This is a genomic window from Pseudomonas sp. 1928-m, assembly GCF_029269135.1.
GTDB lineage: Bacteria > Pseudomonadota > Gammaproteobacteria > Pseudomonadales > Pseudomonadaceae > Aquipseudomonas.
Genome location: NZ_JARIXO010000004.1, coordinates 112,744 through 170,414, shown reverse-complemented (window position 1 = coordinate 170,414; position 57,671 = coordinate 112,744). Strand labels below are relative to the sequence as shown.

At 58.6% G+C, this 57,671-nt stretch carries 39 protein-coding genes (2 of these 39 only partly in view); 15 read left to right on the top strand and 24 right to left on the bottom strand.

Features of this window, described 5'->3' with window-relative positions; genetic code table 11:
• From acnD to P3C18_RS14580, 4 genes are all read right to left on the bottom strand, one after another.
• Positions 1 to 2,423, bottom strand: partial view of a Fe/S-dependent 2-methylisocitrate dehydratase AcnD gene (gene acnD / locus P3C18_RS14595; protein ID WP_275962721.1) — the 5' portion only. It extends 187 nt beyond the left edge of the window; only the first 2,423 of its 2,610 coding nucleotides appear in the window; its start codon is at positions 2,421 to 2,423; its stop codon lies beyond the left edge, outside the window.
• 11 nt (positions 2,424 to 2,434) lie between these two features.
• A complete protein-coding gene (prpC, locus tag P3C18_RS14590; RefSeq protein WP_275962577.1) occupies positions 2,435 to 3,595 on the bottom strand; it encodes a 2-methylcitrate synthase in 1,161 nt (386 codons plus the stop codon).
• Between the two features lie 68 nt (positions 3,596 to 3,663).
• Positions 3,664 to 4,548, bottom strand: coding sequence for a methylisocitrate lyase (gene prpB / locus P3C18_RS14585; RefSeq protein ID WP_275962576.1), 885 nt, complete (start codon positions 4,546 to 4,548; stop codon positions 3,664 to 3,666).
• Positions 4,545 to 5,300: a GntR family transcriptional regulator gene (locus P3C18_RS14580; RefSeq protein WP_275962575.1), complete on the bottom strand. Its 756-nt coding sequence runs from the start codon at positions 5,298 to 5,300 to the stop codon at positions 4,545 to 4,547. The genes prpB and P3C18_RS14580 overlap by 4 nt, the downstream gene beginning before the upstream one ends.
• Before the next feature lie 302 nt (positions 5,301 to 5,602).
• Between P3C18_RS14580 and P3C18_RS14575 the strand changes: the two genes are divergently transcribed.
• The 3 genes from P3C18_RS14575 to P3C18_RS14565 are packed head-to-tail and all read left to right on the top strand — an operon-like array spanning position 5,603 to position 8,674.
• Positions 5,603 to 6,151, top strand: coding sequence for an ATP-dependent zinc protease (locus P3C18_RS14575; protein WP_275962574.1), 549 nt, complete (start codon positions 5,603 to 5,605; stop codon positions 6,149 to 6,151).
• A gap of 5 nt (positions 6,152 to 6,156) precedes the next feature.
• Positions 6,157 to 7,683 carry an inactive transglutaminase family protein gene (locus P3C18_RS14570; RefSeq protein WP_275962573.1) on the top strand — a complete coding sequence of 509 codons (1,527 nt, stop codon included), beginning with the start codon at positions 6,157 to 6,159 and terminating at the stop codon, positions 7,681 to 7,683.
• Positions 7,684 to 7,687: 4 nt separating this feature from the next.
• Positions 7,688 to 8,674, top strand: coding sequence for an alpha-L-glutamate ligase-like protein (locus tag P3C18_RS14565; protein ID WP_275962572.1), 987 nt, complete (start codon positions 7,688 to 7,690; stop codon positions 8,672 to 8,674).
• A 63-nt stretch (positions 8,675 to 8,737) separates the two neighbouring features.
• On the opposite strand, the gene P3C18_RS14560 is transcribed toward P3C18_RS14565, so the two are convergent.
• The 7 genes from P3C18_RS14560 to P3C18_RS14530 all read right to left on the bottom strand — a co-directional run bounded on the left by P3C18_RS14560 (position 8,738) and on the right by P3C18_RS14530 (position 19,499).
• On the bottom strand, positions 8,738 to 9,886 hold the full coding sequence (locus P3C18_RS14560; protein ID WP_275962571.1) for a MalM family protein: 1,149 nt from the start codon (positions 9,884 to 9,886) through the stop codon (positions 8,738 to 8,740).
• 8 nt (positions 9,887 to 9,894) lie between these two features.
• Entirely contained in the window at positions 9,895 to 11,484 is a 1,590-nt protein-coding gene (locus P3C18_RS14555) for an outer membrane protein transport protein (protein WP_275962570.1), read from the bottom strand.
• A gap of 17 nt (positions 11,485 to 11,501) precedes the next feature.
• Complete coding sequence (locus P3C18_RS14550; RefSeq protein ID WP_275962569.1) at positions 11,502 to 12,506, bottom strand: transporter; 1,005 nt, start codon at positions 12,504 to 12,506, stop codon at positions 11,502 to 11,504.
• 38 nt (positions 12,507 to 12,544) lie between these two features.
• A complete protein-coding gene (locus tag P3C18_RS14545; protein ID WP_275962568.1) occupies positions 12,545 to 13,306 on the bottom strand; it encodes a C39 family peptidase in 762 nt (253 codons plus the stop codon).
• 88 nt (positions 13,307 to 13,394) lie between these two features.
• A complete protein-coding gene (locus P3C18_RS14540; RefSeq protein ID WP_275962567.1) occupies positions 13,395 to 13,820 on the bottom strand; it encodes a DUF6160 family protein in 426 nt (141 codons plus the stop codon).
• Between the two features lie 244 nt (positions 13,821 to 14,064).
• On the bottom strand, positions 14,065 to 16,788 hold the full coding sequence (locus P3C18_RS14535) for a LuxR C-terminal-related transcriptional regulator (RefSeq protein ID WP_275962566.1): 2,724 nt from the start codon (positions 16,786 to 16,788) through the stop codon (positions 14,065 to 14,067).
• On the bottom strand, positions 16,785 to 19,499 hold the full coding sequence (locus P3C18_RS14530; protein ID WP_275962565.1) for a LuxR C-terminal-related transcriptional regulator: 2,715 nt from the start codon (positions 19,497 to 19,499) through the stop codon (positions 16,785 to 16,787). Before P3C18_RS14530 ends, P3C18_RS14535 begins: the two co-directional genes overlap by 4 nt.
• A gap of 163 nt (positions 19,500 to 19,662) precedes the next feature.
• Between P3C18_RS14530 and pabB the strand changes: the two genes are divergently transcribed.
• Positions 19,663 to 21,012: an aminodeoxychorismate synthase component I gene (pabB, locus tag P3C18_RS14525; protein ID WP_275962563.1), complete on the top strand. Its 1,350-nt coding sequence runs from the start codon at positions 19,663 to 19,665 to the stop codon at positions 21,010 to 21,012.
• 57 nt (positions 21,013 to 21,069) lie between these two features.
• Here the strand turns inward: pabB and thrH are convergent, their stop codons facing one another.
• Positions 21,070 to 21,687 carry a bifunctional phosphoserine phosphatase/homoserine phosphotransferase ThrH gene (gene thrH / locus P3C18_RS14520; protein WP_275962562.1) on the bottom strand — a complete coding sequence of 206 codons (618 nt, stop codon included), beginning with the start codon at positions 21,685 to 21,687 and terminating at the stop codon, positions 21,070 to 21,072.
• A gap of 189 nt (positions 21,688 to 21,876) precedes the next feature.
• On the opposite strand from thrH, the gene P3C18_RS14515 reads away from it, so the two are divergent.
• Positions 21,877 to 22,611: a phosphoadenylyl-sulfate reductase gene (locus tag P3C18_RS14515; RefSeq protein ID WP_275962561.1), complete on the top strand. Its 735-nt coding sequence runs from the start codon at positions 21,877 to 21,879 to the stop codon at positions 22,609 to 22,611.
• 67 nt (positions 22,612 to 22,678) lie between these two features.
• Here P3C18_RS14515 and P3C18_RS14510 read toward each other — a convergent pair whose 3' ends face one another.
• Positions 22,679 to 22,960 carry a GNAT family N-acetyltransferase gene (locus P3C18_RS14510; RefSeq protein WP_275962560.1) on the bottom strand — a complete coding sequence of 94 codons (282 nt, stop codon included), beginning with the start codon at positions 22,958 to 22,960 and terminating at the stop codon, positions 22,679 to 22,681.
• 519 nt (positions 22,961 to 23,479) lie between these two features.
• Between P3C18_RS14510 and oprI the strand changes: the two genes are divergently transcribed.
• Positions 23,480 to 23,731 carry an outer membrane lipoprotei OprI gene (oprI, locus tag P3C18_RS14505; RefSeq protein ID WP_090242095.1) on the top strand — a complete coding sequence of 84 codons (252 nt, stop codon included), beginning with the start codon at positions 23,480 to 23,482 and terminating at the stop codon, positions 23,729 to 23,731.
• 210 nt (positions 23,732 to 23,941) lie between these two features.
• On the opposite strand, the gene P3C18_RS14500 is transcribed toward oprI, so the two are convergent.
• The 3 genes from P3C18_RS14500 to P3C18_RS14490 are packed head-to-tail and all read right to left on the bottom strand — an operon-like array spanning position 23,942 to position 25,917.
• A complete protein-coding gene (locus tag P3C18_RS14500) occupies positions 23,942 to 24,895 on the bottom strand; it encodes a L,D-transpeptidase family protein (protein WP_275962559.1) in 954 nt (317 codons plus the stop codon).
• Between the two features lie 58 nt (positions 24,896 to 24,953).
• Entirely contained in the window at positions 24,954 to 25,253 is a 300-nt protein-coding gene (locus P3C18_RS14495; protein ID WP_275962558.1) for a hypothetical protein, read from the bottom strand.
• A 58-nt stretch (positions 25,254 to 25,311) separates the two neighbouring features.
• Positions 25,312 to 25,917 (bottom strand): arylesterase, encoded by a 606-nt coding sequence (locus P3C18_RS14490; RefSeq protein WP_275962557.1) that lies wholly within the window; start codon positions 25,915 to 25,917, stop codon positions 25,312 to 25,314.
• Between the two features lie 10 nt (positions 25,918 to 25,927).
• Between P3C18_RS14490 and P3C18_RS14485 the strand changes: the two genes are divergently transcribed.
• From P3C18_RS14485 to mnmC, 4 genes are read left to right on the top strand one after another with little or no spacing between them, the layout of a single operon-like run.
• On the top strand, positions 25,928 to 26,611 hold the full coding sequence (locus tag P3C18_RS14485; protein WP_275962556.1) for an ABC transporter ATP-binding protein: 684 nt from the start codon (positions 25,928 to 25,930) through the stop codon (positions 26,609 to 26,611).
• Entirely contained in the window at positions 26,611 to 29,109 is a 2,499-nt protein-coding gene (locus tag P3C18_RS14480) for an ABC transporter permease (RefSeq protein WP_275962555.1), read from the top strand. The genes P3C18_RS14485 and P3C18_RS14480 overlap by 1 nt, the downstream gene beginning before the upstream one ends.
• 33 nt (positions 29,110 to 29,142) lie before the next feature.
• Complete coding sequence (greB, locus tag P3C18_RS14475; protein WP_275962554.1) at positions 29,143 to 29,640, top strand: transcription elongation factor GreB; 498 nt, start codon at positions 29,143 to 29,145, stop codon at positions 29,638 to 29,640.
• 11 nt (positions 29,641 to 29,651) lie between these two features.
• The gene (gene mnmC / locus P3C18_RS14470) at positions 29,652 to 31,631 is read left to right on the top strand and encodes a bifunctional tRNA (5-methylaminomethyl-2-thiouridine)(34)-methyltransferase MnmD/FAD-dependent 5-carboxymethylaminomethyl-2-thiouridine(34) oxidoreductase MnmC (RefSeq protein WP_275962553.1); all 1,980 of its coding nucleotides are present in this window, start codon (positions 29,652 to 29,654) and stop codon (positions 31,629 to 31,631) included.
• 102 nt (positions 31,632 to 31,733) lie between these two features.
• Here mnmC and rlmKL read toward each other — a convergent pair whose 3' ends face one another.
• A complete protein-coding gene (gene rlmKL / locus P3C18_RS14465) occupies positions 31,734 to 34,007 on the bottom strand; it encodes a bifunctional 23S rRNA (guanine(2069)-N(7))-methyltransferase RlmK/23S rRNA (guanine(2445)-N(2))-methyltransferase RlmL (RefSeq protein WP_275962552.1) in 2,274 nt (757 codons plus the stop codon).
• Between the two features lie 425 nt (positions 34,008 to 34,432).
• On the opposite strand from rlmKL, the gene rmf reads away from it, so the two are divergent.
• On the top strand, positions 34,433 to 34,648 hold the full coding sequence (gene rmf / locus P3C18_RS14460) for a ribosome modulation factor (protein WP_090255928.1): 216 nt from the start codon (positions 34,433 to 34,435) through the stop codon (positions 34,646 to 34,648).
• An 86-nt stretch (positions 34,649 to 34,734) separates the two neighbouring features.
• Here rmf and P3C18_RS14455 read toward each other — a convergent pair whose 3' ends face one another.
• Positions 34,735 to 35,763 (bottom strand): quinone-dependent dihydroorotate dehydrogenase, encoded by a 1,029-nt coding sequence (locus tag P3C18_RS14455; RefSeq protein WP_275962551.1) that lies wholly within the window; start codon positions 35,761 to 35,763, stop codon positions 34,735 to 34,737.
• 80 nt (positions 35,764 to 35,843) lie between these two features.
• Positions 35,844 to 36,065: a DUF2835 domain-containing protein gene (locus tag P3C18_RS14450; protein ID WP_090255930.1), complete on the bottom strand. Its 222-nt coding sequence runs from the start codon at positions 36,063 to 36,065 to the stop codon at positions 35,844 to 35,846.
• 300 nt (positions 36,066 to 36,365) lie between these two features.
• Here P3C18_RS14450 and P3C18_RS14445 point away from each other — a divergent pair, with 300 nt between their 5' ends.
• Positions 36,366 to 37,238 (top strand): DUF6685 family protein, encoded by an 873-nt coding sequence (locus P3C18_RS14445; protein ID WP_275962550.1) that lies wholly within the window; start codon positions 36,366 to 36,368, stop codon positions 37,236 to 37,238.
• 100 nt (positions 37,239 to 37,338) lie between these two features.
• Here the strand turns inward: P3C18_RS14445 and P3C18_RS14440 are convergent, their stop codons facing one another.
• A complete protein-coding gene (locus P3C18_RS14440) occupies positions 37,339 to 47,862 on the bottom strand; it encodes a retention module-containing protein (RefSeq protein ID WP_275962549.1) in 10,524 nt (3,507 codons plus the stop codon).
• A gap of 437 nt (positions 47,863 to 48,299) precedes the next feature.
• Between P3C18_RS14440 and P3C18_RS14435 the strand changes: the two genes are divergently transcribed.
• Genes P3C18_RS14435 through P3C18_RS14425 form a run of 3 tightly spaced genes read left to right on the top strand, consistent with a single transcriptional unit; the run spans position 48,300 to position 53,205 of the window.
• The gene (locus tag P3C18_RS14435; RefSeq protein ID WP_275962548.1) at positions 48,300 to 49,655 is read left to right on the top strand and encodes a TolC family outer membrane protein; all 1,356 of its coding nucleotides are present in this window, start codon (positions 48,300 to 48,302) and stop codon (positions 49,653 to 49,655) included.
• A gap of 23 nt (positions 49,656 to 49,678) precedes the next feature.
• Positions 49,679 to 51,838: a type I secretion system permease/ATPase gene (locus tag P3C18_RS14430; protein ID WP_275962547.1), complete on the top strand. Its 2,160-nt coding sequence runs from the start codon at positions 49,679 to 49,681 to the stop codon at positions 51,836 to 51,838.
• A gap of 8 nt (positions 51,839 to 51,846) precedes the next feature.
• Entirely contained in the window at positions 51,847 to 53,205 is a 1,359-nt protein-coding gene (locus P3C18_RS14425) for an HlyD family type I secretion periplasmic adaptor subunit (protein WP_275962546.1), read from the top strand.
• Between the two features lie 5 nt (positions 53,206 to 53,210).
• Here P3C18_RS14425 and P3C18_RS14420 read toward each other — a convergent pair whose 3' ends face one another.
• From P3C18_RS14420 to P3C18_RS14410, 4 genes are all read right to left on the bottom strand, one after another.
• A complete protein-coding gene (locus tag P3C18_RS14420; protein ID WP_275962545.1) occupies positions 53,211 to 53,825 on the bottom strand; it encodes a DTW domain-containing protein in 615 nt (204 codons plus the stop codon).
• 94 nt (positions 53,826 to 53,919) lie between these two features.
• Entirely contained in the window at positions 53,920 to 55,485 is a 1,566-nt protein-coding gene (locus P3C18_RS14415) for a PAS domain-containing methyl-accepting chemotaxis protein (protein ID WP_275962544.1), read from the bottom strand.
• 183 nt (positions 55,486 to 55,668) lie between these two features.
• Complete coding sequence (locus P3C18_RS20650) at positions 55,669 to 55,800, bottom strand: PA1414 family protein (RefSeq protein ID WP_346015632.1); 132 nt, start codon at positions 55,798 to 55,800, stop codon at positions 55,669 to 55,671.
• 99 nt (positions 55,801 to 55,899) lie between these two features.
• On the bottom strand, positions 55,900 to 57,671 hold the 3' portion of the coding sequence (locus P3C18_RS14410; RefSeq protein WP_275962543.1) for a TonB-dependent receptor. The gene runs 262 nt beyond the window's last position; the window shows 1,772 of its 2,034 coding nt (coding positions 263–2,034); its start codon lies off the right edge, out of view; its stop codon occupies positions 55,900 to 55,902.

Below are 57,671 nucleotides of genomic sequence, written 5' to 3'. Positions count from 1 at the left end.
GTCTCAGTGCCGTCGAGGCCAAGGGTCAGGCGGGTGGTGCCCGGCTTGAACTCGACCGGCAGCACGCCCATGCCAACCAGGTTGGTGCGGTGAATACGCTCGAAACCTTCGGCCGCGATCACTTCCACACCCGCCAAACGCACGCCCTTGGCCGCCCAGTCACGCGAGCTGCCCTGACCGTAGTCAGCACCGGCAACGATGATCAGGTTCTGCTTGCGGTTCATATAGGTTTCGATTGCTTCCCACATGCGCATGACGTGGCCTTCCGGCTCGACACGTGCCAGCGAACCCTTCTTCACTACGCCGTCAACAACGGCCATTTCATTGACCAGTTCTTTGTTGGCGAACGTAGCGCGCTGCGCAGTCAGGTGGTCGCCACGGTGGGTGGCGTAAGAGTTGAAGTCCTCTTCCGGCAGGCCCATCTTGTGCAGGTATTCACCGGCGGCCGAGTTCATCTGGATCGCGTTGGACGGCGACAGGTGGTCGGTGGTGATGTTGTCCGGCAGGATCGCCAGCGGCAGCATGCCCTTGAGGGTACGCTCGCCGGCCAGCGCGCCTTCCCAGTACGGCGGACGGCGGATATAGGTGGACATCGGACGCCAGTCGTACAGCGGGCTTTCCGCTTCCTCGATAGTGCCCAGATCGAACATCGGGATGTAGATCTGCTTGAACTGCTCCGGCTTCACCGAGGCGGCAACGATAGCGTCGATTTCCTCGTCGCTCGGCCACAGGTCCTTCAGGGTGATCGGGTTACCGTTCTTGTCAGTACCGAGCACGTCCTGCTCGATATCAAAGCGCACGGTACCGGCGATGGCGTAGGCCACCACCAGCGGCGGCGAAGCCAGAAAGGCCTGCTTAGCGTAGGGGTGGATACGGCCGTCGAAGTTACGGTTGCCGGACAGTACCGCAGTGGCATACAGATCGCGGTCGATGATTTCCTGCTGGATCAGCGGGTCCAGCGCACCGGACATGCCGTTACAGGTAGTGCAGGCATAACCGACGATGCCGAAGCCGAGCTTTTCCAGCTCCGACAGCAGACCGGCATCTTCCAGGTACAGCTTGGCGACCTTGGAGCCCGGGGCGAAGGACGTCTTGACCCACGGTTTGCGCAGCAGACCCAGCTCGTTGGCCTTCTTCGCCAGCAGACCGGCGGCCACCACGTTGCGCGGGTTGGAGGTGTTGGTGCAGCTGGTGATGGCGGCGATGATCACCGCGCCATCCGGCAGCAGGCCTTCGGCTTCCTCGACCTTGCCGGAGGCCAGCTTGGCTTCGTCGGCAATACCGCGCTCTTGCAGTGCCGAGGTCGGCAAGCGCTTGTGCGGGTTGGACGGGCCGGCCATGTTGCGCACAACGGTCGACAGATCAAAGCTCAGTACGCGCTCGTACTCGGCGGTCACCAGCGCATCGGCCCACAGACCAGTGGTCTTGGCGTAGTTCTCTACCAGCTCGATCTGCTCCGGCTCACGACCGGTGAGCTTGAGGTAATCGATGGTTTGCTGGTCGATGTAGAACATCGAAGCGGTGGCGCCGTATTCCGGGCACATGTTGGAAATGGTCGCGCGGTCGCCGATCGACAGGCTATCCGCACCCGCGCCAAAGAACTCGACCCAGGCACCGACCACGCGCTCCTTGCGCAAGAACTCGGTGATGGCCAGGACGATATCGGTGGCGGTAATGCCCGGCTGGCGCTTGCCAGTGAGCTGCACGCCGACGATGTCGGGCAGGCGCATCATCGACGGCAGGCCGAGCATCACGGTTTCCGCTTCCAGACCGCCGACGCCAATGGCGATCACGCCCAGGGCATCGACGTGCGGAGTGTGCGAGTCGGTGCCCACGCAGGTGTCCGGGAAGGCCACACCACCACGCGCCTGGATCACCGGGCTCATTTTCTCCAGGTTGATCTGGTGCATGATTCCGTTACCGGCCGGGATCACGTCGACGTTCTTGAACGCGGTCTTGGTCCACTCGATAAAGTGGAAACGGTCCTCGTTGCGACGGTCTTCGATGGCGCGGTTCTTGGCGAAGGCATCCGGGTCGAAGCCCGGCGCTTCCACGGCCAGGGAGTGGTCGACAATCAGCTGGGTCGGCACTACCGGGTTGACCTTGGACGGGTCACCGCCCTTCTCGGCGATGGCATCACGCAGACCGGCCAGGTCGACCAGGGCGGTCTGCCCGAGGATGTCGTGGCAGACCACGCGAGCCGGGTACCAGGGGAAATCCAGGTCCTGCTTGCGCTCGATCAACTGCTTGAGTGAATCGGTCAGCGCGGCTGGCTCACAGCGGCGCACCAGCTGCTCAGCCAGCACGCGGGATACGTAGGGCAGCTTGGCGTAGGCGCCAGGGGCGATGGCATCGACCGCCTCACGGGTGTCGAAGTAGTCCAGCGCAGTGCCGGGCAGAGGCTTACGGTACTGAGTATTCATGCTGTTCATGGTTATGGACGATCCTTGAGCGGCACGAATTTCAGGTCTTCAGGGCCTGTGTAGTTGGCGCTCGGACGGATGATTTTGCCGTCGATGCGCTGCTCAATCACGTGGCTGGACCAGCCCGAGGTGCGGGCGATGACGAACAGCGGGGTAAACATGGCAGTCGGCACACCCATCATGTGGTAGCTAACGGCGCTGAACCAATCGAGGTTGGGGAACATCTTCTTGATTTCCCACATGGTCGATTCCAAACGCTCGGCAATGTTGTACATCTTCATATTGCCCTGCTCTACCGACAGCTCGCGGGCCACGTCCTTGATCACCTTGTTACGCGGATCGCTCACGGTGTAGACCGGATGACCGAAGCCGATCACCACTTCCTTCTTCTCCACCCGCGCGCGGATGTCGGCCTCGGCCTCGTCGGCGTTGTCGTAGCGCTTCTGAATCTCGAAGGCCACTTCGTTGGCGCCGCCGTGTTTCGGGCCGCGCAGCGCGCCGATGCCGCCGGCGATACAGCTGTACATATCCGAACCGGTGCCGGCGATCACCCGCGAGGTGAAGGTGGAGGCATTGAACTCATGCTCGGCATACAGGTTGAGCGAGGTGTGCATGGCGCGCACCCAGGACTCGCGCGGCTTCTCACCGTGCAGCAGGTGCAGGAAGTGACCGCCAATGGAGTCGTCGTCGGTTTCCACCTCGATGCGCTTGCCGTTGTGGCTGAAGTGATACCAATAGAGCAACGCGGAACCCAGCGAAGCCATCAGCTTGTCAGCAATGTCACGGGCTCCCGGATGGTTATGGTCGTCCTTCTCCGGCGACACGCAGCCCAACACGGATACAGCGGTGCGCATCACATCCATCGGGTGGGCGGACGGCGGCAGTTGCTCGAGCGAGACCTTCAGCGCTGCCGGCAAGCCACGCAGCGCCTTGAGCTTGGCCTTGTAACCGGCCAGTTCGGCCACATTGGGCAGCTTGCCGTGGACCAGCAGGTGAGCGATTTCTTCAAAGTCACAGCGGTTGGCAAAATCCAGCACGTCATAGCCGCGGTAGTGTAGGTCGTTGCCAGTGCGGCCGACCGTGCACAGCGCGGTATTACCGGCGGCTGTGCCGCTCAGGGCTACGGATTTTTTCGGCTTGAAGCCTGGGGTGGTTTCTGGGGTCGCACTCATCGCTAATCTCTCCTCATCCGATCCGGTCGGTCGTTCTTTTAAGCAGGCGGCTAAGACCTGCGTTCCGGTTATTTTTTCGCGGCAAACAGCGCGTCGAGGCTCTGCTCGAAGGCGTGGTAATTGATGCGCTCGTACAACTCCATGCGGGTTTGCATGGTGTCGACCACATTCTTCTGCGTCCCGTCGCGGCGTACGGCCATGTAGACGTTTTCGGCCGCCTTGTTCATGGCGCGGAAGGCCGACAGCGGGTACAGCACCAGGCCGACATCCACCGCAGCCAGCTCTTCGGTGGTGTACAGCGGCGTGGCACCGAATTCGGTGATATTGGCCAGAATCGGCGCCTTCACCCGGTCGGCAAAGGTCTTGTACATCGCCAGTTCAGTGATGGCTTCCGGGAAGATCATATCGGCACCGGCCTCGACACAGGCCGCGGCGCGGTCCAGTGCCGAGTTCAAGCCTTCCACCGCCAGGGCATCGGTGCGCGCCATGATCACAAAGCTGTCATCGGTACGCGCATCGACGGCCGCCTTGATGCGGTCGACCATCTCCTGCTGGGTGACGATCTCCTTATTAGGGCGATGGCCACAGCGCTTGGCGCCGACCTGATCCTCAATATGAATCGCCGCGGCGCCGAACTTGATCATCGACTTGACGGTGCGCGCGACGTTAAACGCCGAAGCACCGAAGCCGGTGTCGACATCCACCAGCAGCGGCAGGTCGCAGACGTCGGTGATGCGGCGTACGTCGGTGAGTACATCGTCCAGGCCGGTGATGCCCAGGTCCGGCAAGCCAAGCGAACCCGCCGCCACGCCGCCACCAGACAGGTAGATCGCCTTGAAACCGGCGCGTTTGGCCAGCAATGCATGGTTGGCGTTGATCGCACCGATGACTTGCAGCGGATGCTCTTCAGCAACGGCATCGCGGAAACGCTGGCCTGGACTCTTCAAGCTCATGACTCACCTCGGGTTTTGGCTGTCTTGGGATGCGCGCCCTGCCCCATGCTCATGGCGCTGGCGGCACTCATGGAATAGTGGCGCTCGATATTGCGTTTGGAGGCACCGATATGCCGGCGCATCAATAACTCGGCCAGCTCACCGTCACGGTCGGCAATGGCATCGAGAATGCGGTGGTGTTCGGCGAACGCCTGGTGCGGTCGGTTCGGCGTGGCGGAGAACTGCAGGCGATACATACGCACCAACTGGTACAGCTCGCCGCAGAGCATCTGGGTCAGGGTTTTATTGCCGCTGCCCTGGATAATCCGGTAGTGAAAGTCGAAATCGCCTTCCTGCTGGTAATAGCCGACACCAGCCTTGAAGGCGGCGTCCTGCTCATGCAGGTCGAGCACCGCACGCAGCTCATCGATTTCCGCCTGGGTCATGCGCTCGGCCGCCAGGCGACAGGCCATGCCTTCCAGCGACTCACGAATCTCATAGAGCTCGATCAGCTCGGCATGGCTGAGCGACACCACCCGCGCGCCGATATGCGGCACCCGCACCAGCAGACGCTGACCCTCCAGGCGGTGAATCGCTTCGCGCAGCGGGCCACGGCTAATGCCGTAGGTGCGCGCCAGTTCAGGCTCGGAAATCTTGCTGCCGGGGGCAATCTCGCCCTTGACGATGGCCGCCTGAATACGTCGAAAAACCTGTTCAGACAGGGTTTCCGAGTCTTCCTGGCTGGACTCGAGCGGCTCAATTACATCAAGCATATTGTCGACACTGCGCGAATTAAGTGCCTAAAAACTACGCCTAGAAGGCATTAGTGTCAAACAAACCAATAAGATTGTTGACAGTGCGCAGCACTACTTTAGTCGCCCTCTGCCGCGACCTTACTTGCATAAACGCCTATAAGCGCCTGTCCTGACTGAAAAAGCCCATGGTAGAATGCCGCCCGCTCAAGGCTTGCAGTGGAATTTCTGACTGCCTGCTAGACTCCAAGCCCAGGTGCGCCAACTGCAACACGCGCAACCGGCATCTGCTCGACCCATGATCAACACCATATTCAGGACTTATGACACTAAAGCCCTCCATCGCGCTGCTATGCCTGCTACTTGCTCCCGGCCTGAGTTTCGCCGCGGAGAAGACAGTCTATGGGCTTAATGAATACGTCCGCCTATTCGACCTCGACCTGAAACTTGCCGCCAAGCTCGACACCGGCGCCAAGACCGCATCGCTCAGTGCTCGCGACATCAAGCGCTTCAAACGCGATGGCGAGACCTGGGTACGCTTCTACCTGGCCATCGACGAGGCGCACAGCAGCCCCATCGAACGCCCGCTGGCGCGCATCAGCAAGATCAAACGGCGCGCGGGCGACTATGATCCAGAAGAAGAAAAAACCTATACCGCACGCCCCGTGATCGAAATGGATATCTGCATGGGCAAGGCCCTGCGCACAATTGAAGTGAACTTGACCGACCGCAGTGCTTTCCAATACCCGTTGTTGATAGGCTCCGAAGCACTTAAACACTTTTCGGCCTTGGTCGACCCGAGTCTTAAATACGCAGCAGGCAAGCCTGCTTGTGCCCCTGACGCAAACCTTGGCGCCGCCCTTGATGAGTAAATCCCATGCGCTCTCTTAACCTCCATCTGAAAGTCCTGGTCATACTCCTGGTGAGTTTGGGCATTCTGATTACGGCTTATCAGATTTTCATCCTCGGCATTCCGATGACCGAAGACGAGACTGATGACCTGTGGAACATCGACGCCAAAGTCGAGTTCCAGGCCAATCCACGCGAGCCGGTCAAGCTGCAGATGTTCGTGCCGCCGCTGGCCCAGGACTACGTCAGCCTGAATGAGAGCTTTATCTCGAATAACTACGGCGTGAGCATCAACCGCGCCGACGGCAACCGCAAAGTCACCTGGTCGGCTCGTCGCGCCAGTGGCAAGCAGACCCTCTACTACCGTCTGGTGCTGACCAAGCGTTACAGCGGTGAGCAAGCCAAGCCCAAAGGGCCGATCTTCCGCGACAGCATCCCGGTCGAAGGCCCCGAGAAGATTGCCGCCGAAGCCCTGCTCGCGCCGATTCGCCAACACTCGGCGGACGTCGAAACCTTTATCAGCGAGACCATCAAACGCGTCAACAACAGCAATGACGACAACGTCAAACTGCTGCTAGCCGGCGACGCCTCAACGCCAAACAAAGCCAAAGCCATCGAATTGCTGCTGTCCATCGCCCACGTACCGATGGAGCGCGTGCACACCATTCGCCTGGCGGCCGATATCCAGCAAAGCCCGGAACTCTGGCTGCGCAGTTTCAACGGTGAAAAATGGCTGTACTTCAACCCGGAAAGCGGCGAGCAAGGCATGCCGGTTGATCGCCTGGTCTGGTGGATTGGTGATGACAGCCTGGTCACACTGGAAGGCGGCAAGCAGGCGCAAGTCAGCTTCAGCCTGAACAACAGCGAAATGAACGCCATTCGCCTGGCCAAACTGACCGACGAAAACACCGACGCCGACTTCCTCGAATACAGCCTGTATGGCCTGCCGCTACAGACTCAGCAGACCTTTATGATCATGGTGATGATCCCAATTGGCGTATTGGTGATCCTGATTCTGCGTAACCTCGGCGGTTTGCAGACCCTCGGCACCTTCACTCCGGTACTGATCGCCCTGGCCTTCCGTGAAACCCAGCTGGGCTTCGGCATCATCCTGTTTACCGTAATCACAGCCTTGGGCCTGTCGCTACGCTCCTACCTCGAACACCTGAAGCTACAGATGCTGCCAAGGCTATCGGTGGTGCTGACCTTCGTCGTGGTGCTGATCGCCGTCATCAGCCTGTTCAGTCACAAGCTCGGCCTTGAGCGTGGCCTGTCGGTGGCGCTGTTCCCGATGGTGATTCTGACCATGACCATCGAACGCCTGTCGATCACCTGGGAAGAGCGCGGCGGTGGCCATGCCTTTAAAGTGGCTATCGGCACCCTGTTCGCTGCCACCCTGGCGCACCTGCTGATGAGCGTGCCGGAGCTGAACTACTTCATCTTCACCTTCCCGGCCGTGCTGATGATTCTGGTTGGCTTTATGCTGGCGATGGGTCGCTACCGTGGCTACCGCCTGACCGAACTGTTCCGCTTCAAAGCCTTCCTCAAGGACTAATGCCATGTTCGGTCTGATCAAGACGTGGAAAGCCCTGGAAGCCAAAGGCATCATGGGCATCAATCGGCGTAACGCGGACTACGTGCTGAAGTACAACAAACGGCACCTGTATCCGATTGTCGATGACAAGATCATCACCAAGATGCGCGCCATCGAAGCGGGTATCGATGTGCCGGAAATGTACGGCATCATCGATACCGAAAAAGGCATCGACAAGCTGCGCGAAATCATTGGTGATCGCCCGGACTTCGTGGTCAAGCCAGCGCAGGGCGCTGGCGGTGACGGCATCCTGGTAATCGCCGACCGCTTCGAAGAGAAGTACAAGACCGTTTCAGGCAAGATCATCAGCCACGAGGAGATCGAGCATCAGATCTCCAGCATCCTGACGGGCCTCTACTCCCTAGGCGGCCACCGGGATCGCGCGCTGATCGAATACCGGGTCACACCCGACCAGATCTTCAAAAGCATCAGCTACGAAGGCGTGCCCGACATCCGCATCATCGTGCTGATGGGCTACCCGGTGATGGCCATGCTGCGCCTGCCGACGCGCCAATCCGGCGGCAAAGCCAACCTGCACCAAGGCGCCATCGGTGTCGGCGTGGACCTGGCCACCGGCGTGACCCTGCGCGGCACCTGGCTGAACAACAAGATCAGCAAGCACCCGGACACCACCAACGCGGTGGACGGTGTGCAACTGCCAAACTGGGACGGCTTTATGAAGCTCGCCGCCGGCTGCTACGAGCTGTGCGGTCTGGGTTATATCGGTGTGGACATGGTGCTGGATCAGGACAAGGGCCCGTTGATTCTCGAACTCAACGCCCGCCCCGGCCTGAATATCCAGATCGCCAACGACTGCGGTCTCACCCACCGCGCCCACGCCGTAGAAGCGCGCATCGCCGAACTGCAGAAAAAAGGCATAGTCGAAACCGCCGAAGAGCGCATGCGCTTCTCGCAAGAGCTGTTTGGTCACGTCTCGATTGCGCAGATCTGATTGATCCGATGACTAAAAAATCCCGGACTTTTCCGGGATTTTTATGACTGCTTTATGGCGTCGCTAACGCACAATCGCCAGTTCAAACGCGCCTTCATCGCTGTGGGCGTGGCTCTGCATACCCGCTTCATCGAGCGCCAGCGCCTGCAAGGGGCGCTTGAAGGGTTTGTTATCCAAGGTTTGCAGGCTGCGATCCTCATCCGTGGTCAACAGCAGCACATAGTGCTCACCCGCAGCGGCTCTCACCGGTACAGTGCCTTCGATAAAGGCATAGCGATACCAGGTTTCCGCGTGTAGCTGGTACACCGCATCACTGACCAGGCGCGTTGGCTGCTTAGCCTGATCAAGGAACAGCAAGGAAGGATAGGCCACCTGTTTGTTGGCAAAGCTACGAATGCGCAAACCGAAGTCGTACTGCGAGCGTGGCAGTTTCAGGGCCGCGTAGTAGCTCTTGCCCATGGGGAAATCCAGGCTGGGGGAAAAGCGATTTAGCTCTTCATAGCGTGGCTCATCGGCGCTTAAGGGGGTGAAATCACCGTCCGCCAGTTGCCCACAACACCGCTCGACCAGTTCCTGATAGCGCCCTCCACTCTTTGCCTCGGTTCCGGCCAACAAGGCCTGCATCGCAGCAGTGGGTTGCCCATCCAGCCCCGGCAAGGCTTGCGGCTTGGCGTCAAAGGTAATTTCGCGGCCTTGGGTAAGCGGCACCTTGTGCAAGGTTGGAGTTGGCGGCGTCGCACCTTTTGCCGGCACCTTGGAGTTGCGCATGCGGCCCTGCTCATCGACCCAGGTGAAATAGCGACCATCCTGCTCATCACGAGCAAAATCTCGCCCCTCCAGTACGTCCGAGCTGATATAGGCGCTGGAGCGTTCACCCGTACCCAGAAGAATCTCATTACCGCCGGCTTGCACCTGCTGCCCGGCATAGAAGCTGTTCTGTAAATTGCCGCTGGCATCCACCCAGGTGAAATAGCGCCGCTTACTCTCACCACTGCTCTTGCTGCCAGGCCAGACCGCTGCCTCACCTTCATTCAACCGCGCCTGATCGCTGCGCTGGATATTGCCGGCAGCAGCGCGCTGATGGGCCGTGTAGCGGTTGTCGACAAAGCTGTTGTGCACCCGCCCCTGGTYATCGACCCAGGTCAGGTAGCGGCCGCTGGCAGAGCTCAAAAAACTCAAAAGCAACAAACTGATGAACATGAGTACACGCATTAACGACCTCAAAACCTCGTGGTGTAGGTCAGTGCAAATATGTAAGCCTTGACGCTTGTCTCAATATCCAGCCCCGCATAAGGGTTATAAACCAAATTATCTACCCCCTCACAACTTACATTACAACTGCTACCTGCTGGAATTTCTTGCTTGGACACGAAGTAGTTGAAGCCAATATCAATAATCGTGTCTTTGTCCCAACGATAACCAAGTCCAAGCCCATAAAGATCAGCATCTCCTACAGGGGCAAGCACATCAGCTTTATCTTTAGGAATTGCTGATGGCCTAAACTCATAACCGGCCCGCAATGCCAAACGATCACTAATATCGTATTGCATACCCAAGGACCAGTTCCAAGTATCAACATAACCCCGATCCAGAATAATGCTACGACTGGTTGCATTTCCTCCGCCGAAGAGCTTTGCAATACGCAATAAATCCAACTCTCGATCAAATTCTATTTCAAAATTATTCCAGTCACTATAGCCCACCCAGCGCAAATCAAAATTGAATTGTAGCCTGTCCGCGGGCCGTATTTTTATTCCCGTACTGAATGCATCAGGATAAGTCAATTTCAGTGAGGCATTACCAATTTCCTCGTCGACACCATAAGGAAACAGAGAGCTAAAAATCTTACCAGCAGCCGAACCTTGCAAACCAGACCAAAAACCTTCCCAATTTTCAGAATAATCGATTCGATACTTGCCTTTAAGATTCATGCGAGCCTCACTCTGGTATGTTGCTCCCCATGCGAACCACTCTACAGGCTCCCACAAGACACCTAAATTATAAGTAGGTGAAAGACTTTGCTGCAGATCAAGATCCATATTTGCAAGCGAATCAAAAGGACCAATTTTCCCACTACACAAGTTCAAATAAGGCCCGACCAATTCCGAAAGACCAGGAATACAAATTGCCTCATTTAAGAGCCGTGCTATTCCCGTCAGCATCCCGGGATTACGAAAGTCCTGATTTAGTGCGACTGCCTGATGAGAAAAACCCACGGACAACCCAATAGATAGCTCATCATTGACTTGGTAAGCCAAAGATGGTGAGAAATAAGTTATTCTCTGAAGTGACACTTGCCGCCCCTGAAATCGGCCAGGGTCTTCATCTGAGTCACGCGAATAACCTAGCGCCATTGGCGCATAAACATTGGTCGCAAAAGTAAATTTAGAGCCTGGTGGATTTACTGACAAACCCGCTAAAGGGGCGACAAGTACAGGCAACTCAGTCATTCCGCCAAGGCCTGGCAAATACATAACAGGCGTTAACGTTCGACTACTAGAGTCCTTATGTGGATCATCATCAAAACCCATGAAATTGTAGTTTTCTCGCGGCTCAAACTCAGCCCTAATATCCATCACGCCACTTAATAACTTTACAGTACTTTGCCGCCCCTTAAGTTTACTGAGCGCGGCAGGATTGTAGTGCACCGCATCAATACCACTTGAATCAGCAGTAATGGCATTACCCATCGCCATAGCTTTAGGGTTGCCTATTGTTAAATTATTAGCTAATTGACCATGAGCCTGCCAAGTGCAGCCCACAGTCAACCCAACGAGTAATAGTACCCGTAGCGTAGAAGCATGAGTCATCGTGAATTTACTCGCTGTTATTCAGGCTTCAGGCCTTTGATATCCAAAGGCATGGAGATGCCCAACAACACATCTGGCGAATCCTCGGTCATACCGAAACCGGCACTGACGTTGACGATGCGATCCGGTGAAGTACGCAAGCCTAGCGAGAAGTTCATCACCGCACTGGTTTGCCCGCGGCCCTCGGCTTCGCCGTCGGCAAAGGTGAAGGTCGGCTTTAACGAATGCGACATCTGGTAAGAGGTCGCCAGCGACACGTCATAGGACAAGGCGTAGGCAAAGCCCATGCTCAGGGAGAATGACGAACCGGGATCAACTTCCTCAAGCAGGCGCCCACCACGTACCTGACCAATACCGGTAATTGGCATGTTGTAGGTGTAACCGAGCGAGCCGAACAGCACGACCGGGTCGATCACATAGGACATATTTGCCCCGACGCCCAGGCTATATGTGCCACTACCAGTGGACAAATTGTTGGCCGTGTCAATGTCATAAGGACTGTTGCCAGTTGGCAAGCCCAGGGTCGCGTAAAGAGTGGTGACCGGCTTGCCGCGTAAGGAGGTCCACGGCTGCCAGCGCAGACTGGCGGAGATATCGCCCAGGCTGTAGGCATTCAGATCACGCTCGGTGTCGTACTTGGCGATCATGGGCAGACGCACGCTGAAGGTCAGGTTGTCCCACACGCCATAATCGAAGGTGAACGAGTTGGTGAAGGTGTGCTGCGCCTCGCTCTGGCCAATCACACTGAATACGTTGTTACCGGTGCGTACAGTCTCAATAACCGTATCGCGCAGCAGCGAGTAATCGAAGCCATAGGTCAGGGTTCGTTCGCCCTTTTTCAGCAAGGTGTAGCTTTTTTCCGCAGCCTGAAAAACCTCTTCCAGCGCCTTGGCGCTGTCGGCGTCATCTTCCTGTTTGCTCAAGGCTTCACGAGCCTGATCGACCGAAGCCGGGTCGGCCATTACCGCTGAACTGGCAGCCCCTGCCAGTATGGCCAGCCATACATAATGCAAAACTCTCATGGCGCAGCCCCCAAATATTTATTGTTATGCCGGGCGTTTTACTTGCGTCGGATATAGCGAATATCGCCATCGGAGCCAAGCTCTGTGGCTTGGTTCTCGGTGAATTTGGTCATCTGCGGAAACTCGCGAAATGCCAGCAAGCTGATGGTGCGATCATCAATGATGCGCAGATCCTGCTCGCTCAAGGCCAGGGCATTCGGCGGTTCATTGCCGTTGGGGAAAATCACGAACAGCACGTTCTGATCCCAGATTTCCTCAAAGCGCGTGCGGGTAAAACTGATATTGCCCAGCGCCGGGTCCGCGACAAACACATGGTCGTTGTACACATCGCGTACCACCACAAAGTGTTTGAAGCCGGCATATTCAATCGGCACGATGGCCGGGTGCTCAAGTGCGTCGAGATCGGCAAAAGCCGCGCGGAAACCGCCACTCTTGTAGCCCAGTGCCGTGACAAAGCGCTTCATGTCGAGCAGGGAAAAACCGCGTCGTTCAACGATCTTGTCCGCCTCGCCAAACTGCAGCAGGCCTTCCATCACCTGACGTTCCTGCAGGTTGCGGCCGAGGAAATAATCCAGCAGCGAGGTCAAGGCAGCCGAACCGCAGCTGTAGTCATAGGCCTGGCGAATCACGTTGCGAAACTGCAACTGACTCAACGGCTCAAGTGTCACCGTCTCACGCAAGGGCCCGTTCGGCAGCAAATGCTGATTGATATGCACGGTACCCGGTGTCGGCGGCTTGGTATCCACCGCTTCGGTAAAGCCCCACACACCGATCAGGCTGCCCAGCAGAATCTCGATCATCAGCCAACCGCACTCCTATCCAGCAAGAGAAAAGTCCTACCGGCCAAAACCGGTAAGACTTTTCATCACACGCAACAACTAAGCGAACTTAGTGGCCCCAGACCTTGATCGTGGTACCAGCCATGTTCAAATCGTTGACCGCCAAAGAGCCTATGCTAGCGCCAGTACCAACACGAACTGCGCCAACTTCCAGCTCACCAGTGATGGCAGGCAAGCTAATTTGCAGCTGTTCAATACCGCCATTGGTTACCACATCGATCTTCAGTGGGTCGGAATCAGAGATGTTGAATCCGGTGAAAGCGATAGTTTCCAGATTCAGCGAACCACCGTTGGTATCGCCATCGGTGTAAGTGAGCTTACCAATGGTGCCGTTGAAGCTACCGGAGATGCTGATGCCATCCTGACCGGTTACGGTTGCCAGAGCAGTATCGTCCATGGCCTTGAGCTCAGCCTGAGCCATGAAAGGAACAGCCAGAACAGCGGTGGCCAGGGCCAGTTGCTTGAGGGTTTTCATTGTTATTGTCTCCACAGTTCACTAATGGGTTGTCCCCGGCAGGCTGCTCTGGACTCCTGTCCGTCTCAGCTACAGCGGCGTGCGCCGCTCACCAGGTCTGACACTGCTTCCCTATTCGCGCCAGGCTTGGAATCGTGAAGCACCATGCTTCTCGTCCTGACGTTAAAACTACTGGTGCATGCCCTGGCTGCCAGCCCATCCAAGGGATGGAGCGCCCATCTGGCGCCAATCAGCCAGCCAACGCTCAGGCCTCGCTCAACAACCCCAGGCTCTTACCCTTCAATACCGCTTGCGTACGGCTGCGCACGCCCAGTTTGGCGAACAGGTTGTGCAGGTGCCATTTGATCGTGGCCTCTGACAAATGCACCGCCTGGGCGATATCGCGGTTCGACAAACCGGCCGCGACAAAGCGCAGAATCTCTCGCTCGCGATGGCTAACATCTTGATTTTCATCGAAAGTTTCTAGATCGATAGACAACCGTCGGCATTGCTCACGCAGCTGTTCGGCCAGCCCTTGCCAGGCACTGGCGCGCTTGGGTTCGTCGCTGTGCCAAGCATCCCAGAGCGGTAGCAGCCAGAGTGCGTCATCCAGAAACATGCGCCGGTAACCGCTGGCCCAGGCGTCTTCGACCGTGCTTTTGAGCAAGGCAAAGGCCTTGTCGCTGTTACCTTTGCGCCAGTACGCCACAGAAAGTAACAAGGAAAGGCGCAGGCGCCGATCACGCTGATGCTCGGCCGTCTGTTTGGCCAGGCAGACCTCAAGCACCGCTTGCGCCTTGTCGGCACGGCGCTCGGACAAGGCCAGGCGCGCTTCTGATAACACCTGCACGGTTTCCGCATCGGCATAACGGCCAGGCGGCAATACCGCCAGATGGCGCTGCAACTGCAGACAGGTACGCTCGGCTTCATTGGGCTTACGCAGCCACAGCAGAAACTGCACCTTGCAGCTCATGCCCAGGGCATAGACCCGCTCATAACCTGGGCCATGCAAACCGGCCAGCCATTCATCCAGCTCCGCCAGGGCCGACTCGCCCTCGCCGGCGAAGAAACGCGCCTTGGCCATCACCAACTTGCCGCGACTGATCAGCTCAATCGGCGTAGCCACATCACGCCAGGTGGTCGCCAGTGGCAACTCGGCAAGGATTGCGGCATGCCGATCCTGCTCATACAGCAAATCCGCATAAGCCAGGGCCAGCGGCCCGCCTACCCGACTACGCCGACCGAACACCTGCTCGACCCGTGCCCGCGCACTTTCCGCCAAGGCCCGGCCGCGCTCAGGCTGGCCCATCTCCTTGCAGATCAGCGCTTCGATCAGGCTGACCACCGCATGCAGGTATTCGCTATCGGCCTGCTCAAGGTTGTCGCGCGCCACCGCAATCGATTTGGCCGCATCACCGAACTCACCCAGCAGCGCGTAGGCCGCGGCCTGAATGCAGGACATGCTGGCGCGGAAAATCGGCTGGTTATCCGGCACCAGGGCCAGCCAGTGCCGCGCCACTTTCAGCGCGCCCTCCAGCTTGTCCTGATACAGCAGCACCAGCGCCTTGAGCACCTGGGCCACCGCCAGCAGCACCGCCAGGCCAAAGTGCATCGGCTTGCCACGCCCCTGCATCAGGCGCGTGCTGACCTCCTCGATCAGCGCTTCGGCTTCGGCGTACTTTTGCTCGAAGGCCAGCTGCCAGGCGTAGAAAATCTGGAACACCGGGTGCTCGCGAATCACCTCAGCCGGCACATCCTTGAGGATCGCCAGAATGCCGTACACCTGATTGCCGGCAATCAGCGTCGCGCCCTGACGCTCCAGCAGCTCGGCGGCAAAGGCGTAATCCCGTGCACGCAAGGCGTACTTGACCGATTTATCGGTCAGCTCATGGCTTTCACACCAGCGGGCGGCGGCGTGCAACAGATGGGTTGGGTCGCCCGCACGGCTCAGACGGCCCTGGAGAAACTCGGCAAACAGATGGTGATAACGGAACCACTCGCCCTGCTCGTCCAGCGCGATAATAAACAGCTGGGCGGTCTGCAAACGCTTAAGCATCTGCGCGCCATCTGTGCGGCCGGTCAGGGCGTTGCACAACTCGGCATTGAACTCATCAAGCACCGAGGTCTGGTCGAGAAACAGCTGCTGATCCTGCGGCAGATGATCCAGTACGTCCTCCGCCAGATAGTCAGCGATATTGCGCTCGGTGCCGGATAGCCCAGCGAGAAAGCCGCTACGCTCCGGCTGCCGCGCCAACGCCAGCGCGACCAGGTGCAAGGCCGTAATCCAGCCCTCGGTACGCCGATGCAGCAAATCCAGCTCGGCACTGCTCAGCCGCAACTGCTTGAGCTCGTGGAAATAGGCTTCCGTCTCACTTCGGGTCAGACGCAGCTCGTCGGCTTTGATCCACAGCGCCCAAGGCGAAATGACCGGCTGCTCATCAAGAAAGCGCGGCTTGTAGCGGGTACTGCCAATCATCCGCACATTGGCCGGCACCTGTTTGACGAAATAATTAACCAGCGGCCCCAGGTCGACATGCCGCACGCGGTGGAAGTCATCGAAGATCAGGTACAGGTCGCCCTGGACCCTCTTCAGATCGCCGATAAACGAATCCAGCAGCAGTTCATTCGGCACGCTCAGGTCGTCACGCAACAGGCGCGCGGTGCTCGCGCCAAAGCCGGGCAACTGCGCCTCTATCGCGGCAATCAGGTAGTGCAGCAGACGTTGCGGCTCGCTGTCGGCCTCATCGCAGGACAACCAGGCCACTCGCGCGCCGGTTTCCAGCAAACGCAGACGAAACTGGCTGAGCACCGTGCTCTTGCCGAAGCCAGCCGGTGCGCTGAGCAGAATAAGGCGCTGCTCGCGGGCCTTGAACAGCCGATCAAGCAAGGCATCGCGGGCCAGCAACGGCCGACCAGCAGATTCAGCAGGAAACAGCTTGGTACGCAGTAACGGCAATTTACCCGGACGGGGTTTCGATTGGCTATTCATTGATCAAGAAGACTCAGTTCACGCGCGCGGCGGATGGCTTGTGTGCGGTTACGCACCTTGAGCTTTTCGTAAATATTGTGCAGGTGCCATTTGACCGTACCCAGCGCCAGTGAAAGCTGCTGACCGATCTCATCATTCGACATGCCCTGAGCCGCCAGACAGACCACCTCACGCTCGCGCTCGGTCAGCCCCTCCTCAAGCACTTCCAGCGATTGCCGCGCGCTGTTACCTGGCCAGATGGCCAGCAGACTGCGGATAAACCCCTGCAGCGCGGGTTGGCGTTCGGCGGCCTCCAACTGCTGCAGCAACAGGCGAATGGCCTCGCCCTCCTCGACAAACAGGCTGCGCACGCCCTCGCGCTCGGCACCGATCAAGCATTGCACCAACAGGCTTTGCGCACGCTCCTGATAGCCCAGGCGCTGATAACTCAGCGCCGCCAGCAGGTCGAGACGTAGGCGCTGCAGGCCGTGCCAGTTATCCAACAGCATGCCGCGCAGTTGAGTGATTTCATGCAGCGCCTCGCTGTAATGGCCGCGCGCCTGCTGCAGACGAATACGGGTCAGGCCGCGCACCCACAGCACCGGGTTGAAGCGCATATGCTGGTAATGCTCGGCCAGCTTGTTCCAGTCCACGGTCTTGAGGCGTTGTTCGGCGCGCTTGAGCCGGTCCGCAGCCGGTTCCTGAAGAATCTGCACCACCTCATCGGCCACCGCCTGGGCATAGAAACGCCAGGACTGGTTACGCGCCGCCAGGTTCTGCATCAGCACCAGGCTGGCGTAGGCCTCCTTGGGGTTGTCCTGCATGCGCTGCACATGGGCCATACACAGCATGCCCTGGGCGTAGAGATCAATCGGATTGATTACATCGACTGTGGCCAGCGCCCAGCGCAAGCGTTCCTCAATACCGTCCAAACGGCCCTGGTTATAGGCAATCAGGGCTTCGGTGATGGTCGGCAGCGCCAGGGCCCGTGAGCGGTCGGAGAACCAGGGTATGACCCGCGCACGCAGCTGGGCGAACAGCAGCTCGGCCTGACGAATCTGCCCCTGCTCCAGGCTCAGCAAGACCTCGACGTTGGCCAACTGCATATCCAGATAGCGCCCCTCGAGGAAGTGATTGCGCTGCTGCGCCAGGGCCAGCAAGCGTTTGGCCTGATCCGGCTGACCGATCATCACATTGGCCAGCGCGCCGACGATCAGCATCGCCACTTCGAGAAAGGCAGTGTGTTGGCCCAGCTGCACTTCAACCCGCCGAGCCAGAGCTATGCAGGTTTGTAGATCGTCCTTCTGCAAGGCGATGACTGACTTGATCGCCAGAGTTGCCAACAGCTTGTCGCTCAACGGTGCGCCCGGCTTGGCTTCAGTCCAACGCTCAAGCAGCTCATCGAGCATGCGATTGGCTTCCACCAGGCCCAGCTCGGCGGCGCGGGTCCAGACATCGGCGAGTACCAGTACAGGGAAGCGCTCGGCGATCTCGTCTGGCACATGCTGACGCCATTTGTAGATCAGGTTGAGCTGACCGCGGTTGATCAGCTCCAGGCCGCAACCGTCGACCAATGCCGCGAGCATTTCCGGGTCTTCGGCCAGGCAGGCATGTTCGATGGCCAGGTTCTGCATATGGTGATTGGTGAACCACAGGCTGGCGTTGAAGTGCAGCTGCTTGAAACGCTCCGGGTCGCGCTCTTTCAAGCGGCCGCGCAGAAACTCGGCAAACAGGTTGTGAAAGCGGTACCACTGGCGTTCGCGGTCCAGCGGCAGGAGGAACAGCTGCATGGCTTCCAGCTCCTCAAGCAGCAGCTGACCGTCATGTCGCCCAGTCAGGGCGTTGGCCAGGTCACCACTGAGCTGCTGCGCCACGCCCAGAGCCAGCAACAGCTCCTGCTTATCGGCCGGCAACTGCTCGAACACACTGCGCAGCAAGTAGGCGCCCACCGCCGCCTGATCGGTGCCCATATCGGCAATCTGCGCGGCGGCCTGGGGCTGATGGCGTAACCATAGGCTGGCCAGGTGCACACCCACCATCCAGCCTTCGGTCTGGCTATAGAGCGCGGAAAACGCCACAGCATCCAGTTGCAGACCGCAACGCTGCAGGTAATCGCGGGTTTCCGCCTTGCTCAGGCGCAATTCCTGTTCACCAATCTCCACCAGCAGATCCTTGGCGCGCAGGGTGGCCAGGTTCAACGCCGGTTGCGAGCGGCTGCCGATGGCCAGGGTAAAGCCTTCGGGAGCGAATTTGATCAGGCGATTCAACGCGCCGAGCAGCTCGGCGTCCTGAATCAGGTGCAGGTCATCGAGCACCAGCAGCAGCGGGTTTTCCAGCTGCGCCAGGTCGACCAGCAGGCTTTCCATCACAGCGGATACCGGCACCCGCATGGTGTTCTGCAGATAAGCCAGGGCTTCTGCGCCAAAGCCTGGCAACAGGCGAGAAAGCGCCTCGATCAACTGCAGCAGAAACCGCGATGGCTCATCGTCACCTGGGCCAAGCGACAGCCAGGCAACCGCCTGACCACTTTGCTCGCGGGCATGGGCCAGTGCGACCAGCGCACTGGTTTTGCCAAAGCCGGCCGGGGCGGCCAATAGCAGCACCCGCGCATGCTGGTTGGCGCTCAAGGCAGCTTCAAGCTGCGGCCTGACCAGGTAATCCGTGGAGGCCTGGGGTGGCATCAACTTGGCGCGCAAAAGGCTGCCTGCAGCAGGATCCATTACTTCATCCATGGCCTTGATCCCGTAGTAATTATTGTTTTATGAGTCACATCGAACATCGGGGGACCTTTGCATACTAATGAGCGGCAGCATCCCGAGTAAACCCACGCGCAAGCTCTAGGATGAATGTTGGCGACGTTCTACAATCGGCATCCGCGCACCTTGAACCTGTCATATGCCTACTTGCCTTGTACAGGCTCTGCCCTACCTCGCAGACCCTTCGCGTTACTTCAGTTGCATCATGCACGCGCCCGGCGCCGTTCTGCTGGATGCCGGGCGGCCGACCGCGCAGCGTGGACGCTATGACCTTATCAGCGCCTGGCCATTGGCAGAGCTGGCGCCGACGCCTGACGAAACGGCCAACGCTTTCCTGCAACGCCTGCGCCAGAGCCTTGCAGGCCTCGGCGAGTGCCAAGCACCGGCAGATAATCCACTCCCGTTCGTCGGCGGGTTGATTGGCTACCTGAGTTACGATTTCGGCCGCCGGCTGGAACAGCTGCCGGCTCAGGCCGTTGATGACCTCGACCTAGCCGATGCGCGGTTTGGCCTGTATGCCTGGGCCCTGATCACCGATCACCTGCAACAACGCAGCCAGCTGATGTTTCACCCAAGCCTGGACGAGGTCGAGCGCGGGCGGCTAAGTGCACTGTTCGCCACGTCGACAACGCCCGAGCCACAACCCTTCAGGCTGCTGGAGCATTTCCAGTCCGACATTAGCGAAGCTAAGTACCAGCAGTGTTTTGCACGTATTCAGGCCTATATCCAGGCCGGCGACTGCTATCAGGTGAACTTTGCCCAACGCTTTCGCGCGGGCTATCAGGGCTCACCATGGACCGCTTACCAGGCCTTGCGCGCCGCCTGCCCGACGCCATTTTCGGGTTATCAGACGTTGCCAGGTGGCGGTGCCATCATCAGCCTGTCGCCAGAGCGCTTCTTACGCATCAGCGCAGGCCAGGTGGAGACGCGGCCGATCAAGGGCACACGCCCACGGCATGCCGACCCGCTGCAGGATCAAGCCCAGGCCGACGCGCTGCTCAGCAGCCAGAAAGACCGCGCGGAAAACCTGATGATTGTCGACCTGCTGCGCAATGACCTGGGCCGCAGCTGCCGCGTCGGCTCGGTACAGGTACCGGAACTCTTTGCCCTAGAGAGCTACCCCAACGTGCACCACCTGGTCAGTGCCGTTACCGGCGAATTGGCGGCCGACAAGGATGCTCTGGACCTGATCGCCGGCAGCTTCCCCGGTGGTTCGATTACCGGCGCACCGAAGATTCGTGCCATGCAAATCATCGACGAACTGGAACCGACGCGCCGCGCGCTGTATTGCGGCTCGCTGCTGTATCTGGATGTGCGCGGCGAAATGGACAGCTCAATCGCCATCCGCAGCCTGCTGGCCAAGGATGGACAGATCAGCTGCTGGGGCGGCGGCGGCATCGTCGCCGACTCAAACGGGCAAGCGGAATACCAGGAATCGATTACCAAGGTCAAAGTGTTGCTGGAGACCCTGGAGCAGTTCTGCGACTGAAAACGCTCCCACACAAAAAACCCGCTCAACTGAGCGGGTTTTTCAATACCAGGCTAATTACAGACTCAGCTGGCGATTGGATGCCTTGAGGAACTCGCGCTTGAGGTCTTCATAGGTGTGTACCGCCGGAAACTGCGGGAACTCACGAATCACGTTGTCCGGCGCATGGAACAGGATGCCGGCGTGGGCTTCGCTGAGCATGGTGGTGTCATTGTATGAGTCGCCCGCCGCAATCACACGGTAGTAGAGGCTCTTGAAGGCGATGACCGACTGACGCTTGGGATCTTTCTGACGCAGCTGGTAATCCACCACCCGATCGGTTTCATCAGTGATCAGCTTGTGGCACAGCAGAGTCGGGAAACCCAACTGACGCATCAGCGGCTGAGAGAACTCGTAGAAGGTGTCCGAGAGAATCACTACCTGAAAACGCTCACGCAACCAGTCGACAAACTCCACCGCGCCCTCCAGCGGTTTGAGCGTGGCGATCACTTCCTGAATGTCGGACAGTTTCAGGCCGTGCTCGTCCAGGATGCGCAGGCGCTGTTTCATCAGCACGTCATAGTCCGGAATATCCCGGGTGGTCGCTTTCAGCGATTCGATGCCAGTTTTTTCCGCGAAGGCGATCCAGATTTCCGGGACCAACACGCCTTCCAGGTCGAGACACGCGATTTCCACAGGACACTCCTAACTTGGATTTATTAGAGAAGGCGGCACTCTAGCGGCTACCCCATAGCTCTGCAATGCAGAGCCTTATACCCAAATCAGAGGTCTACTACGGCACTTGGTTATTTAGTCGCATAACTGGCTTTTGCTACCATCGCCACACAAGACGCGCGACGTCACCATAACTAGGAATTCAAGCCGATGAGCCAACCCTTCGATGCAGCCGAGCTAGCGGCAAGCTACGCCAATAAGTCGCCCCAGGATATTCTCAAGCTCGCCTTCGAACATTTTGGCGACGAGCTGTGGCTATCCTTCAGCGGCGCGGAAGATGTGGTGCTGGTCGACATGGCCTGGAAACTCAACAAGAACGTCAAAGTCTTCAGCCTCGACACCGGCCGCCTGCATCCAGAGACTTACCGCTTTATCGATCAGGTGCGCGAGCACTACAACATCAGCATCGACATACTCTCGCCGGAGGCCGCCGCACTGGAGCCTTTCGTCAAAGAAAAAGGCCTGTACAGCTTCTACAAAGACGGCCACGGCGAATGCTGCGGCATCCGCAAGACCGCCCCGCTACGCCGCAAACTGGCCACAGTAAAAGCCTGGGCCACCGGCCAGCGCCGCGACCAGAGCCCGGGCACACGCAGCCAAGTGGCTGTGGTGGAGATCGATGGCGCTTTTTCTACTGCCGACAACACCCTGTACAAGTTCAATCCGCTGGCGCAGATGAGCAGCGAAGATGTATGGGCCTATATCCGCATGCTGGAGCTGCCCTATAACAGCCTGCATGAACGCGGTTTTATCAGCATCGGTTGCGAGCCTTGTACCCGTCCGGTACTGCCCAATCAACATGAGCGCGAAGGCCGTTGGTGGTGGGAAGAAGCCACGCAAAAAGAGTGCGGCCTGCACGCCGGCAATCTGATCGCTAAAATCTGATAGCGAAGACAAAGGACAGATATAAAAAAGGCCAGTCAGTGACTGGCCTTTTTCTTGTGCGGCTCACTCAGCTTTTATCTGCGTGACGCTGACGACGCACCATATAACGCTCCACATAGGAGCACGAGGGAATTACGGTGTAACCCAGGCGTTCAGCGTACTGCAGTGCATGCTCGGTCAACGCGGCTGCTATCCCGCGCCCACGCAACGAGTTGGGCACGAAGGTGCGATAGATATCCAGGGTTTGCTTCCCCAGGTCCATATAAGCCAGGTATGCACGATCACCATCCACTGTGGTCTCGAATTGATGGCCTGCCAGGTCATGGTGAATGGACAACGCCTCGCTCATCGCAACTCCTCTGTTAACTCGCGCAACCCGCTCTCGCTTCTGCAGCCATCGGGTTACCGCATCTTGCACCTATTAAGTTGTAGGCAATTATTCCGAGCTTATCAGGCCAAAACCTGCGAGGTCACGCGAATCAATAACTTAGATCGCCTAGCAAGGCATTCTGACACCCGCACAAGCAAAACATTGCCTCTGCCGGCAACGCTTCTAGATGCCTGCGCCATTCGGCATTTGATGTTCGGCATACTACCGGCATCATTTCCCAGCTATTTTCCACAGTCGGCGCAGCTACAAAGTGGCAGTAAGCACTGCGCAAAGAACTGCCAAACGCTCTAGAACTGATTGTTTTTTAACCAAAAGATACCTATTAAGTGGCCGGCTATGCATTAAGCAGAAAAAAACTCTGGCGGCTTGCCTTGCCTCCGTTTACTTACTACAAGTTACAGGTAGTATGTACGCCGGCTAATTTCCTACCATCAGGAAATTGCTTTTATGGAAAAACTCCACCTCAAGGGGAACACGATGAACAACGTTCTGAAATTCTCTGCTCTGGCATTGGCCGCAGTTCTGGCTACCGGTTGCAGCAGCATGTCCAAAGAAACTGAAGCTCGTCTGACTGCAACTGAAGATGCAGCTGCTCGCGCTCAAGCCCGTGCCGACGAAGCCTACCGTAAGGCTGATGACGCTATGGCTGCTGCTCAGAAGGCTCAGCAAACTGCTGACGAAGCCAATGAGCGCGCTCTGCGTATGCTGGAAAAAGCCAGCCGCAAGTAATAGCTCACAAGGCTATGACAAGCCGACCCAGTTTCTGGGTCGGCTTTTTATTGCCCAGAGAAAAAGCTCGCTCTTCAACAGACAATAAAAATTGTCTGGAACAATGTTCAACGTCGCGCAGCGACGGCCCAAAGGGTGGCCACCAGGGATGGCGGGCAATAAAAAACCCGTCAGCGCTTACGCATAACGGGCTTTTTGCACAAGCTGAAGTCAGATAGCAGGCTCAGTCTCCACCACGGCCTGATCAGGTTGAGCAATTTCAACCGGCAAACCATCTTCAGCAGCGACCACTTCGCGCAGCATTTCCCAGTCCAGGCGCAGATCAGCAAACTGATCATTTTTCAGCAGCGCATTGATTACAGCAGTGTGCTTATCGACGACCGAAGCATCACCGGTATCATCCAAAGGTGCATGCGCTTCCAGATAGACCTTGCCGCCGCTGCGACCAAACTTGTAAGGCTCGTTGATGATGCGCACCGACGTGCCCACCGACACCATCGACGCCAACTTCAGCACGTTATGGTTGAGCATGCGGAAGCAGCCATGACTGACGCGCATACCGATACCAAATTTCTTGTTCGAGCCGTGGATCAGGTAACCCGGCACCGACAAGCCCATCTTGTATGGCCCCAGTGGATTATCCGGACCTGGCGGCACATACGCCGGCAGCGGGTCGCCATCGGCAGCATGCTCTTCGCGGATCGACTTAGGCGGCGTCCAGCCTGGGTTCGGCGTTTTGGCGGTGATCCGCGCATTGGCAACCGGCGAGCTCCAGCCCTCACGACCGATACCCAGCGGATAGGTGTAAACCACGTTACGACCTTTCGGGTAGTAGTACAGGCGATACTCGGCGAGGTTGATCACGATGCCTTCACGCGGGCCAGGCGGCAGAATGTAACGCGTCGGCAGGATGATCTCGGTGCCCTCGCCCGGTAACCACGGATCAACACCTGGATTGGCCACCACCATTTCCAGATAACCCAAATCATTGGCCACGCCCAAGTCAGCGAAGGTGTCTTCATACTTGGCCTTAACCACTCGAATCTCGCCAACCACATCCTCGCCAGGCGGCGGCAAAGGCAACTCGAGAGCATTGGCAGACGCTACCGCGAAGACAGCGGCAAGCGGCAGGCAGCGGGTGACGGCAAGGGCACGCGACAACATCCGGAAATTCCTGACGAAAATGGTTGGTAAAGGTAGAAGGCGATTGTACACCGATTGATCAGCGGCTTGGATAGCTCAACGCCCCGGCTAATGCTGGGCGATCACCGCGTTTCTGCGCCTCAAGTGTGGCCCGGCACGCCGGACACAATCGCTTGTCACGCAGCATCGTCTTATCCAGGTCACGCCATACTGGCTGCGCAGGCAGCAAACCGCCGCACAACGTACGGTCGGCAAACTGCCCCAACTCAAGCTGGCGCGCTAACAGATGCACGCGCACTTCTCGGCAGGCGAACAGGTCAAGCTGCTCGTCAGGCTCGATCAGTTGATAGGCATGCAAGGACCAGGCAGGGCGCGGCATTGAGGGCTCCAGTGCGGGGCCGCCACATTAGCCGAAAGCCACGTTACAGAAAAGCCTGTCAGAGCAAAGGTTTCAGGGTCGGCCAGACGTTTTCCAGCAGCTTGGGTTGCGCTTCAGCAGTAGGATGAATGCCATCGTTCTGCATCATCGAAGGCACGCCGCCTACGCCTTCCAGCACGAAAGGCACCAGAGCGGCGTCATGTTCCTGCGCCACCTTGGGGAACACCTCAGCGAACGCCGTGGTGTAGCGCACGCCATAGTTAGGCGGCAGCTGCATGCCGAGGATCAGCACCTTGGCGCCCTTCTGCTGCGATGCCTGCWCCATGGCCGCAAGGTTTTGTTGCAATTGCGCTGGCGGCTGACCGCGCAGGCCATCGTTGCCACCCAGCTCGATAATCACCAGCTCCGGCTGATGCTCTGCAAGTAGCGCAGGCAGCCGTGCGGCACCGCCTGCACTGGTGTCGCCACTGATCGAAGCGTTGACCACTTGGTGATCAAAACCCTGCTCGATCAGGCGTTTTTCCAGCAAGGCGACCCAACCCTGGCGGGTATCCAGGCCAAAAGCCGCGCTGATACTATCGCCGACGACCAGTACGGTACCCGCGAACGCCGCCGGCCCCCACAGCAGCAGGCTCAGGGCAGTACCGATCAACCACTTACGCATTGGATTCTCCATGAGCTCAAGTATTCTCACCGCGCGAAACCTTAGCAAAGTGGTTCCCAGCACGGAAGGCGAACTCACCATACTCCATGATCTGTCGCTGGAGCTGGTATCCGGCGACAGCCTGGCGATTGTTGGCAGCTCCGGCTCGGGCAAATCCACCCTGCTCGGCCTGCTCGCCGGGCTCGATCTGCCCAGCAGCGGCAGCGTGGTGCTGGCTGGCAACGACCTGGCCAGCCTCGATGAAGATCAACGCGCACGCGTTCGCGCCGAGCACGTCGGCTTTGTCTTTCAGTCCTTCCAGTTGCTCGACAGTTTGAATGCCCTGGAAAACGTCATGCTGCCGCTGGAGCTTGAAGGCCATGCCGATGCCCGCCAGCGCGCCCGCGCCTTGCTCGAACGGGTCGGCCTGGGCCAACGCCTGACCCATTACCCGCGTCAGCTGTCAGGTGGCGAACAGCAACGCGTGGCCATCGCCCGAGCCTTTGCCGCCGAGCCCGCGGTGCTGTTTGCCGACGAGCCCACTGGCAACCTCGACAGCCATACCGGCGAGCGTATCAGCGACCTGTTGTTCGAGCTGAACAAGGAACGCGGCGCGACCCTGGTGCTGGTCACCCATGACGAGCGCCTGGCGCACCGCTGCCAACGCCTGATCCGTCTGGAAGGCGGCCACCTGGTCGACCACGTGGAACCTTGATGAAACAGCTGCCATTTACCCGCCTGCTCTCTCTCGCTAGCCGTCAGTTGCTGCGCGATGCCCGCGCCGGCGAGCTGCGTGTGCTGTTTTTCGCCTTGCTGATCGCCGTCGCCGCCAGCACGGCCATCGGTTACTTCAGCGCCCGCCTGAATGACGGCATGTTGCTACGGGCCACCGAGTTTCTTGCCGCCGACCTGCGCCTGACGGGCAGCTCGCCCAGTGCCCCCGAACAGATCAGCAGTGGCAAGCAACTAGGATTGGAACACGCGCAGCTGGTCGAATTCTCCAGCGTGGTCGCCAGCGATGCCGGTATACAGCTGGCCAGTATCAAAGCGGCGGATAGCGCTTACCCTCTGCGCGGTGAACTGAAGAGTGCCGCCGCACTGTATGACGTCGAACAAACCGGAGCCGGCCCACAGCCCGGTGAAGCCTGGGCCGAAGCCCGCCTGTTTGTCGCCCTCGATCTCAAACCCGGCGACAGCGTCGAGGTCGGTGCGAAAACCCTGCGCCTGACCCGCGTGCTGACCTTTCTGCCGGATGAAACCGGTGACTTCTACAGCCTGACCCCGCACCTGCTGATGCACCTGGATGACCTGGCCGCCACCGGCGTGGTGCAACCGGGCAGCCGCGTGCGCTATCAGGAGCTGTGGCGCGGTGAGGCTGATGCATTGGCGCAGTATCGTCAGGACATCACCCTTGCGCCCAACCAGCGCCTGGAAGACGCCAAAGATGGCAATCGTCAGGTCGGCAGCGCCCTGGGCCGCGCCGAACGCTATCTGAACCTTGCTAGCCTGGCCGCCGTGCTGCTGGCCGGGGTTGCCGTGGCCTTGTCAGCGGTCCGCTTTGCCGCTCGCCGTTTTGATGCCAGCGCGCTGTTGCGCTGCCTGGGTTTGTCCCGTAACCAGGCGCTCGGCCTGTTCAGCCTACAATTGGCACTGCTGGGCATCACCGCCAGCCTGACCGGCGCATTGCTGGGCTGGCTGGCGCAGCTGGCGCTGTTCAACCTGCTGCAGGATTTGCTGCCGGCACAGATTCCGCCTGGCAGCCTGTGGCCCGCGCTGGCCGGTATGGCCACCGGACTTGTGGCGCTGGCCGGCTTCGCCTTGCCGCCACTGGCCGCGCTGGGCCGTGTGCCGCCGTTGCGAGTTCTGCGTCGCGACCTGCTGCCGGTGCCGGCCAGTTCCTGGCTGGTGTATGGCGCCGCCTTGCTGGCTCTGGGCCTGATCATGTGGCGCTTGAGCCTTGATCTTCAGCTGACGTTCGCCCTGCTCGGCGGCGGCCTGGTCACCGCGTTACTGCTCGGTGGTCTGTTGCTGCTCGGCCTACAGAGCCTACGCCGCATGCTGGCCGGCGCTTCGCTGCCCTGGCGGCTGGGGCTGGGCCAATTACTGCGTCATCCACTGGCTGCTGCCGGGCAATCGTTGGCGTTTGGCCTGATCATTCTGGCCATGGCCCTGATTGCCTTGCTGCGTGGCGAGCTGCTCGACACCTGGCAGGATCAACTGCCCGAAAATGCACCCAATCACTTCGCGCTGAATATCCTACCGGCAGACAAGGACGCCTTCGCCGCTCGCCTTAATGAACTATCACCGCACCCCGCGCCCCTGTTCCCCGTGGTGCCCGGTCGACTGGTGATGATCAATGGCGAGCCGGTACGGCAGATCGTCAGCAAGGAATCCCAGGGTGAACGAGCGATTCGCCGTGACCTGAGCCTGACCTGGGCCGCCGATTTGCCCGCAGATAACAACCTAGTCGCCGGTAGCTGGTGGGCAGATGCGAATACCAGCGAATTGCCGGGCGTGTCGGTGGAATCCGAACTGGCCGAAAGCCTGCAGCTGAAATTGGGCGACCGCCTGAGCTTCAGTGTCGGCGGCCTTAACCGCGATGCGGTGGTCAGCAGCCTGCGTGAAGTGGACTGGAATAACTTCCAGCCCAACTTCTATATGATCTTCCAGCCCGGCACCCTGCAGGATCTACCGGTCACCTACTTGACCAGTTTTTACCTGCCGCCGCAGTACGAAAAGCAGCTGGTTGAGCTGTCGCGTGCCTTCCCGGCCGTGACCTTGCTGCAGGTCGAGGCGCTGCTGGCGCAACTGCGCAGCATCCTCGCCCAGGTCACCCTGGCCATCGAGTTTGTCCTGCTGTTCGTGCTGGCGGCCGGCCTTGCTGTGCTGTTCGCCGGGTTGCAGGCGACTCTGGATGAACGTATCCGCCAGGGCGCCCTGCTGCGCGCCCTGGGCGCCGAACGCAAGCTGCTGATCAAGGCGCGCCGCGCCGAGTTCGGCCTGCTCGGCGCATCAAGCGGGCTGTTGGCGGCCTTTGGCTGTGAGCTGATCAGCTTCCTGCTCTATCGCTTTGCCTTCGACCTCGCCTGGCAGCCACATCCCTGGCTGCTCTTGCTGCCCTTGATCGGCGCGCTGCTGGTGGGCACAGCTGGCGTTCTCGGCACGCGCCGCGCCTTGAATATCAGCCCGCTGACGGTGCTGCGCGAGGGCTGATAGACTCGCGCACCACTCCCAACAAGCTGAACTATGAGTCGCTACCGCCCACCCCGCTCCGCCGGCACACCTCTGATCACCCCCGAGGGCGAGGCGCGCATGCGCGCCGAGTTGCATGAGCTTTGGCATGTGCGCCGCCCCCAGGTTACCCAGTCGGTCAGTGAAGCTGCCGCCCAGGGCGACCGTTCGGAGAATGCCGAATACACCTACGGCAAGAAGATGCTGCGCGAAATCGACAGCCGCGTACGTTTTCTGACCAAACGCCTGGAAAACCTCAAGGTGGTCAGCGCCCGCCCCAGCGATCCAGACAAGGTCTACTTTGGCGCCTGGGTCACCCTGGAAGATGAGGACGGCAGTGAATCGCGCTACCGCATCATCGGCCCGGATGAGCTGGACCTGAAAAACAATCTGATCAGCATCGACTCGCCCCTGGCCCGCGCCCTAATCGGCAAAAGCTTGGACGCCGAAGTGCGGGTGCAAACCCCAACCGGCGAGAAGACCTGGTACATCGTCGCGATCGACTACCCGTGACCGAGCCGAGCATGCCCACCGCCCCTGACGCGCCGCACCAGCAAGCCCGCCTTGAGTGGGATGAGCAGGGTCAACCGCTGTCCAGCCAGTTCGCCGATGTGTATTTCTCCAACGAGAACGCGCTGGCCGAAACCCGCTATGTGTTTCTCGCCAACAACCAGCTGCCAGAACGCTTCGCCGCGCTAACGGCTAATCAGCAATTGGTCATTGGCGAAACCGGCTTCGGCACCGGGTTGAACTTTCTCTGCGCCTGGCAGCTGTTCGAGCAGCAAGCCGCTAGCGGTGCGCGTCTGCACTTTGTCAGCGTGGAAAAATACCCACTGAACAAGAGCGACCTGCAACGCGCCCTGGCGCTGTGGCCGGAACTTGCGCCCTACGCCGAACAGTTGCTTGCGCAGTACGTGGCGCTGCCCCCTGGCTTTCAGCGACTGGTGTTTGCCGGCGGGCGCATCGTTCTGACCTTGCTGATTGGCGATGCACGTGAGCTGTTCGGGCAACTGGATGCTCAGGTCGACGCCTGGTTTCTCGATGGTTTTGCTCCGGCGAAAAACCCGGATATGTGGACGCCGGAACTGTTTAGCGAGTTGGCCAGACGGTCCCACGCCAGCACCACTCTGGGCACCTTTACCAGCACCGGTTATGTACGCCGCAGATTGAACGATGCCGGTTTCAAGATGAAGCGCGTGCCGGGCCTGGGCAAGAAATGGGAAGTGCTTAAAGGCGGTTTTATCGGTACAGCCGAGACCACCGAAAAGCCCTGGTTTGCTCGCCCGCCGCAACCTGCTGGCGCCCGCACGGCACTGGTGATTGGCGCAGGGCTGGCCGGTTGCGCCACTGCCGCCAGCCTGGCTCAGCGCGGTTGGCAGGTAACCCTGCTGGAGCGACATGCGGCCATCGCCCAGGAAGCCTCGGGCAACCCACAAGGTGTGCTCTACCTCAAGCTCTCGGCCCATCACACCACGCTGTCACGCCTGATCGTCAGTGGCTACGGCCACAGCCGTCGGCTGCTGGAACAGCTGCACAAAGGCACAGACTGGGATAACTGCGGCGTGCTGCAACTGGCTTTCGACGCCAAGGAAGCGCAGCGCCAGGCGCAGCTTGCTGCGGCCTTTCCGGCCGACCTGCTGACGAACCTGGACAGAAACGCCGCCGAAGCCCAAGCCGGCATTCCTCTGCCCGCCGGTGGCCTGTTCTATCCCGAGGCGGGCTGGGTGCATCCGCCGGCGCTGTGTGCACTGCTTGGCCAGCAGCCGACTATCCAGCTGCAACTGCATCAGGAAGCCTTGGAGCTGCGCCGTGATGGTGACAGCTGGCAGGCTTGGAATGGCGAGCAACTGCTGGCCAGCGCCAGTGTGGTAGTGCTGGCCAGTGCTGCCGAGATTAAGAGTTTTAGCCAAAGCTCTGGCTTACCGCTTAAACGCATTCGCGGGCAGATCAGCCGCCTGCCGGCCACTGAAGCCAGCCGTGTATTAAGTACGGTGGTGTGCGCCGAAGGTTACGTCGCTCCGGCACGTCTGGATGAACACACCCTAGGTGCGAGTTTCGATTTCAACAGTGACGACTTGACGCTGAACAGCGCCGATCATGCAAGCAACCTGCAGCTGCTGGAAGAAATCTCGCCTGAGCTTTGCGGCGCGCTAAACACCGCAGCGCTCGACCCCGAATACCTAGAAGGTCGCGCGGCTTTTCGCTGCACCAGCCCGGACTACCTGCCGATTGTCGGCCCGTTAGCCGACGCAGCTGCCTTTGCCGAGGCTTATGCGGTGCTAAGCAAGGATGCCCGCCAAGTACCAGACACGCCCTGCCCCTGGCTGGATGGTCTGTATATCAACAGCGGGCATGGTTCACGCGGGCTGATCACCGCGCCATTGTCCGGCGAGCTGATCGCCGCCTGGCTTAACAAGGAGCCGTTACCCGTGCCTGCCGATGTGGCGCAGGCCTGCCATCCGAATCGCTTCGCCTTGCGTGCGCTGATCCGTAACAAACCCTAGGTTGGCTCGGGCGGCGTTCCGTTGAGGCGCGCAGCGAAGTCCAACGAGACATGCCGCCGCTCGTTGGGCTTCGCTGCGCTCAACACCAACCTACCTGCGACCTCAGCCGCGCAGGCTAAAACGCCAGGCGCGGTGGATCTTCTGGTTGCGAGCAAAGTCCGGATCGAGAGTCGATGCACTGATTTCTTCAACCTGATAACGCGCAGCCAGGCTCTCATCGAGTTCAAACTTGCGGAAGTTGTTGGAGAAATACAGCACACCGTCCTTGGTCAGACGGGCCATGGCTAGATCGAGCATCTGCACGTGGTCACGCTGGATGTCGAAGATGCCTTCCATGCGCTTGGAGTTGGAGAAGGTCGGCGGATCAATAAAGATCAGCTCGTACTCGCCACGGTCTTCGGCCAGCCAGGTCATCACGTCGCCCTGCTCCAGCTTGTTCTTGTCCGAATAACCGTTGAGCGACAGGTTGCGGCGCGCCCAGTCCAGATAGGTTTTCGACAGGTCGACACTGGTGGTGGTACGCGCGCCGCCCTTGGCCGCATGCACGGTCGCGGTGGCGGTGTAGCAGAACAGGTTGAGGAAGCGCTTGCCGGCGGCCTCTTTCTGAATACGCAGACGCAGCGGACGGTGATCGAGGAACAGGCCGGTGTCCAGGTAATCGGTGAGGTTGACCAGTAGCTTTACGCCGCCCTCGCTGACTTCCATAAACTGGCCTTGGGTGGCCTGGCGCTGGTACTGCTTGGTGCCGCTCTGGCGCTCGCGGCGCTTGATCACCACCTTGTTCTTGTCGACACCTAGCGCCTGTGGAATCGCGGCGATGGCATCAAACATGCGCTCTTTGGCTTTCTCAGGATCAATGGACTTGGGTGCGGCATATTCCTGCACATGCACCCAGTCACCATACAAATCCACCGCCATGGAATATTCCGGCATATCGGCGTCGTACAGGCGGTAGCACTCAACGCCTTCCTTGCGCGCCCACTTGCCCAGTTGCTTGAGGTTCTTCTGCAGGCGGTTGGCAAACATCTGCCCCCCTTCACTCAGGCGCGCCTGCTCAACCACCGGAGCAGGTGCCGGAGTCGGTTTGATCGGGTTGCCGTTCTTGTTGTACTGACGCTCCAGCGGCTCAAGCGGGGATTTGTCCGCTTCGGCCTGCTCGCGTTCACGTTCGCGCTGCTCAGGGGTACGACGCTCGCCGGTGACGAACTGCTCGGGCAGCACCTTGATCAGCAGCAGCTTGCACGGCAGTGCGCCATTCCAGAAAGCGTACTGCTTGTGGCTGCGGATACCCATGCGTTTGCCCAGGTCCGGCGCGCCGGTAAACACCGCCGCTTCCCAGCCCATGCAAGCCTGACGCAGACGCTCGCCGAGGTTCTGGTAGAGGTACAGCAAGCTGGCTTCATCACCCAGACGCTCGCCGTAGGGAGGGTTACAGATCACCAGGCCTTTCTGGTTCTGATCCGGACGCGGCTCGAAGGTCGCCACCTCGCCCTGATAGACCTTGATCCAATCACTCATGCCAGCGCGTTCGATGTTATTGCGCGCCGGCTGAATCAGCCGTGGGTCGGCTTCATAGCCGCGAATCCACAGCGGTGGTTTGGCCATGCCTACTGCGGCGCGCTGCTCGGCTTCGGCATGCACCTTCTTCCACAGCGCCGGCACATGGCCCAGCCATTTGCTGRAGCCCCATTGCTCACGGGTCATATTCGGCGCGATATCGGCGGCGATCATCGCGGCCTCGACCAGGAAGGTGCCGACACCACACATTGGGTCAGCCAGTGCGCCGCCTTCGGCAGCGATACGTGGCCAGCCGGCGCGGATCAATACGGCCGCGGCGAGGTTTTCCTTTAGCGGCGCGGCGCCCTGCTGCAGGCGATAACCACGCTGGTGCAGGCTATGGCCGGACAGGTCGAGGGAGAGAATCGCCTCGCCGCGATCCAGGCGCAGGTGAATTCTCAGATCCGGGTTGAGCTTATCGACCGATGGCCGCGTGCCGTCTTTCAGCCGCAGCTTGTCGACGATGGCGTCCTTGACCTTCAAGGCACCGAAATGGGTGTTGTCGATGCCAGAGCCATTACCGCTGAATTCCACGGCCAGGCTGCCGGTGGATTCCAGGTGCTCGAACCAGTCGACCTCCAGCACGCCTTCGTAGAGGCTCTGGGCGTCCTGCACGCTGTAGCGCTTGAGTACCAACAATACGCGGTTGGCCAGGCGCGACCACAGGCACAGGCGGTAGGCAGTTTCCATGTCGGCCATGCCACGAATGGCTGAGGTGTGCTCACGCGCATCTTCAAGGCCGAGGCTGCTGGCTTCTTCGAGCAGCAGGCCTTCAAGGCCCTTGGGGCAAGTGAGGAAGAGTTCGTAACGATCCGACATGGGAGTTTCCAGTGCCTAAGGCAATCAACGGCGCGCAGACAAATCAGCACGGCCAAAATAAGTGACAAAGCGTCGCAGCGCGACCCTTCGTCGGAATAAACAACAGTCTCAATCGCAATTCATTCGCGATAGCAAAACACCAGCACACCCGGCGCATACGCCCACAGCATAGGCGCTACAGCGAAAACTCCGGGCCCCTGCCATAACGCCTTATGGCCTGACCCTCAAAAAGGTTACGGCCTTATGACGAAACGGTCATTCACAGGCACCCGCGCATTCGTTAGAAATCTACCTAGGCCAGCACTGCAACGGTGCTGGCAAGGAGGCTCGCGACGCCGGCAGCGGACTCCGTAGGCAGAACGTTTCTGCCTGACCTTGCTACAAGGTCTAAGGGACATAACAGTCAACATTGAGGGCTTCACCCTATGAGAAGACTTAAGCGTGATCCGTTAGAAAGAGCTTTTTTGCGCGGCTATCAATACGGCATCAGTGGTAAATCCCGCGAACTCTGTCCATTCACCCTCCCCTCTGTCCGCCAAGCCTGGTTAAACGGCTGGCGCGAAGGCCGCGGTGACAATTGGGACGGCATGACCGGCACCGCCGGCATCCATCGACTCAACGAACTTCACGCTGTCGGCTGATTCAGGAACCTACCGACTCACCATGCGCGCTCCATCCGAGCGGCGGGCGCGAGCCCAGGGGCTCCTTTAGGGAGCCCTTTTTATTTTCAGGCCTTGTGTGGCAGCGCCGCGATTGCATCCACCGCTTCGCGGATCAATGCCGGACCCTTGTAGATAAAGCCAGAATAAATCTGCACCAGGCTGGCACCGGCGGCGACCTTCTCAGCCGCATGCTTGCCTTCGGTAATCCCGCCCACGGCGATGATCGGCAAACGGCCTTTCAACTCACCAGCCAGTACCTGAACAATGTGCGTGCTCTTCTCGCGCACCGGCGCACCGGACAATCCGCCCGCCTCATCGGCACACTCCAGCCCATGCACACCTTCGCGGCCCAGTGTGGTGTTGGTGGCGATCACCGCATCCATGCCGGCTTCAACCAGCGCATTGGCCACTTCGATGGTTTCTTCATCGCTCATGTCCGGCGCGATCTTGATCGCCAGTGGTACACGCTTGCCGTACTGCGCAGCCAGATCTTCCTGACGCTTGCGCAGGGCTTCGAGCAACTGCTTGAGCGAGTCACCAAACTGCAGGCTGCGCAGCCCAGGCGTATTCGGCGAGCTGACGTTAACGGTGACGTAGCTGGCGTGTTGATAGACCTTATCCAGACACAGCAGATAGTCATCCACGGCGTTTTCGACCGGAGTATCGAAGTTCTTGCCGATATTGATGCCTAGCACGCCCTTGTATTTGGCCGCCTGGACGCGGGCCAGCAGGTGGTCAACGCCGTGATTGTTGAAGCCCATGCGATTGATGATCGCCTCGGCCTCAGGCAAGCGAAACAAGCGCGGCTTCGGGTTACCCGGCTGCGGGCGCGGCGTCACGGTGCCGATTTCCACAAAACCAAAGCCCAGCTGAGCAAAACCATCGATGGCATCGCCATTCTTGTCCAAGCCGGCAGCCAAACCGACCGGGTTGGGAAACTCCAGCCCCATCACCTTGACCGGCAGCGCGGCCGGGCTCTTGGTCAGTAAGCCATTAAGCCCCAGACGACCGCCCGCACCGATCATGTCGATGGACAGTTCATGGGAGGCTTCGGGGGAAAGTTTGAACAGCAGCTCGCGGGCCAGGGTATACATGGGCAGGCTTAGCTCGATAAAGTTACAAAGGCCGCGATTATAGCCGGCTGCGCACCTGATAGGCGAGGCGCACGGCGCTATCAGCCCAAGCGGCGCAGGCTGAGTAACTCACCGGCCGCGCTGAACTCGAGCTCGAAGGAACCATAGACACCGTCATGGGTCAGAAATGGCCGAAAATGGTGGGCCGGCACACTGACACTCCGTCCATCGCGACTTTGCACTAATATCCGGTTGGCACGCCCTTGATAGACCACACGCAAGCGCTCGGCCGATAACGCAATATCAAACACCAGACTGGGCATGGAGGCACCTTTGCAACTGACTGCAGCAATCTTGCCATACGCCGCGCGACTGCCCGGTAAAAAATGGCAGAACGCCATTGTTTACCTCGCTGGCGACGCCTCGCAGGGTTTCCGTCCAAGGACGACAGGCCTAAGAAAATTACCGGGAGTATTTTTTAACGTCGCGCAGCGACGGCCCGAAGGGTGGCTGCCAGGGATGGCGGGCCATAAAAAACCCGTCTCCACGGCCGATAAAGCCTGTGCAGTGCTCAGCGGGCTCTGCCAAACTGCTAATGGTGATTTCGGAGTTCGTACCTGGCCATGAGTCTGTCTGAGCAGCCTTCCACCCTCAGCTCACGCCTCGGTGCCTTAGCGCAACGGCTAGGCCTTATCGGCCGTGGGCAACGCCAGATACTTGAGCGCGCCAGCCAGCTTCGCCTGCCCTTCAGCCCCCTGCCGCAACTGCGTGAAAGCATCTGCTGGCAAGACGGCCCACAGCTACACCGTCTGATAGACCTACCGCGCAGCGCACTCTCTGGCCCCGTTCAGGAAGACAAGGCGCAAGCCCATGCCATGCTGGTGCGGGTGATCGAAGCGCAAGAGCAGCAGCTGACCTCGTTCGACCTACGCATGATCGACGGCCTATCGACCTGCAACCCTCAGCAGGCCAGCCACGCCAGCTTCGAAGTCTTCGCCGCCAGCGAGCCCTGCCGCCAGGTACGCATCATCAGTTACAAGGATTTCGTCAAAGCCATCAGCCTGGCGTTGCCGCGCTTCCTGGCGGGTGAACGCATCATCCTGCGTCAAGCCAGCTGGCGTGGCGAGCGGGTGTTCTGGGCCGGCGAGCATCATAGTGAGGCCTTCGCCTGCGCCATCGCCTACGCCCGCAGGCGCGAGCTGGAGGTCAACCTACCAGCCGAACTCAACCATTACCGTTTGAGTGAACAAGGCATCAGCAATCTGCAGCAGCACTATCACGTATTGGGCATGCCCAACGCGGCCTGGAGTGACCCTGCGTTTATGGCGCTGCTATTGGATAACGGCCTGCCCTACGCGCGCCTATCCCTGCTGGGCGGTCCTGGTTCACCGGAGTTTCTCCTGCTGCCCAAGCATTCAACCGAGGCCACAGCCCTGGGTGAAGGTCTACGCCTGGCCGGTGCTCCGGATGTGGTGGCGTATCTGCGGCAGCTGTAATCGCGACATAGTCGTCATTCAAATGAGTGCTCAATAAACCCAAAAAGAAGCCCGCAATCTGATTAGGATTGCGGGCTTCAGTGTGGCTACCAACCTACCGTCACGCTACTTGCAAAGCGTTATCTCCCAACAGCCCATTGATGACACTGGCTGTATCTGCACCTCCAGAAATAATGCCGCCACCGCCTGGAGTCACACCGTACTCGACAGCCACATTAAAACCGGTCAACTCAATGGTTGTGGTTGCGGCGCCGCCTGCTGTGGGGCTAACCGCAATAATGGTGCTGTTATCAACTATCGAGAAGCTAAGGAAGTCATCTAGCGACCCGGCATTGTAGGACTCACCAACCAGCAACTGGGTGAGATCCAACTTGTCACCCTCACTGGGTTTGAAATCGAGCACCTTATCAGCCCCCGTGGTATCAGTTGATAGCCAGCGGAAGGTATCCGCACCGGCACCACCAGAGAGGATATCGTTGCCCAACCCACCGATGAGGATGTCGTTGCCATCGCCACCGGACAGCACATCATTACCAGCCAAACCACTGAGCGTGTCATTGCCCCCCAGACCGAAGAGGTAGTCGACTCCGGCAGTACCAACCAGATTATCAACACCGGCAGTACCATCCACCGACAGCGAGTCAGGAATCAACATGGCGCTAAGTACGCTACTTACACTGTCCCCGTCACCATCAATACCGATGATATTGTGAGAAAGACTGATGGGCTGCCCAGTACTTGCCTGGTCATATTCAAAGAAACCCAACTTGAAGGTTTGCCCGTTGCCACCATCAATCTGCACGGCACTGAAGTTATTGGCGGAGCTGACTTCGTACCACCACCCTTCCTGCATACCCGTCACACGAATCGAGTTACCCAGATCAGTGAGGGTAACCAGGCTGGTTTTATCCACTTCTATGCCACCTTCAATGGCGTAGATACGGATATTGCTAGTAGCCAGGTTACGAGTCGTTTCACCTGACGCATCGCCGATAAAGTTGTAGTCATTGTCGGCCAACAGCACTGCTATCGCGAAGGTAGCGGTGCCTGCGCCGCTAGGGCTGACCCAGGCCACTTTCTGGGCAAAGCGATTGGTGGTGTTGTGGCTGGTGTAGGTGAAACCGGTGCCATTAGCACCTCCTGTAGCCAGGCCGCTAACCAGATCGATCCGCAGCTGCTCGCCATTCTTGATGCTGTTGCCATCACTAATGCCAATTTCGCTGCTGTTGGTGTTAACGCTCTGCCCTGTTGTACTCGACAACAAAGCATCGAACGTTGTGCCCCCCATGTCGATCAATCCTTTGAAGGCGGAGTTACCACCGCCGACACCCGTCAGATTAGTGGCAGACACTTCTGTTCCGTTGGCTATCGGGCCATAGGTGGTCAGCGTGAAGCTATCGGTCGATGCATCCATATCAATGCGATAACCGAGAGTTCCATTGGCGCTGGTCTTGGCCTCGATAATGGATTGGTCACTGCCATAGAACAGGTACAACTGTTGACCATTGAGGCTCAGCAAATTGCCACTGGCATCCCGAGCAGCAGCACCTTGCACGATGGAGAAATTAACCTGATCTGGGCCATCAGCACCTGCCGAAGCCTCAAAACGCAGGTCAGCTGTAATGGAGCGGGTTTCACTGACCTGATCAACCAGCAACGCCGTGACCGGAGTAAAGGCAATGGGCACATCGTCCTCAACCTGGATCAACAGATCGCCGGCAATCGGTAACGGATTCACACCATTACTGGCCTTGATTGCATTGGTCAGATTCAGCGTGAGAATTTCGTTGTCGTTGGTGCCTGCATTTGGATGGTCCAGCGGGCCTAGTAGTGTGAAGGTATAAGTGCCATCGCTCAGGACTTTGAGGGTGAACACATCGGTACTACCCGCCTTGGCGGTCATGGTGTCACCGGAGAAGCTATAAGTAACCGCGACACCACCAGAGGTTATCGTCGGCATGATCGCCGGTGAGGTATTCAGGCTGAATTGCCCACTATTGGTACCCACCAACAAATCAACCAGGCTACCGGTAGCGACTGTATTTACGCTGTCACCATCCGTTATGCCTCCAGGCAGCTCGTCCTCGTCCACTCGGCCGATAATCGGAGAGGCGTCCTCGATATTGATGGTCAGAGAAGCGCTAGAAGGGTCGCCATCCTTGTCAACGATGGTGTAGCCGAAGCTCTCGCTCGTATCAGCTGCCACACTCGGCGGTGCCACATAGGTCCAGGCACCAGTGGCGAAACTGAAGCTCAGTTTGCCACCCAGACCAGTAGCAACCTCCGTCAGCTGACTACCCGCAATATTGCCACCGGTACTTACGCTAATAGTGCCGACGCCATTCCAGGTGTAAGTCGCCCCATTGATGACAATCGATTGGATATAACCTGGGCCATCGGCACCGAAGCTATCATCGTCACCGCCGCCCACTGCATTATCGCTACCCAGCAGTACATTGCCGCTGACACTGCCACCGACCAGCTGACTCAGCAGGGTACCAATCAGCCCGCTGAAGTTACTGATCAGGATGGGTGAGCCATTACCATCGACATCTACATCCTGCAGGCGAGCAGCATTGATGCCGTCGCCAACACCGATGGTCGTGACATTGATGCCGTTATTGTCGACAAAGTTATTCCAGGCCGTGGCAGTGGTTGTGGTCAGCGAGGTACCTCCAGGGCCGGTCTGCTCGTTAGGATTACCGTCACTGATGAAGAACACCTGGTTACTCCAGCCCGCTATCGGGCTGTAGACAGCCATGGTTTGCTGGATACCATCAGTGAAGTCGGTCTGCCCGCTGAACGGCCGGTTGGCAATGATGTTGTCAATCAAGGCGTTGAAAGACGCCAGCGTAGTGACCGATGGATAGGCCAGCGAAGTCGACGAGAACGCCACGATAGTTACTTTCACATCACCGTCAGTACCGGCATACAACGCCTGCCCTGCCGCTTTCACGGCATTCATCATGGTGCTGAACTCGCTACTATTGATGCTGCCGCTGGAGTCCAACACAAAGGCTACGTTGAAGTCCTGCCCGCGCCCTTCCGCCACATCGGCGGTATCGTTCTTAGCCAGCGGTGTGTCGTCGTCAACGTTGATTGACAATGTGCCTGTGGCCTTGTCGCCATCTTTGTCAGTCACCTGATAACTCAGGGTAAAAGCCTGGTTGTTTTCCTGATTGCCGGTGGCGTGCTGAATCGGAGCATTCTGGACAACACCATAGGCTCCAGTGGCGCTGTCGAGAGACACCGTCAGTACAGTTACGCCACCCTGCTTGACCAGCAACGAGCCGCCAGGCCCCGCCTCGTAAGTGAAACCGCCCGGAGCACCTGTGGTTAACCACTGCACGCTTCCTGCACCATCGGCACCGAAGTTGTGACTCAGGATACCGCTGGCGTCTATCGAGTCTGCGTCATCGCCCACGCCTCCAGGAATACCATTGGCCAGAGCATCGTCGTCCAGTTGCACAGGTGCATTGACGCCAGTGGTAGGAACATCGTCCTCAATTTGCACCAAGAACTGTCCAGCCAGGGGCAGAGGGTTACTGCCGCTGCTGGCCATAATGATGCTGGCAAAGTCCATGACCAGCAGCTCATTGTCATCGCCATTGCCCAGTGGGTGATCCAGGGCTTTTAGCAAGGTGAAGGTATAGTCACCATTGCTTTGCACTTCTAGCGTGAATACAGCAGGACCTGCAGCGCCGGCTTTCGCTGTCAGCAGGTTACCGACCACGCTATACACCAACGGAGTACCACCGGAAGATGCACCGCTCAACCCACTGGTATCGGCAGACAAACTGAACTGCGCAGAGACTGCTGGACCAACAATCAAGTTACTGAGACTGCCAGTTGCTACGGTATTAACCGAATCGTTATCAGTGATGCCGCCAGACAACTCATCTTCGTCAACCATCGCAATGATCGGACTTACGTCTTCTACATAAACGGTCAAATTAGCGCTGGATGGGTCGCCATCCTTGTCGACGATGGTGTAGGTGAAGGTTTCAGTTTTATCACCGGCGACATTTGAGGGCGCTTGATAGGTCCACGCCCCGGTGCTGAAGTTGAAACTCAGTTTGCCGCCTTCAGCCGTAGTGATATTGCTCAGCTGGCTACCGGCAATTGCCGGCCCGCTGCTCGGGGTAATGGTATTGGTGCCGTTCCAGACATAGGTGACGTTATTGATCACGATGGACTGGATATACCCTGGGCCGTCAGCGCCAAAGGCATCGTCATCGCCACCACCAGCAACACCATCGCTACCCAGCAACACATTGCCACTGACCAAAGCGCCGATCTGGCCCAGCAGGGTGTCAATCAGCCCATTGAAATTAGCGACCAGAATAGGTGCGCCTACGCCATCCAGATCAACATCCTGTAGGCGGTCAGTATTGATTCCGTTACCAATACCGATGGTGGTGACATTCACACCTTTGGTGTCTACGAAGGTGTTCCAAGCCGCAGCTGTAGCGTCAGCTAGAGAGTTACCGCCAGTGCCTGTCTGTTCATTGGGGTTACCGTCACTGATAAAGAACACCTGATTGCTTGCCCCTACAATCGGGACATAGGCAGTCATAGTTTCCTGAATCGCCGCAGTAAAGTCCGTCTGCCCATTGAACGGACGAGTTCCAGTCTCAGCCGGGTTGAGACTGCCGATCAGGGTCGAGAAAGCGGCATAGTCGGTAACAGCGGCGTAGGAAGTCGCTGTACCGGAGAAGGCAACGATCTTGATCGTCACATCGCCTGTGGTGCCATTGAACAATGCCTGCCCGGCAGCGCGTACGGCCTGCAGCATGGTGTTCAGCTCGGCGTTATCGATGCTGCCGCTGAAGTCCAGCACAAAGGCCACATTGAAGTCCTTGCCTTGCGAGGCTTGCACTGTGGCAACGTCGTCCTGGGCTTGCGGGGTGTCATCGTCAACATTGATCGACAAGCTGCCGGTGGCGGTATCACCGTCCCTATCGATCACCTGATAGCTCAGGGTAAAGGCTTGGTTGTTCTCCTGACCAGCCGTGGCATGTTGAATTGGCGCGTTCTGGGTAACCGTGTAAGCACCGTTTGACTGATCCAGCGTCACAGTCAGGACGGTAGTAGCCCCTTGTTTAACCAGCAGTGAGCTGCCGGAAACTTGGTAGGTAAAGCCAGTCGGAGCCCCGGTGTTCAGCCACTGCAGGCTACCCGCACCGTCAGCCCCGAAGCTGTGGCCCAGTGTACCGCTGGCGTTGGTCGAGTCGGCATCGTCACCCACGCCCCCTGGAATACCATTGTCCAGGGCGTCGTCGTCCAGTTGCACCATGTTATTAGGTAGCACACTTGGGCCGTCATCCTTGAAGCTGATGACCGTACCAATATCGAGGCTGGCGCTGGCCTGATCACCATCCCCATCGGTCACGACGGCATTCAAGCTGACATGCCCCGCGCCAAGGAATTTGGCTTCATCTGGATCGCCTGTTGGATGAACAATGGCGCGAATCTGATCAAGAGTGACGGTGCCTGTCGGATTGACACTCAGGGTAAATACCAATTGGTTGGTGCCAGAGGTACGACCTTCAATGACCCCGGCATTCAGGCTAAGGATCACGTCCTGATTGGTTTCGGTATCCACCAAACCTGAGTTGGCGTTTTGCACGCTCAGGTTATAGGTCAGGCTTTGTAGACCATCAGCCCCAGGCTGCACGTTGAACACGCCGCTGAAGTTAGCCGTGGCATCAATATGGAAGGCCGACTCATCGACCTGCAATGCAGAACCCCAGGTGATATTGGTGCTGACATCGTTGTAGTCGTAATCCGAGGTAAGCGTTTTGTCTTCCCAGTTCTGATTGCCTGCGTTGCCGGTGTCCTGCAAATGCGAGCCGCCAGGATTCAGGCTGGCATCACTGAACAGCACATTGGCACCGTCAGCACCCACTAGCGGCACACCACCCAACTTCGCCTGCCACAGGCCGGCGACAAACTCGAAGGTCACAACCGAGCCATTAGTCAGGCCTGCATTGGCTCCGCCATTAGGGATGATAAAGAAGCCGGTATTGGCTGGGTCCAGGCCACTGAGATCAGCCACATCGCCAACGGATTGAGCATGCACATTGGCCCAGATCACTTTGCCGTCTACTGGTGAACCATCTGGCGCCTTGTTGTAGTAGCCATAAGAGTTGCTGAAACCAGCATCGGTACCCTGGAAGGTGACAAAGGAAGTCACACCGATATTTCCGGCCTGAATGGTCGGCGTATCGTCATCAATCGTCACGACCAACGAGCCCGTGGCCGAGTCGTTATCACCGTCAGTCACCGTGTAACCGATGTTCAGGGTGATATCGTCTTCGGTACCGCTGACCGGATGCATCAGCGGTTGCAGCAAGTTGATGGTGTAGGCACCAGTGGCTGGGTCAGTGAGCACTACGTTCAGCAATGCACCACGAACAGAGCTGATGGTCAGGGTATTGGTAGTGGCATCCCAATTGGAGGTGACATTTTCTGTACCCAGTGTCGCCGGGCCACTGAGCGCGATGGATTTAAGGCCATCAGCACCAGCATTAAATGCCAAATTCCCACTGGTGCTGATAGCAGCCCCGGCAACATCGCCTGGGCCACCATTGATACCGCCGGAAAGGCCTTCATCATCCAGAACAACCGCTGCCGTTACCTGGCCGGCAGTTGGTGCATCGTCTTCGAAGCGAATCACATGGCCGATATCGACTTTGTCGACCGCCACATCGCCGTCGCCATCAGTAACGGTCAGCACTGCTTTGATTTTGCCGCTGAGGCTTAGCGACTCGTCTGCGTTACTGCCATCCGGATGTTTGAGGGAGATGTACTGCGCAACACTCAGCGTACCGTCACTGCCAATGGCGACGGCAAACGCTGCCTTGCCATTATCGGCGCCGCCATCGACACGGCCGACGACCAGCTCGCCTTCAACATGCAGACGGATAGTGGAGCCATCGGTGGTTTTCAGGCCTGAGTCCATACCATTGCTGCCCTGCAGGGCCAGGCTCAGAACTGTTGTTGCGCCCTCGTCATCTTGGCCAGTACTGCTACCCGCAATACTAACCACCGCACCACTGCTTTGCGCATAGCCGACTGGGTCAAGATCAGTACCCGGTGTAGCAACCGCAGCGAAGAGTGCTGACAAATCGGCCACATCGTTGTCGTTGGCATCCCCCGGAATCAGTGGGGTTGCGACTGCATTCTGCAGCCCGGCAGACTCATCGTGGGTAACCCCGGCATTTCTCACCAGGCTAATGTTCGCGGTGGGGCCGTCATCCTCGAAGCGGATCACGCTACCAATATCAACCTTATCGACCGCCACATCGCCGTCGCCATCGGTGACAGTCACAACCGCCTGAATCTTGCCAGCCAGGTTGACGGCTTCGTCATAGCTGCTGCCACCAATTGGATGTTCAAGCGACACGTACTGAGCCACGCTCAGCGAACCATCGGCACCAATGGCGATAGCGAATGCGGCCTTGCCGGCATCTGCCCCACCTACGATGCGACCAACGATCAACGCCCCTTCAAGATGCAGAGTGATGCTGTGACCATCGGTGGTACGCAGGCCCGAATCATCGCCATTGCCGTTTTTCACAATCAGGCTGAGCTGGGTAGTCGCACCCTCTTCATCCTCGCCGTAGCTGCTGCCCAGGGTGGTAACAACGGGTGTGGCACTCTTGGCAAAGCCAGTCGGGCTGATGTCTGTACCTTTGTTGGCAACGCCATCAAATACCGACAGATAGGCCACATCATTATCGGTAATATCGCCCAGCGCCCAGGTGTTCCAGAAGTTCTGCAGGCCGGCCGTTTCATCGTGGGTGACATCGGCCCATGGGCCTTTGAGATTGATGTGTGCGGTGGGGCCGTCGTCCTCAAAGCGGATCGAGCTACCGATATTGACCTTGTCGACCGCTACATCGCCGTCGCCATCCGTCACTGTCAGTACTGCCTGTACCTTGCCTGCCAGGCTTACTGCTTCGTCGTAGCTGCTGCCGCCAATGGGGTGCTGCAGCGATACGTATTGCGCCACACTAACCGTGCCGTCGGCGCCTATGGCGATGGCAAATGCTGCCTTACCGGCATCCGGCCCACCGACGATGCGCCCGACCACCAGGCTGTTTTCGACATAGAGCTTGATGGCAAAACCAGCAGTAGTCGACAACCCCGAATCAGCTCCATTGCCGCCGACAACAGCCAGGCTGAGCTGCGAAGTCGCGCCTTCCTGATCCTGCCCGTAGCTGCTACCTGCCGTCGTAACCAACGGACCATTGCTTTGTGCATAGCCTTTTGGAGAAAGATCACCGCCTCTGTTCGCAACACTGCTAAATAGACTGGAAATGCCATTGATGTCGTTGTCATTGGCATCTTCAGGACGTGCTGGGGTTGCCGTGGCATTCTGCAAACCATGCGACTCGTCATGCACCACACGCACGCCATGCACAGATTTGATAGTGGCAACAGGGCCGTCGTCCTCAAAAGCAATCACATGGCCGATGCTGACTTTATCCACCGCCACATCACCATCACCATCTGTCACGGTGACCACGGCCTTGATCTTGCCCGCCAGGGATACGGCTTCGTCATAGCTGCTGCCACCCACTGGGTGTTCCAGCGACATGTACTGAGCAATGCTGATCGAGCCATCGGCACCTATGGCTACAGCAAAGGCCGCTTGACCGGCGAAATCGCCACTGGCCACACGGCCCACAACCAAGCCGCCCTCGATGTAGAGGTTGATCTGAGTGCCATCGGTAGTTTTCAGGCCTGAGTCACTGCCTGGTTCACCTGTCAGTTCCAGACTGAGAACAGTGGTAGCCCCGGCAAAATCTGAACCATAGCTGCTGCCAAATGTGCTCACGATAGGTGTCAGGCTACGAGCAAAGCCTGTAGGGTCAATATCGCCGCCCTTGTCAGCAACACCATTGAATGCTGAAACAAAGTTGACATCGTTGTCCCAGTCACCCGGCTTCCACCAGGAGGTCAGGAAATTCTGCAGCCCTGCGCTTTCATCATGGGTTACTTGCGCCCACGGGCCTTTGAGGAAGATGCAGGCTTGAGGGCCATCATCTTCGAAGCCAATACGCGATCCCAGCTCAACGATGGGAGAGGTTGCCGAATCGCCATCGTTGTCGAAGATCTTCACGGTCACGCCGATCAAGCCTTCGCCAATAACGGCCATGCTGTCGTGGTTGTTACCGTCGTTACCATGGTCGACAGCAGCATACTGAGTTACAGAAACAGCGCCGGTGCTTGAGTTGATGCTGATCCGGAACACCACCAGGCCGCCATCGGCGATACCAAGGATGTCGCCTGCATCTGCACCATCACCGCCGACAAACGACAGCAAGATCGGGCCACCCGCCGTGGCGGTCAGGCCCGAGTCAGCGCCGTCTTCCGACAAGGTCAGGGAGAAAGTCCTGGCCTCAAGGTTCTCGCCATCGGCACCAGGGTCGACAGCCAGCGAGAAGATACTTTCCAAGTTAAAGCTGGCGTAGCCAATTACGCCGGTTTCGCTGCCTGAATAACTGGTTTCATCGTTATTCGACGCGTAGCCAGACTCATCTTTAGTCGAGCCACCCGTACCAACCGACTCGTCGACAACCAGCAGCCCACCCTGCTCAGAGATGTCAAAACGCAGAATGCTGGGGCCATCGTCATATACGGCAATAGTGAGTGGAACTGTTGGTGATACGTCACCATCGTTGTCAAACACACGAACAAAGAACGGGTCGAGCAGCTGATCATCAGCACCGACAGCATCGGGAATGGAGTGATTGAGCGTGTTGTCCGCCAGGGTGTAGGTCCAGTTGCCCGCAGCATCAAACACCAACTGCCCATAAACACCCTGAACCACCCCACCGCCTTGCACGTTGATCCACACACCATCCTTGTCCAGCACCTGGATGGCAGAGATACCGTCGGGCGAATTGATGATCAATGAACCGGAGACATTTTCAGCGTTGCTGCCAGGGTTTGAGCCTGCCTGGCCATCAAGATTGGTTACCGCATCGGGATTGAGGGCCGCTTCCTCAACGACGCCGGGGCCTGTAACAACAGAACCTTCCTGATCGAAGTAGATGATTTCAATGGTGGGCGAAGAATCCGGCGCTTCATCAGCAACCACGGGCTCAGGATTGGGGAACTCCGGCCCGGTGTTCAGCCCTTCGGTTGGGAAACCAATGATCGGATCAAGCGCACCACCGGTTTCACCCAGCAGTACAAACGAGTGACCGCCGCCCACACCACCAGCACCGCCTGCCCCACCCGCACCAGGGCCCGCTGCGGTTGCTTCGCCTTCAAGCGTCGGGTCGACGCCGGCCTCAATTGCGGCCTGCAGTTTTTCAACATCAGTCAGATCGCCATCGCTCGGCGCTGCCGGAGGCGTTTCAGCTGTAGGCGCTTGTTGGTTGGAACTGCCTGCGAGCATTTGCTCGGAGAGATTCAGGCTGCTGTCGCGGCCCAAGGTAAGTTGCTGCCCATTGCTCATGGCAACCGCAATAGATCCAGCGGCCCCAGTAACGATTTGTTCCCCCGCAAAAACTCGATCGCCTTCACTGAGTGGCCGACGCGTTCCGTCGCCAGCTACTGCATAGACTTCGCCGATAACTTGGCTGACGACACCAATCAAAGTAGCCATGATTCCATCCTCACTACAACTGCCGACCACCGCCGACACGTATGCCAAAAAAGGTCGAAATACCCTTCAAGGAGAGAACAAAACCACTGGCTGATTACAACGACGTCACACTCAAAAACAAAAACGACAAAAAACTGTCACCCTGACCCACGTCGCCCACCACACCAGAAAGATCCCGCCCCGATTGCATCTGACCATCTGTTTTAGCCGCGCACGCCACCTAAGAGCACGAAATGCACGGCTTCTGGATGAAAACAATGTGCTGCTTTTCGCAGACTGCATAAGATTTTTTTCTTATAGGCCTTGTAACAATTTTTTCTTAGCTACGCTTAAAACTGTTCTTAGCTGTGATGTTACAGGCTGAGAGTAATCCACAAGACAGATAAGCCATTTTTTTGGCGACGGGATTTAGAAAATCTTATAAGGAGAGTTACCAGATGCGCGCACTCAACCCTTTATGGAGCAGTATCGTGCTGGCAGCGGTCTGTACCCAGGCACAAGGCATCACCTTGTCGGAGGCGATCCAGAGCACCCTGGACAACCACCCGGAGGTTCATGCGGGGGCCAACAGCCGCCTTTCATCGGATGAAGAAGTCAAGATTGCTAAAGGCGGTTATCTGCCAACCGTCGACCTGCTGGTGGGCTACGGTCGTGAAAACACCGACAGCCCCAGCACCCGAGCACTCGGCAACCACAACACTGAAACCTTGAACTACGGCACCTCTGAGCTGCGCCTGCGGCAGATGATCTTTGATGGCTTTAATACGCCCAACGAAGTGGCGCGTACCAAAGCGGTGGTGAACTCACGGGCCTATCGTCTGCTCGGCACCTCGGAAAGCCTGGCCCTGCGTACCGTCGAGGTTTATCTGGACCTGCTGATGCGCCGCGAAATGGTCGAGCTTGCACGCAACAACCTGCAGGCCCACCAACGTATTAATGATCAGATCAGCCTGCGTAGCCAACAAGGCGTTGGCAGTACAGCGGACCTTGACCAATCCGAAGCGCGTTTGGCCCTGGCCGAGAACAACCTCTATACCGAGCAAGTAAACCTGGCCGACGCCGAAGCCAACTTCTTCAGTGCCGTTGGCCGTATGCCCGACGAGCTGGACTCCCCGGCCTCGCTGAAAGGCTCATTGCCGGAAAACCTCGCCGATGCTCGGCAGGCGGTAATCGATAACAACCCGTTCCTGAAATCCGCACAGTCCGATGTGCAAGCGGCCGAGAAACAATACGAAGTCGCTAAATCAACCTTCTATCCGCGCGTGGACCTTGAGCTGGCCACCAATGCCGACAACAACACCCAGGGCGACGAAGGCCACAACAACGGTTGGCGTGCGGCCGTGGTGATGAACTACAACCTGTTCAACGGCATGCGTGACAAGGCGCGCCTGCAATCGACTGCCCACCAGATCAATGAGTCGATGGACATCCGCAACAATGCCCTGCGCGTCCTCAACGAAAACCTCTCCCTGGCCTGGAACGCCATGGAAAACGCTCGCCTGCAAACCCCCAAAGCGCGTGACTACGCGGACTACACCGCACGGGTTCGCGAAGCCTATCAACAGCAATTCAGCCTGGGCCAACGCACCCTGCTCGACCTGCTGGACAGTGAAAACGAACTCTTTACCGCCAACCGGCGTTACAGCGAAGTGCGCTTTAGCGAAGAGTTTTCGATGTACCGGGTAACCGCAGCGATGGGTGACTTGTTGCGTCAGCAGCAAGTGGTAGTACCGGCAGAAGCTGTAGCCCTCACTGAAGTGAAGAGCGAGGCCCGTCTGCCGGCAATGAAATAGAACCGGCATAAGGAGTAGTAACCTTGACCACCATGGAGCGGCCGGGGTCATCCAGCGATCCGCGTCTTAATCATGACGACCCGCTGCTTGATGGCTTGTTGATTCTTTGCAAACTCCACGGCTGCTCAGCCAGCCGTGGCAGCCTGAGTGCAGGCCTGCCGTTGCCAGAGCAGCGCCTGACTCCTGAGTTGCTACCCCGCGCTGCGGCGCGGGCGGGTTTGCAAGGGCGTTTGCTGCAACGCGACCTGGCCAGCATCTCAACCCTCAACCTGCCCGTGCTGCTGCTGTTGAAAAACGGCCGCAGCGCAGTGTTGCGTCAATGGGGCCCGAAGAACCAGGCGCAGATACTGCCCTGCGAAGCCGACGGCGGTGAGCAGTGGGTCAGCCGTGAACAGTTGGCCAGCGAGTACAGTGGCCAAGCCTTCTTTGCCCGCCCACGGCATGAGCTGGAAGAGGCACGTTCACCACTGGTACCGCGCATCGAAGCCTGGTTTCGCGACACCCTGAAGCTGTCGCGCTGGCTATACACCGATGCCATTCTCGCCAGCCTGCTGATCAACCTGCTCGGCCTGATGGTGCCGCTGTTTGTTATGCAGACCTATGACCGCGTCGTGCCCAACCAGGCCACGTCGACACTCTGGGTACTGGCCATTGGGTTGTTTATAGGCATGGGCTTTGAGCTGTTGCTGAAAATCCTGCGCTCGCACCTGCTCGATACTGCCGGCAAGAAAACCGATGTGGTGCTGTCGGCCACCTTATTCGAACGCATCACGGGCATGTCGATGACCGCCCGCCCGGCCACCATCGGCGGCTTTGCCCAGAGCATTCATGACTTTCAGGGCCTGCGTGAATTTCTCACGGCCGTCACCCTCACCAGTCTGATTGACCTGCCTTTCTCGTTTCTGATGATTACCGTGATCTGGCTGATCGGCGGCTGGCTGGTGGTCATCCCCTTGCTGGCGTTTCCGATCACCGCGCTGTTCGCCTTTATCATCCAGGCGCGTCTGCGCGATACGGTGGAAAAAAGCCTGCAACTGGCCTCGCAACGCCAAGCACTGTTAATCGAAACCCTCGGCGGCCTGGAAACCCTGAAGGCCTGCAGCGCAGAAAGTGAACGCCAACATCAGTGGGAAAAAACCCACGGCGCCCTCACCCGCCTGGATATCCACGCCCGCTCGCTGGCGGCAATTGCCACCAACGGCACGTTGTTTCTGCAGCAGTTCGCCGGCATGGCCACCATCGTCGCGGGGGTCTACATCATCATCGCTGGCCAGCTCAGCGTCGGCGCGCTGGTGGCGTGCTATATGCTGGGCAGCCGCATTCTCGCGCCACTGGGACAGATTGCAGGGCTGATCACCCGCTACCAGCAAGCGCGCCTGACCATGACCAGCACCGACGCGTTAATGGCCCTGCCGCAGGAGCGTCAGGCCAAACAACGCCCACTGGACCGCACCCAACTGCATGGCGCATTGGATGTGCGCGACGTCACCTTCAGCTACCCAGGGCAAAGCACTCCGGCGCTTGCAGGGGTCAGCCTGCGTCTTACAGCGGGGGAACGTATCGGCATCATCGGCCGCAGCGGCTCAGGCAAGAGCACCTTGGCGCGCTTGGTGATGGCCTTCTACAGCCCTGGCAAAGGGCAAATCCTGCTGGACAACCTCGACCTGCGTCAGCTCGATGTGGCTGATTTGCGCCATCAGATCGGTTACGTCGCCCACGACCTGCCGCTACTGGCCGGCAGCCTGCGCGACAACCTGACCTTGGGCGCACGCTATGTCAGTGATGCACGCATGCTCGAAGTGGCCGAACTGACAGGCGTAGTCGACCTGGCTCGGCAACACCCGCAAGGTTTCGACCGCCCCGTGGGCGAGCGCGGCCAGCTGCTTTCAGGCGGTCAGCGGCAAGCAGTATTACTGGCTCGCGCGCTGTTACTCGATCCCCCCATTCTGCTGCTGGATGAGCCCACCAGCGCGATGGACAACACCAGCGAGGAAATCCTGCGCAACCGCCTGCAAATCTGGGCCCAGGGTAAAACCATGCTACTGATCACCCACCGCGCCTCAATGCTCAGCCTGGTAGACCGTCTGGTGGTGCTGGATAACGGCCATATTGTTGCGGACGGCCCGAAAGAAGCAGTGATTGAAGCGCTACGCAAAGGTCGAGTTGGCCCTGCCGCGGTATAGGAACGGTCATGCAAATAAGCACCTCGATTCGCGATTACTTCGCCAGCATGCACCAGCGCAAGCAGGACACCGAGTTTATGCCGGAGGTCGACGGCGCCATTCTCGAAGACTCGCCCTGGTTCACCCGCATAACCGTCTGGGTGGTCAGCGCATGCCTTATCGCGGCGTTGATCTGGGCCAATTTTGCCGTGCTGGAGGAAGTCACCACGGGTGAAGGCAAAGCCATCCCTTCCAGCAAGATCCAGGTCATCCAGAACCTGGAAGGCGGCATCGTCAGTGAGATATTTGTGCGCGAGGGCCAGATCGTCGAAAAAGGCGCCGTACTGCTGCGTCTGGATGACACACGCTTTCTCTCCAACCGTGGCGAAGCCGAAGCTGATCGCCTGGCACTGGTGGCCAGGGTTGAGCGTTTAACTGCAGAGGCTGAAGGCCGCCCCATCAGCATGCCGGCGGATATCCTGCGCCTGGCCCCACAGCTGGCCGAGGACGAACTGGCGCTTTATCGTTCACGGCAAAACCGCCTGCAAAGCGAACAACGTACCCTTGGCGAACAGCTGCGGCAAAAAACCCAGGAGCTGGCTGAATTTCGCGCCAAGGCTCAGCAATACCGTTCCAGTGTGGGCCTGCTGCAGCAGGAGCTGAATATGTCACAACCGCTGGTGGCGACCGGTGCAATTTCCCAGGTGGAAATCCTCCGTCTGCGCCGCAGCCTGGTGGAAGTGCGCGGTTCGCTGGATGCCACCAACCTGGCAATTCCACGGGCCGAATCGGCGATGGATGAAATCAAGAGCAAGATTGAAGAATCCGAGCTGAGCTTTCGCTCTGATGCCTTCAAGGAACTCAATGAAATCCGTACCGAGCTGCAGAAGCTCACAGCCACCAGTGTGGCCATCGATGACCGCGTCAGCCGCACCACCGTGGTCTCCCCGGTGCGCGGGGTGATCAAGCAGCTCAAGGTCAACACCATCGGCGGCGTAGTACAGCCCGGCAATGACATGCTGGAGATCGTGCCGCTGGATGACAGCCTGCTGATTGAAGCCAAGGTACGCCCGCAGGATGTCGCCTTCCTGCATCCCGGGCAGAAAGCCATGGTCAAATTCACCGCCTACGACTACACCATCTATGGCGGGCTCAGGGCTAACCTCGAACTGATCAGCGCCGACACCATCACCGATGAAGAAGGCAACAGCTTCTACCTGATCCAGGTCCGCACCGATAAAAGTCATCTGGGTAGCGAGGAACACCCGCTGCTGATCATCCCCGGCATGGTCGCCACCGTGGACATCATTACCGGCGAGAAAAGTGTGCTCGACTATCTGCTCAAGCCGGTGCTGAAGGCGCGCTCAGAAGCCATGCGCGAACGCTGAAAGGCTTAGGGCGAGGCATTCGGCTTGCCGTGATTGCGCTGGAAGGTCTGCTCTCCCATCGCCTCGATCTGTCCCTCAATCAGCACCTCAAAGGGTTTGAGCAACGCATCAAAACAGACAGGTGCCTCGACTGTATTCAGTGCAGTAACAATCGCTTCGATGGTGGATAACGCACCGGGCATCGGTGCTTTGCGCAAGCGATAACGTGACTGCAAGCCCGCCAGCAGCACAACCCTGGGCAAAGCCGCCAACAACGGATTGAGGTGCAACAGCTTGCGCGCCTTACGCCAAGTGCCGTCAGGCACCACCAATAGCAGCGGCAGCTCGCTGTGCTGCTCGGCAAATTCCACTAACGCTTGCGCCTGCTCGCCAGGAAACAGTAAACACGCGCGATAACCAGGCTGCTGCAAAAGCGCCGCAAGCGACTCGAAGACTTCCCCGACCAGCAACTCAGCATTACTCAAGCCAAGAGCCGCCAGACGTGCCGTATTCAGCGCATGCTTGACCTCGCTCGGATGCTGCAGAATCAGCACCCGAGTACGGCTGGGCAAACAGGGAATAAGCGCACATAAACAGCGCTCGGTTGGGCGGGTACAACGTGGGCATTGCGGGCGCGGCATCGATTTCTCCTCAGCCGCGCAGTGTGCCATATCAGATAGAAAATCGGCCCTCCTCAGGCATCAGGGGCCGATAAGCATGCACGCGAACGGTCACCTAACGATTGAAGCGCTCCGCCAGGCTGTGCAGATAGTCCGCCATGTCTTCCAGTTCCTGACCAATTGCCGCGCCTTGATGCGCCTGTTCGGCACTGCGGTCAGAGAGCTGGGCAATCTGGGTGATCTGCCGGCTGATATCTTCCGCCACATGGCTTTGCTCTTCAGACGCCGAGGCCATCTGCTGACTCATGCCGGTGATACGGCTGACGGCTTCGCTGATGCCATCCAGCGCGGTGCGCACGGACTCCACACTCTCAACACTCTCCTTGGAAATCGCCTCGCCTTTGCCTGCCGTTACTACCGCCCGTTCAGCGCCAGCACGCAGTGACGAAATTATCTGATGGATCTGCTCGGTCGACTCGCGCGTGCGTGAAGCCAGCGAACGCACCTCATCCGCCACCACCGCAAAGCCGCGCCCCTGCTCACCGGCACGCGCCGCCTCGATAGCAGCGTTAAGCGCCAGCAGGTTGGTCTGCTCGGCAATCGAGGTAATCACATCCGCCACACTGCCGATTGACTGAGTGGAGTTGGCCAGGTCATTCACTGCCTGGCCGATATCCACCACCGCCTTGGCCATATGATGCATGGAGTCGAGGCTGCCGCTGGCCAGCTGCAGGCCCTGTTTCGCCAGACGATCCGCTTCTTCGGCGGCATGCGAGGTGCTCTGCACGTTGTGCGTCACCTCCTGAATGGTTGCCGCCATCTGGTTAATCGCCGTAGCGGATTGATCGGTTTCACTGCGCTGTTGATCGAGCATCTTCGCCCCGGAACGCGACAGATCGGCAGAACGCGTGGCGTGCATCTTGACGTTTGCGCCGGCGTCTTCCATGCGGGTCAGCGCCGTTTGTAAGCGTGCGTCTTCGCTGATCATCGCCATATCCAGCAAGGCCTGAGCGCCACGGCTATCGGTATAGGTCAAGGCGACCAAAGCGCTGGTAAACGCCTTGGGATGCTCGGCAAGTGTCTGCCGGATCAAGCTGCGTTTGGCATGCAGTTGGTAAGAGCCAAGGCCAAACATGGCGACAAAAATAAAGCCCCACAACCAGGGGCCGCTGAGCACAAAGTGCGCACCGAGAATCAGCAGACAGGCCAGAATCAGCGGCCATGACTGGAGAATGTCGTACGTCCAGTACTCAAGTTTTGGCACCGGCGGCTTACCCTCACGCAAGCGTGCATAGAGCTTTTCCGCGCGACGCTTCTGCGCTTCATCAGGTAAGGAACGTACCGACTCGTAGCCAGCCACCCGGCCATTTTCATAGATCGGCGTGACATAGGCGCTGACCCAGTAGTAATCACCGTTTTTTGCGCGATTCTTGACGATTCCCATCCAGGGCTTGCCCTGTTTGATGGTGTCCCACATATGGCCGAATACACCGGGGGGCATATCAGGATGGCGCACCAGATTGTGCGGCTGACCGATCAGCTCTTCGCGAGTAAAGCCGCTGATCTCGACAAAGGCGTCGTTGCAGTAGGTGATATTGCTGTTTAGGTCGGTGGTGGAGATCAGCCGTTCATTGGCGGGAAAGGTCCTTTCCCGCTGAGTCACTGGGAGGTTCTGGCGCATTGGAGCAATCCCTGTCTGAGCTATTTGCATAACTGCAGGTGTAGGTCTAGCACAGCAGTGCCAACGCGCTAGCAAATGCTTGTTTTAAAGCACGCAATAATGATCCAGGACAATTACAGGGTGCAGCAGCCACAGCCAGACACTATCTGACCGTAGCCAAACGCACTCAAACAGGTGGGGAACTTAGCGTCGCAGGGGGACCGATTTGGAGTCAGGTGAATTGCTGCGTACCGGAATGGGCTGCAGTTTTGGCCGCTCACACAGGCCGAGGGCAACCAATAGATCAAGCAAGGCATTCTGCAACTTGGCGCTCATAAAGTAGCCTCCAACCAAGGACATCGAATAGGTGCTTGGACACCTTTTATCAGCCTAGTTCAGGCTGCTTGAACCTGCTGCCCACTTCGTCGCCACAGGTTAGAACAACACACGTAAGCCTGCATACAAGGTACGCCCAGGCCCAGGCTCAAAGTAACGCGCATTGCCGTCGTTGATGCGCAAGTTGTCGAAATACTCACGTCCCAGCAGGTTATCGACGCCCAGGTAAGGCTCCAGGCTTTGCTCGCCCAGCTGAAAACGCTTGCCGAGGCGCAGATTGAACACGGTATTACCGGGTGCAGACTGGCTATTGGCATCGTTGGCATACACCTGTGCCTGAGCCGTAACACCGAGGCGCACATAAGCACCTTGATGCTCATAAGCCAGTTCGCTAAACAAGGTTTGCCGTGGAATACCGGGGATGCGTTTGCCGGAAAAGTCACCCGCAGTGGTTTGATAATCCTCAAAATGGTAGCGGTTGTAGGCATAGGCCGCAGACCAGCGCCAGGCGTCGGCAAACTGCCAGTCCAGGCTCAATTCCAGGCCATCGCGGCGCGACTGCCCGGCATTGCGGTAGAAATTACGACCTGACTGGAAACTGAACGCCACCAGCTCATCCTCCAGCTCAATCCGGTACACCGATAGCGCGTAACGCAGCGCAGGCCATTCGCCTTTGATACCCAGCTCGCGGCTGAGCGCCCGAGCCGGCTGCATGGCGCTGTTGAAACCACCGCCTTGTGGGTTGCCTAGCTCGCTGATGGTGGGTGTTTCAAAGGAGCTGGCCAGCCGCGCATACAGCGATTGCTGCGGGGTAACGCGGTAACTCAGGCCGGCGCTGTAGTTCCAATCTTCCAGGCTGCGCGAGCCTGAATCATCGCGGTTATCTACCAGATAAAAATCATCCACCGCCAGCCGCACCTGGTCATAACGCAGCCCGAGTGTGGCCTGCCACTGTTCGCTCAGGTCAATCTGATCCTCGATAAACAGCCCCTGGCTCAGCGCAGACTCATCCTGCTGCTGACGTGACTGCCCACGTTCGCCGAGCAGGTTGTCATAACGCCGACGATCATCACGCTGCGCTTCAAGGTCGAAACCGGTGGTAATCCTATRGGGCAGACCGATTAGCTGGCGGTGATGACTGTACTGCCCGCCAACCCCGCTGAAGTAACGCTCGAACGTCGTCTGCCCACTGGTGGCAAAGCCCAGTTGATTGCCGAACTCGCGGTGCCCTAGGTAGCTGCGCAGCTGATATTCATCGGCACCCGCCGCGTAACCATCCCAGACCAGGCCCAGACGCTGCTGACGAATATATTCATCGGCATCGAAACGCAAGTTGTTCGGTGCAGCCTGCCGGCGATCCGCCTTCACTTCGGCTGCGGTCAGGCCACCTGGGTCTTCGGCGCGGTTGTCGATGGCATTGAAGTTCAGGCGTAAACGCCCCGTCGGCGCATACCAGCGCAGCTTGCCGGTGAGGCTGTTGGTCTGCGCCCCACTATGCTGGCGATAACCGTCGAGAACGGTGCTGTTAAATGCCAGCAAACCACCCAGGTTACCGTCGCTGCCGCCGATCTCCCCGCGCGTGCGCTGGTAACCCAGGCCTGCCGCACTCAGGTCCAGCTGCATAGACGGCAAGGTCGGCGGCTCGCGGGTTTCAATCGCCAGCACACCGCCAGCAGCATTACCGTACAGCACCGAGGCCGGGCCGCGCAGCACTTCCATGCGTTCGACCAGGCCCAGATCCAGGCCGTCGAGTTCGGTCTGACCATCGGGCATGGTCAAAGGCACACCATCCACCAGCACACGAATACCACGCACGCCAAAATTACCGCGCGCGCCAAAGCCACGAATCGCCGGGCGCAGGCCTTGAGCCA

What these genes read in the sequence shown, in the direction of transcription:
- P3C18_RS14580 (WP_275962575.1), bottom strand. Translation starts at nt 5,300, where the DNA reads ATGCTTGATGTAATTGAGCCGCTCGAGTCCAGCCAGGAAGACTCGGAA.
- P3C18_RS14500 (WP_275962559.1), bottom strand. Translation starts at nt 24,895, where the DNA reads ATGTTGTCGCGTGCCCTTGCCGTCACCCGCTGCCTGCCGCTTGCCGCT.
- greB (WP_275962554.1), top strand. Translation starts at nt 29,143, where the DNA reads ATGAGTCGCTACCGCCCACCCCGCTCCGCCGGCACACCTCTGATCACC.
- P3C18_RS14570 (WP_275962573.1), top strand. Translation starts at nt 6,157, where the DNA reads ATGCGCTCTCTTAACCTCCATCTGAAAGTCCTGGTCATACTCCTGGTG.
- P3C18_RS14565 (WP_275962572.1), top strand. Translation starts at nt 7,688, where the DNA reads ATGTTCGGTCTGATCAAGACGTGGAAAGCCCTGGAAGCCAAAGGCATC.
- rmf (WP_090255928.1), top strand. Translation starts at nt 34,433, where the DNA reads ATGAGAAGACTTAAGCGTGATCCGTTAGAAAGAGCTTTTTTGCGCGGC.
- oprI (WP_090242095.1), top strand. Translation starts at nt 23,480, where the DNA reads ATGAACAACGTTCTGAAATTCTCTGCTCTGGCATTGGCCGCAGTTCTG.
- mnmC (WP_275962553.1), top strand. Translation starts at nt 29,652, where the DNA reads ATGCCCACCGCCCCTGACGCGCCGCACCAGCAAGCCCGCCTTGAGTGG.
- P3C18_RS14495 (WP_275962558.1), bottom strand. Translation starts at nt 25,253, where the DNA reads ATGCCGCGCCCTGCCTGGTCCTTGCATGCCTATCAACTGATCGAGCCT.
- P3C18_RS14420 (WP_275962545.1), bottom strand. Translation starts at nt 53,825, where the DNA reads ATGCCGCGCCCGCAATGCCCACGTTGTACCCGCCCAACCGAGCGCTGT.
- P3C18_RS14535 (WP_275962566.1), bottom strand. Translation starts at nt 16,788, where the DNA reads ATGAATAGCCAATCGAAACCCCGTCCGGGTAAATTGCCGTTACTGCGT.
- P3C18_RS14480 (WP_275962555.1), top strand. Translation starts at nt 26,611, where the DNA reads ATGAAACAGCTGCCATTTACCCGCCTGCTCTCTCTCGCTAGCCGTCAG.
- P3C18_RS14555 (WP_275962570.1), bottom strand. Translation starts at nt 11,484, where the DNA reads ATGACTCATGCTTCTACGCTACGGGTACTATTACTCGTTGGGTTGACT.
- P3C18_RS14510 (WP_275962560.1), bottom strand. Translation starts at nt 22,960, where the DNA reads ATGAGCGAGGCGTTGTCCATTCACCATGACCTGGCAGGCCATCAATTC.
- P3C18_RS14545 (WP_275962568.1), bottom strand. Translation starts at nt 13,306, where the DNA reads ATGATCGAGATTCTGCTGGGCAGCCTGATCGGTGTGTGGGGCTTTACC.
- P3C18_RS14530 (WP_275962565.1), bottom strand. Translation starts at nt 19,499, where the DNA reads ATGGATGAAGTAATGGATCCTGCTGCAGGCAGCCTTTTGCGCGCCAAG.
- P3C18_RS14515 (WP_275962561.1), top strand. Translation starts at nt 21,877, where the DNA reads ATGAGCCAACCCTTCGATGCAGCCGAGCTAGCGGCAAGCTACGCCAAT.
- prpC (WP_275962577.1), bottom strand. Translation starts at nt 3,595, where the DNA reads ATGAGTGCGACCCCAGAAACCACCCCAGGCTTCAAGCCGAAAAAATCC.
- P3C18_RS14540 (WP_275962567.1), bottom strand. Translation starts at nt 13,820, where the DNA reads ATGAAAACCCTCAAGCAACTGGCCCTGGCCACCGCTGTTCTGGCTGTT.
- P3C18_RS14435 (WP_275962548.1), top strand. Translation starts at nt 48,300, where the DNA reads ATGCGCGCACTCAACCCTTTATGGAGCAGTATCGTGCTGGCAGCGGTC.
- P3C18_RS14440 (WP_275962549.1), bottom strand. Translation starts at nt 47,862, where the DNA reads ATGGCTACTTTGATTGGTGTCGTCAGCCAAGTTATCGGCGAAGTCTAT.
- P3C18_RS14415 (WP_275962544.1), bottom strand. Translation starts at nt 55,485, where the DNA reads ATGCGCCAGAACCTCCCAGTGACTCAGCGGGAAAGGACCTTTCCCGCC.
- P3C18_RS14455 (WP_275962551.1), bottom strand. Translation starts at nt 35,763, where the DNA reads ATGTATACCCTGGCCCGCGAGCTGCTGTTCAAACTTTCCCCCGAAGCC.
- P3C18_RS14425 (WP_275962546.1), top strand. Translation starts at nt 51,847, where the DNA reads ATGCAAATAAGCACCTCGATTCGCGATTACTTCGCCAGCATGCACCAG.
- P3C18_RS14550 (WP_275962569.1), bottom strand. Translation starts at nt 12,506, where the DNA reads ATGAGAGTTTTGCATTATGTATGGCTGGCCATACTGGCAGGGGCTGCC.
- P3C18_RS14575 (WP_275962574.1), top strand. Translation starts at nt 5,603, where the DNA reads ATGACACTAAAGCCCTCCATCGCGCTGCTATGCCTGCTACTTGCTCCC.
- P3C18_RS14485 (WP_275962556.1), top strand. Translation starts at nt 25,928, where the DNA reads ATGAGCTCAAGTATTCTCACCGCGCGAAACCTTAGCAAAGTGGTTCCC.
- pabB (WP_275962563.1), top strand. Translation starts at nt 19,663, where the DNA reads ATGCCTACTTGCCTTGTACAGGCTCTGCCCTACCTCGCAGACCCTTCG.
- prpB (WP_275962576.1), bottom strand. Translation starts at nt 4,548, where the DNA reads ATGAGCTTGAAGAGTCCAGGCCAGCGTTTCCGCGATGCCGTTGCTGAA.
- P3C18_RS14450 (WP_090255930.1), bottom strand. Translation starts at nt 36,065, where the DNA reads ATGCCCAGTCTGGTGTTTGATATTGCGTTATCGGCCGAGCGCTTGCGT.
- P3C18_RS20650 (WP_346015632.1), bottom strand. Translation starts at nt 55,800, where the DNA reads ATGAGCGCCAAGTTGCAGAATGCCTTGCTTGATCTATTGGTTGCCCTC.
- P3C18_RS14445 (WP_275962550.1), top strand. Translation starts at nt 36,366, where the DNA reads ATGAGTCTGTCTGAGCAGCCTTCCACCCTCAGCTCACGCCTCGGTGCC.